This window comes from Spirochaeta isovalerica, from assembly GCF_014207565.1.
Classification (GTDB): Bacteria; Spirochaetota; Spirochaetia; order DSM-2461; family DSM-2461; genus Spirochaeta_F; species Spirochaeta_F isovalerica.
On the sequence record NZ_JACHGJ010000009.1, the window covers coordinates 57,672 to 115,185 of the forward strand.

56 protein-coding genes (2 of these 56 only partly in view) are annotated in these 57,514 nt (G+C 46.0%); 16 read left to right on the forward strand and 40 right to left on the reverse strand.

Going from position 1 to position 57,514, the window contains the following annotated elements:
- The 5 genes in view from moaA to HNR50_RS18445 are tightly spaced (at most 55 nt apart) and all read right to left on the reverse strand, a layout consistent with a single transcriptional unit that may run on beyond the window.
- On the reverse strand, positions 1–227 hold the 5' end (the start) of the coding sequence (gene moaA / locus HNR50_RS18425; protein WP_184748274.1) for a GTP 3',8-cyclase MoaA. Its footprint begins 760 nt before the window's first position; the window shows 227 of its 987 coding nt (coding positions 1–227); the start codon lies at positions 225–227; its stop codon lies off the left edge, out of view.
- Complete coding sequence (locus tag HNR50_RS18430; RefSeq protein ID WP_246434094.1) at positions 227–1,579, reverse strand: MFS transporter; 1,353 nt, start codon at positions 1,577–1,579, stop codon at positions 227–229. The genes moaA and HNR50_RS18430 overlap by 1 nt, the downstream gene beginning before the upstream one ends.
- Positions 1,580–1,634: 55 nt before the next feature.
- Positions 1,635–3,509, reverse strand: a complete 1,875-nt coding sequence (locus tag HNR50_RS18435; RefSeq protein ID WP_343060236.1) for a TRAP transporter large permease — start codon at positions 3,507–3,509, stop codon at positions 1,635–1,637.
- Complete coding sequence (locus tag HNR50_RS18440) at positions 3,506–4,510, reverse strand: TRAP transporter substrate-binding protein (protein ID WP_184748275.1); 1,005 nt, start codon at positions 4,508–4,510, stop codon at positions 3,506–3,508. The genes HNR50_RS18435 and HNR50_RS18440 overlap by 4 nt, the downstream gene beginning before the upstream one ends.
- A complete protein-coding gene (locus HNR50_RS18445) occupies positions 4,510–5,529 on the reverse strand; it encodes a TRAP transporter TatT component family protein (protein ID WP_184748276.1) in 1,020 nt (339 codons plus the stop codon). Before HNR50_RS18445 ends, HNR50_RS18440 begins: the two co-directional genes overlap by 1 nt.
- Before the next feature lie 72 nt (positions 5,530–5,601).
- On the opposite strand from HNR50_RS18445, the gene HNR50_RS18450 reads away from it, so the two are divergent.
- Positions 5,602–5,862, forward strand: a complete 261-nt coding sequence (locus tag HNR50_RS18450) for a hypothetical protein (RefSeq protein WP_184748277.1) — start codon at positions 5,602–5,604, stop codon at positions 5,860–5,862.
- Between the two features lie 16 nt (positions 5,863–5,878).
- On the opposite strand, the gene malQ is transcribed toward HNR50_RS18450, so the two are convergent.
- From malQ to HNR50_RS18480, 6 genes are all read right to left on the reverse strand, one after another.
- Entirely contained in the window at positions 5,879–7,441 is a 1,563-nt protein-coding gene (gene malQ, locus HNR50_RS18455) for a 4-alpha-glucanotransferase (protein ID WP_184748278.1), read from the reverse strand.
- A gap of 250 nt (positions 7,442–7,691) precedes the next feature.
- Positions 7,692–8,174 carry a YchJ family protein gene (locus HNR50_RS18460; RefSeq protein ID WP_184748279.1) on the reverse strand — a complete coding sequence of 161 codons (483 nt, stop codon included), beginning with the start codon at positions 8,172–8,174 and terminating at the stop codon, positions 7,692–7,694.
- 49 nt (positions 8,175–8,223) lie between these two features.
- On the reverse strand, positions 8,224–9,210 hold the full coding sequence (locus HNR50_RS18465) for a serine/threonine protein kinase (RefSeq protein ID WP_184748280.1): 987 nt from the start codon (positions 9,208–9,210) through the stop codon (positions 8,224–8,226).
- On the reverse strand, positions 9,207–11,078 hold the full coding sequence (gene recD, locus HNR50_RS18470) for an exodeoxyribonuclease V subunit alpha (protein WP_184748281.1): 1,872 nt from the start codon (positions 11,076–11,078) through the stop codon (positions 9,207–9,209). The genes HNR50_RS18465 and recD overlap by 4 nt, the downstream gene beginning before the upstream one ends.
- Positions 11,075–14,776, reverse strand: coding sequence for a UvrD-helicase domain-containing protein (locus tag HNR50_RS18475; RefSeq protein ID WP_184748282.1), 3,702 nt, complete (start codon positions 14,774–14,776; stop codon positions 11,075–11,077). The genes recD and HNR50_RS18475 overlap by 4 nt, the downstream gene beginning before the upstream one ends.
- A 1-nt stretch (position 14,777) precedes the next feature.
- Complete coding sequence (locus HNR50_RS18480; protein WP_184748283.1) at positions 14,778–18,212, reverse strand: exodeoxyribonuclease V subunit gamma; 3,435 nt, start codon at positions 18,210–18,212, stop codon at positions 14,778–14,780.
- A gap of 75 nt (positions 18,213–18,287) precedes the next feature.
- Between HNR50_RS18480 and HNR50_RS18485 the strand changes: the two genes are divergently transcribed.
- Positions 18,288–18,515 (forward strand): hypothetical protein, encoded by a 228-nt coding sequence (locus HNR50_RS18485; RefSeq protein WP_184748284.1) that lies wholly within the window; start codon positions 18,288–18,290, stop codon positions 18,513–18,515.
- 493 nt (positions 18,516–19,008) lie between these two features.
- Positions 19,009–20,013 carry a DNA phosphorothioation-associated putative methyltransferase gene (locus HNR50_RS18490; protein ID WP_184748285.1) on the forward strand — a complete coding sequence of 335 codons (1,005 nt, stop codon included), beginning with the start codon at positions 19,009–19,011 and terminating at the stop codon, positions 20,011–20,013.
- 44 nt (positions 20,014–20,057) lie between these two features.
- On the opposite strand, the gene HNR50_RS18495 is transcribed toward HNR50_RS18490, so the two are convergent.
- Together HNR50_RS18495 and HNR50_RS18500 are read right to left on the reverse strand one after the other, a co-directional pair.
- Positions 20,058–20,258: a hypothetical protein gene (locus tag HNR50_RS18495; RefSeq protein ID WP_184748286.1), complete on the reverse strand. Its 201-nt coding sequence runs from the start codon at positions 20,256–20,258 to the stop codon at positions 20,058–20,060.
- 94 nt (positions 20,259–20,352) lie between these two features.
- A complete protein-coding gene (locus tag HNR50_RS18500; protein WP_184748287.1) occupies positions 20,353–20,814 on the reverse strand; it encodes a hypothetical protein in 462 nt (153 codons plus the stop codon).
- Between the two features lie 111 nt (positions 20,815–20,925).
- On the opposite strand from HNR50_RS18500, the gene HNR50_RS18505 reads away from it, so the two are divergent.
- The 4 genes from HNR50_RS18505 to HNR50_RS18520 all read left to right on the forward strand — a co-directional run bounded on the left by HNR50_RS18505 (position 20,926) and on the right by HNR50_RS18520 (position 23,754).
- On the forward strand, positions 20,926–21,153 hold the full coding sequence (locus HNR50_RS18505) for a DUF1456 family protein (protein ID WP_184748288.1): 228 nt from the start codon (positions 20,926–20,928) through the stop codon (positions 21,151–21,153).
- A gap of 49 nt (positions 21,154–21,202) precedes the next feature.
- On the forward strand, positions 21,203–21,565 hold the full coding sequence (locus HNR50_RS18510) for a hypothetical protein (RefSeq protein WP_184748289.1): 363 nt from the start codon (positions 21,203–21,205) through the stop codon (positions 21,563–21,565).
- 46 nt (positions 21,566–21,611) lie between these two features.
- Complete coding sequence (locus tag HNR50_RS18515; protein ID WP_184748290.1) at positions 21,612–22,862, forward strand: cation:proton antiporter; 1,251 nt, start codon at positions 21,612–21,614, stop codon at positions 22,860–22,862.
- A gap of 67 nt (positions 22,863–22,929) precedes the next feature.
- Positions 22,930–23,754: a PTS sugar transporter subunit IIA gene (locus tag HNR50_RS18520; RefSeq protein WP_184748291.1), complete on the forward strand. Its 825-nt coding sequence runs from the start codon at positions 22,930–22,932 to the stop codon at positions 23,752–23,754.
- Positions 23,755–23,808: 54 nt separating this feature from the next.
- Here the strand turns inward: HNR50_RS18520 and HNR50_RS18525 are convergent, their stop codons facing one another.
- From HNR50_RS18525 to HNR50_RS18535, 3 genes are all read right to left on the reverse strand, one after another.
- Positions 23,809–24,510, reverse strand: a complete 702-nt coding sequence (locus HNR50_RS18525) for a DnaB-like helicase C-terminal domain-containing protein (RefSeq protein ID WP_184748292.1) — start codon at positions 24,508–24,510, stop codon at positions 23,809–23,811.
- Positions 24,511–24,535: 25 nt separating this feature from the next.
- Positions 24,536–26,620 (reverse strand): elongation factor G, encoded by a 2,085-nt coding sequence (fusA, locus tag HNR50_RS18530; protein ID WP_184748293.1) that lies wholly within the window; start codon positions 26,618–26,620, stop codon positions 24,536–24,538.
- A 232-nt stretch (positions 26,621–26,852) separates the two neighbouring features.
- Positions 26,853–27,248, reverse strand: coding sequence for a hypothetical protein (locus HNR50_RS18535; protein WP_184748294.1), 396 nt, complete (start codon positions 27,246–27,248; stop codon positions 26,853–26,855).
- 151 nt (positions 27,249–27,399) lie between these two features.
- Here HNR50_RS18535 and thrH point away from each other — a divergent pair, with 151 nt between their 5' ends.
- On the forward strand, positions 27,400–28,002 hold the full coding sequence (thrH, locus tag HNR50_RS18540) for a bifunctional phosphoserine phosphatase/homoserine phosphotransferase ThrH (RefSeq protein ID WP_184748295.1): 603 nt from the start codon (positions 27,400–27,402) through the stop codon (positions 28,000–28,002).
- Positions 28,003–28,036: 34 nt separating this feature from the next.
- Here the strand turns inward: thrH and HNR50_RS18545 are convergent, their stop codons facing one another.
- Genes HNR50_RS18545 through HNR50_RS18555 form a run of 3 tightly spaced genes read right to left on the reverse strand, consistent with a single transcriptional unit; the run spans position 28,037 to position 32,614 of the window.
- Positions 28,037–30,412: a PAS domain-containing hybrid sensor histidine kinase/response regulator gene (locus tag HNR50_RS18545; protein WP_184748296.1), complete on the reverse strand. Its 2,376-nt coding sequence runs from the start codon at positions 30,410–30,412 to the stop codon at positions 28,037–28,039.
- 12 nt (positions 30,413–30,424) lie between these two features.
- Positions 30,425–31,678 (reverse strand): response regulator, encoded by a 1,254-nt coding sequence (locus HNR50_RS18550; RefSeq protein ID WP_184748297.1) that lies wholly within the window; start codon positions 31,676–31,678, stop codon positions 30,425–30,427.
- A 9-nt stretch (positions 31,679–31,687) separates the two neighbouring features.
- Complete coding sequence (locus HNR50_RS18555; RefSeq protein ID WP_184748298.1) at positions 31,688–32,614, reverse strand: hypothetical protein; 927 nt, start codon at positions 32,612–32,614, stop codon at positions 31,688–31,690.
- Between the two features lie 65 nt (positions 32,615–32,679).
- Here HNR50_RS18555 and HNR50_RS18560 point away from each other — a divergent pair, with 65 nt between their 5' ends.
- Positions 32,680–33,765 carry an MORN repeat-containing protein gene (locus HNR50_RS18560; protein ID WP_184748299.1) on the forward strand — a complete coding sequence of 362 codons (1,086 nt, stop codon included), beginning with the start codon at positions 32,680–32,682 and terminating at the stop codon, positions 33,763–33,765.
- 213 nt (positions 33,766–33,978) lie between these two features.
- Here HNR50_RS18560 and HNR50_RS18565 read toward each other — a convergent pair whose 3' ends face one another.
- From HNR50_RS18565 to HNR50_RS18575, 3 genes are read right to left on the reverse strand one after another with little or no spacing between them, the layout of a single operon-like run.
- On the reverse strand, positions 33,979–35,046 hold the full coding sequence (locus tag HNR50_RS18565; RefSeq protein WP_184748300.1) for a serine hydrolase domain-containing protein: 1,068 nt from the start codon (positions 35,044–35,046) through the stop codon (positions 33,979–33,981).
- Complete coding sequence (locus HNR50_RS18570) at positions 35,043–35,840, reverse strand: alpha/beta fold hydrolase (RefSeq protein WP_184748301.1); 798 nt, start codon at positions 35,838–35,840, stop codon at positions 35,043–35,045. The genes HNR50_RS18565 and HNR50_RS18570 overlap by 4 nt, the downstream gene beginning before the upstream one ends.
- A gap of 2 nt (positions 35,841–35,842) precedes the next feature.
- Complete coding sequence (locus HNR50_RS18575; protein WP_184748302.1) at positions 35,843–36,427, reverse strand: TetR/AcrR family transcriptional regulator; 585 nt, start codon at positions 36,425–36,427, stop codon at positions 35,843–35,845.
- Positions 36,428–36,749: 322 nt separating this feature from the next.
- Here HNR50_RS18575 and HNR50_RS18580 point away from each other — a divergent pair, with 322 nt between their 5' ends.
- Positions 36,750–37,733 carry a TlpA family protein disulfide reductase gene (locus HNR50_RS18580; RefSeq protein ID WP_184748303.1) on the forward strand — a complete coding sequence of 328 codons (984 nt, stop codon included), beginning with the start codon at positions 36,750–36,752 and terminating at the stop codon, positions 37,731–37,733.
- A 3-nt stretch (positions 37,734–37,736) separates the two neighbouring features.
- On the opposite strand, the gene HNR50_RS18585 is transcribed toward HNR50_RS18580, so the two are convergent.
- From HNR50_RS18585 to HNR50_RS18665, 18 genes are all read right to left on the reverse strand, one after another.
- Positions 37,737–38,555: an alpha/beta fold hydrolase gene (locus HNR50_RS18585; protein WP_184748304.1), complete on the reverse strand. Its 819-nt coding sequence runs from the start codon at positions 38,553–38,555 to the stop codon at positions 37,737–37,739.
- 52 nt (positions 38,556–38,607) lie between these two features.
- The gene (locus HNR50_RS18590) at positions 38,608–39,045 is read right to left on the reverse strand and encodes a helix-turn-helix domain-containing protein (RefSeq protein WP_184748305.1); all 438 of its coding nucleotides are present in this window, start codon (positions 39,043–39,045) and stop codon (positions 38,608–38,610) included.
- 102 nt (positions 39,046–39,147) lie between these two features.
- The gene (locus HNR50_RS22200; protein WP_221439932.1) at positions 39,148–39,285 is read right to left on the reverse strand and encodes an alpha/beta hydrolase family protein; all 138 of its coding nucleotides are present in this window, start codon (positions 39,283–39,285) and stop codon (positions 39,148–39,150) included.
- Positions 39,286–39,324: 39 nt separating this feature from the next.
- Complete coding sequence (locus HNR50_RS18595) at positions 39,325–39,726, reverse strand: alpha/beta hydrolase fold domain-containing protein (protein ID WP_184748306.1); 402 nt, start codon at positions 39,724–39,726, stop codon at positions 39,325–39,327.
- Positions 39,727–39,742: 16 nt separating this feature from the next.
- Positions 39,743–39,979: a hypothetical protein gene (locus tag HNR50_RS18600; protein ID WP_184748307.1), complete on the reverse strand. Its 237-nt coding sequence runs from the start codon at positions 39,977–39,979 to the stop codon at positions 39,743–39,745.
- Between the two features lie 84 nt (positions 39,980–40,063).
- Positions 40,064–41,011 carry a class I SAM-dependent methyltransferase gene (locus HNR50_RS18605; RefSeq protein ID WP_184748308.1) on the reverse strand — a complete coding sequence of 316 codons (948 nt, stop codon included), beginning with the start codon at positions 41,009–41,011 and terminating at the stop codon, positions 40,064–40,066.
- A 56-nt stretch (positions 41,012–41,067) separates the two neighbouring features.
- Complete coding sequence (locus tag HNR50_RS18610; protein WP_184748309.1) at positions 41,068–41,391, reverse strand: LB_289 family protein; 324 nt, start codon at positions 41,389–41,391, stop codon at positions 41,068–41,070.
- Positions 41,392–41,469: 78 nt separating this feature from the next.
- On the reverse strand, positions 41,470–42,075 hold the full coding sequence (locus HNR50_RS18615; protein ID WP_184748310.1) for a hypothetical protein: 606 nt from the start codon (positions 42,073–42,075) through the stop codon (positions 41,470–41,472).
- Entirely contained in the window at positions 42,072–42,827 is a 756-nt protein-coding gene (locus HNR50_RS18620; RefSeq protein WP_184748311.1) for a DUF4230 domain-containing protein, read from the reverse strand. The genes HNR50_RS18615 and HNR50_RS18620 overlap by 4 nt, the downstream gene beginning before the upstream one ends.
- Complete coding sequence (locus HNR50_RS18625) at positions 42,817–43,398, reverse strand: DUF4230 domain-containing protein (protein WP_184748312.1); 582 nt, start codon at positions 43,396–43,398, stop codon at positions 42,817–42,819. The genes HNR50_RS18620 and HNR50_RS18625 overlap by 11 nt, the downstream gene beginning before the upstream one ends.
- Positions 43,399–43,442: 44 nt before the next feature.
- Positions 43,443–44,063, reverse strand: a complete 621-nt coding sequence (locus HNR50_RS18630; RefSeq protein ID WP_184748313.1) for a hypothetical protein — start codon at positions 44,061–44,063, stop codon at positions 43,443–43,445.
- A gap of 97 nt (positions 44,064–44,160) precedes the next feature.
- A complete protein-coding gene (pheT, locus tag HNR50_RS18635; protein ID WP_184748314.1) occupies positions 44,161–46,584 on the reverse strand; it encodes a phenylalanine--tRNA ligase subunit beta in 2,424 nt (807 codons plus the stop codon).
- A gap of 11 nt (positions 46,585–46,595) precedes the next feature.
- A complete protein-coding gene (gene pheS / locus HNR50_RS18640; RefSeq protein WP_184748315.1) occupies positions 46,596–47,639 on the reverse strand; it encodes a phenylalanine--tRNA ligase subunit alpha in 1,044 nt (347 codons plus the stop codon).
- Positions 47,640–47,893: 254 nt separating this feature from the next.
- Positions 47,894–48,955 carry a hypothetical protein gene (locus tag HNR50_RS18645; protein ID WP_184748316.1) on the reverse strand — a complete coding sequence of 354 codons (1,062 nt, stop codon included), beginning with the start codon at positions 48,953–48,955 and terminating at the stop codon, positions 47,894–47,896.
- Between the two features lie 67 nt (positions 48,956–49,022).
- Entirely contained in the window at positions 49,023–49,721 is a 699-nt protein-coding gene (locus HNR50_RS18650; RefSeq protein WP_184748317.1) for a hypothetical protein, read from the reverse strand.
- 5 nt (positions 49,722–49,726) lie between these two features.
- On the reverse strand, positions 49,727–50,380 hold the full coding sequence (locus tag HNR50_RS18655) for a rhomboid family intramembrane serine protease (protein WP_184748318.1): 654 nt from the start codon (positions 50,378–50,380) through the stop codon (positions 49,727–49,729).
- Between the two features lie 42 nt (positions 50,381–50,422).
- Positions 50,423–52,147 carry a hypothetical protein gene (locus HNR50_RS18660; protein ID WP_184748319.1) on the reverse strand — a complete coding sequence of 575 codons (1,725 nt, stop codon included), beginning with the start codon at positions 52,145–52,147 and terminating at the stop codon, positions 50,423–50,425.
- 28 nt (positions 52,148–52,175) lie between these two features.
- A complete protein-coding gene (locus HNR50_RS18665) occupies positions 52,176–53,222 on the reverse strand; it encodes a polyprenyl synthetase family protein (RefSeq protein WP_184748320.1) in 1,047 nt (348 codons plus the stop codon).
- Positions 53,223–53,287: 65 nt separating this feature from the next.
- Here HNR50_RS18665 and HNR50_RS18670 point away from each other — a divergent pair, with 65 nt between their 5' ends.
- The 6 genes in view from HNR50_RS18670 to HNR50_RS18695 are tightly spaced (at most 11 nt apart) and all read left to right on the forward strand, a layout consistent with a single transcriptional unit that may run on beyond the window.
- Positions 53,288–53,893, forward strand: a complete 606-nt coding sequence (locus HNR50_RS18670) for an RlmE family RNA methyltransferase (protein WP_184748321.1) — start codon at positions 53,288–53,290, stop codon at positions 53,891–53,893.
- Complete coding sequence (locus HNR50_RS18675; protein WP_184748322.1) at positions 53,844–54,524, forward strand: NlpC/P60 family protein; 681 nt, start codon at positions 53,844–53,846, stop codon at positions 54,522–54,524. The genes HNR50_RS18670 and HNR50_RS18675 overlap by 50 nt, the downstream gene beginning before the upstream one ends.
- An 11-nt stretch (positions 54,525–54,535) precedes the next feature.
- Positions 54,536–54,808, forward strand: coding sequence for a hypothetical protein (locus HNR50_RS18680; RefSeq protein ID WP_184748323.1), 273 nt, complete (start codon positions 54,536–54,538; stop codon positions 54,806–54,808).
- 6 nt (positions 54,809–54,814) lie between these two features.
- A complete protein-coding gene (locus HNR50_RS18685; RefSeq protein ID WP_184748324.1) occupies positions 54,815–56,389 on the forward strand; it encodes an NAD(P)H-hydrate dehydratase in 1,575 nt (524 codons plus the stop codon).
- Between the two features lie 10 nt (positions 56,390–56,399).
- The gene (locus tag HNR50_RS18690) at positions 56,400–56,708 is read left to right on the forward strand and encodes an antibiotic biosynthesis monooxygenase (RefSeq protein WP_184748325.1); all 309 of its coding nucleotides are present in this window, start codon (positions 56,400–56,402) and stop codon (positions 56,706–56,708) included.
- Positions 56,702–57,514, forward strand: the 5' portion of a protein-coding gene (locus HNR50_RS18695; protein WP_184748326.1) for an iron-containing alcohol dehydrogenase. 318 nt of this gene lie beyond the right edge of the window; only the first 813 of its 1,131 coding nucleotides appear in the window; it begins with the start codon at positions 56,702–56,704; the stop codon falls past the right edge of the window. The genes HNR50_RS18690 and HNR50_RS18695 overlap by 7 nt, the downstream gene beginning before the upstream one ends.

Consider the following 57,514-nt stretch of genomic DNA (forward strand, 5'->3'; position numbering starts at 1 on the left):
GCAACACCTTTGCGGACAAGAGGCTCTCCCCCTGTCAGTCTGACTTTGGATATTCCTCTCTTAACAGCAACAGAGACAATGGCGAGAATTTCCTCAAAGGTAAGAATATCCCGGTGGGACAGCATATCGACTCCCTCTTCGGGCATACAGTACCGGCATCTGAAATTACATCTGTCAGTCAGAGAGATTCTGAGATAGTCAATAGAGCGTCCGTAAACGTCTTTCATCAGTTATCCCTAACTATCTCTTCAGGAAAGAGGTAATAGAAAACAAAAGAGAGTACAAAAAAGCAGGAAGAGACTAGAGCTGTTCTATAGATACCCACAGGGTCGGGTCCTTCGGGGATTGAAGTTAACATATCCACAAAGGAAAGACCGCTTCCGGAAACAAGTATAAGAGGCAGAAGCGCAATGGATACGAGAAAAGCGAGTTTGAGAACAAAGCCCTGTATACCGAAGAACAGACCTTCGATCTGAACCTTGCTCTTCAAAGTGGCCACTGCGCTGATCTCGCTGAGCATCGCCGGAGGAAATATAAAAGCCGCACCGGCCACCGGGATTCCGCAAAAGCCGTAAATGATATATCCGGTCCAGAGAGGCAGCCCCCTGCCGACAAAAAAGAGAGCTCCGGAAGCTATAGCCAGTCCGGCCAGAGAATAGAGCATGGGCTTCCGGTATCCCGATCTCCGGGATATGCGGTTTATGGGATAGAAAAAGGCCGCCGCCACTCCGAAAAGCAATGCCGATACCGTTGTAATGGCTCCGGGAGGGAGAAGCATGATGTCTATTACAAAATAATTGATAGAGGCCCGAAGGTTATTGAACCCGATGAAAAACAGCAGGAATCCACCCAGATAAATAAGAAAGGAGCGGTTACCGAATATCTCTTTCAGCGATGATTTCAAATCCGAATGGGATGTTTTGCCGCCGGAATAGCTTTTTTCATTGATGGAAAAGGAAGTAACCAGTATGCCGACGGCAGCCAGAGCGGAAAGGGCGATAACCATGAGGCGCAGCCCCTGTTCATCATCTCCTTTTCCGAGAAGAGAGATCAGGATTCCCGGGAGTATCATGGCCACGGCGGTGTAGACAAGCCTGAAGACAGACTGCCAGGTGGACAGATTCAGTCTATCTTTCTGGGAATGGGACAGTTCGGGAATCAGGGCATTATAGGGAGCTCCGACAATGGTGTAGAATATAAAAAAGACGCTTCCCGTAAGTGCCAGATAGAGAAAAGACGGAATGCCTCCGCTTTTTACGGGATAGAAAAAAGCGATTGTCGCCAGAGAGAGGGGAATGGCACCGATAAACATAAAAGGGATCCGCCGCCCCCATTTCGTATCGAGCCTGTCGGACCAGAACCCCACAAGGGGATCGGCAACCATATCGACAAACCTCGAAAGCATTAAAGCCAGGGCTATAAAGAGCGGAGAGAGGAAAGGGGAAAAACTGAACCTTTCGGGAGGCAGATAATAGGTCATGACCCATTGGGCGAAAATCTGATCCACAATGGCATAGCTGACCCCGATTCCGTAAAGAATCTGGATGGAGAGGGTGATCTTTTTTCTTTCTGTATTCAACGTAAAACTCCTGATTTATCCCCTAAAGGATAAATCAGGGTGAAAAAAAGTCAATCTAATTAATTATGGACAGCAATCCTGTTGAGAACCAGGGTACATATGTGATTAACAGAACCATAAGAACCAGAAGCAGAAAGAATGGGATAATGGTTTTGTATACTTTCGTTAAAGGCATCTCGAACCGGTACGAAGCGAGGAACAGGTTCAATCCCACCGGCGGCGTCAGGTATCCGAGCTCCAGATTAGCCAGGAATATAATTCCCAGATGAACGGGATGTATTCCGTAAAGCTCTCCCAGGGGCAGTATCAGTGGCCCGACGACGATAATGGCGGAAAAGATATCCATCAGACAACCGGTTAACAGAAGAAGTATGTTCAGCAGAATAAGAAAGACATATTTTGAGCTGATATGAGCTTCCATCAGGGCAGAGAGTCTCATGGGGATTTCCGCATCGACAATAAAGTAGGAAAGACCTTTTGCCATAGCCAGAATAACCAGAACACCGCCGATGATAGGCATCACTTTGAGTATGACTGCTCCCATCTCCTTGAATTTCATATCTCTTTTGATAAAAACTACCAGAACAACTGAATAGAGAACCGCTATGGCTCCCGTTTCCTCGATAGTGGTAATTCCGCCGAAATATCCCAGAAGGATAATGACCGGAAGGAGAATCTCCCCCGACGCTTCCTTAAGAGAGGACAAAGCATCTTTCAAATTGAAAGGTATGGATTTTACCCCATTGGTCATCGCCTGCCTCACGCCCATGAGGGACAAAGCCAGAACCATGATCGCACCGGGTATCAAACCGCCGACAAACATGTCTTTGATACTGATTTGCGCCATGACGCCGTAGAGGATAATGGGCAGACTGGGAGGAAAAAGCAGGCCGATGCTTCCCGAAGAAGTGAGAAGTCCGGTTGTGAACTTTTTGCTGTAGCCGCCGCTGTCCGTCAGGACGTAGGCGAGCAATCCCCCAAGAGCCAGAATGGTCACACCCGAGGCGCCGGTAAAAGTTGTGAAAAAAGCACAGACCAGTACGGCGACAACAGCCATCCCACCGGGAAGCCAGCCGAACCAGGCTTTGAAAAGGCCGACGAGCCTCTTCCCGGAATTGCTTTCCGAGAGAATGAAACCGGCGAAAGTAAAGAGAGGAATGGCCGGTATGGATTTGCCTGTCAGAAGGTCGTAGGCCTCCAGAGGCAGTACCTCGAGAGACCCCCAGTTCCCCGCAAAGAGGATATAGGCGATACCGCCCAGAAGGATGAAAATCGGCGTTCCGATCAGCCCTCCGGCGATAAGAATCAGGACAAGGGGAAAATCAAGATATGGCATGACGGCATAAAATGAATCGGATAAATCATACCAGAAAAAGGGAATGTCGGGATTAATATAGCTTAGCACATTCACGATGGGAGGAAGCGCCAGAAGCACGCCGGGAATCAGCCCCAGCGATGCGATCAGCCGGACTTTCAGGCTTTCGTCCTTCCAGAAAATAAATCGAACAGCCATTACGGCATAACCTATGGGCACAATTATCGTAGCCAGCCTTATGGGAAAAGGCCCGACCATTTGCACGGGATCAAAGGCGAAGAGGACCATGGAAAGAGAACTGATGGCAAATGCCGTGGCGATCATGGTTCCCAGAAAGGAATTGGCCGCGTCGATTACAGATTTCCATGGCTCTTTTAAATTACCGTGAATAATGGTCAGAGAGAGGTGCTCTCTCGACCGGGATGTCAGCATCCCCGCGAGAAATGTCACCCACAGCACGGCATGGGGTATAAGAGCTCCCGAATCGGGAAAACCCGTTTTAAAGAAAAGCCGGATGAAAACTTCCATAGATGGTATGAGGACCAGAGCAAAAAGAGCTATGGAAGCTATTGTGTTTTCTCCGAGATGATAGAAATTTACAAATTTATTCTTCACCGAGACTCCCTGAAATCATTAAGCTTCTGTTTAACCATTTCCAGGGTTTCGGAAGGAATCAGTTTCCCTCTACCGACAATGGTGCTGTAGTCTTCATCGAACAGCTCCATCCATTCCTGTCTTTCACTTTCCGTGACATCGTCTACCTGAAGACCGTATTCCAGCATGATGTCCAGAGCCTGCTGATTCATCTCCTGGGAGGATATACTGAATTTGCTGTTGGCCCGCTGAACGGCAGCTTTCAGATCGGTGTGGTATTTTTCCGGTATCCGGTTCCATGTCCGGCTTGAAATAACCACACCCCCCAGAAGAGGAGAAATGGGAAGGTTATTCATATGGGGAGTCAGAGCGAACCACTGGTACGCAGCAGCACCCATCGGCGGCGCGTAAAACGCATCGATCATTCCGCTCTGAAGTCCGGTAAGCGTGTCATTGAGACTCATGGGAATGACATGGAAATTGAGACTTTTCCAGGCATCCATCATTTCGGTTTCGTCTCCGTCAACAGCAATTTTCTGTCGTCTGAGCTGATCGGGCGTGGTTGCCTTATCGCGGCTGAAAAACTTGACCCATCCCGTTGAGGACCACATGAGGACTTCAAAGCCCTTGCTGTTGAAATCATCATCGAATTCGGGAGCCACATTTTCCAGAATGAAATTGACTTCCTCATCATCAGCCAGGAGGAAAGGCAGGCTTAATACAAAAGATTCCGGTACGATTTTATTCATTCCGATCGCCGTCAGAACTGCCATATCGAGCTGATTGATACGCATCTTCTGTATCATGTTTTCTTCGCTGCCGGCGATTCCACCGGGAAAGATTCTGATGTTGACCTGACCGCCTGTAATCTGCTTCCACTCCAGAGCCATCTGCTTCAAGGCCAGATCCCAGTCGGACCCGGCGGGAACGACGCTGCCCAGCTTGACCGTCAGCGAGGCAACAGGGCTGACAGCCATAAATATCATTATAAGAATCGAAATGATTCGCTTATGTTTTTTCATCAAAAATCCCCTTCATCAAAATTCAGTAAAAAATAATCCGATCGGTGATCGAGAAGCCACCGGGCTTTTTCCTGGAATATTATAGACGCCAGACGCATTTCGGGGAACGCCTCAGGGTCAATTTCCAGCGCTGTTGTCAGAAGTTCTTCAAATTCCGGATAGTTCTGTTCGTTGACAGAAAGAGTGGAAGCCAGGGAGACATAAGGCATAACGCTGCTGTTTCCGTTTATCTCTACAGACCTTTCGAAGTGGTATCGGGCTCTGTCGGCTTGAGAGACAGCATTGGCAGCCTTGTAATACTCCTCCACGAAAAGAGCCGTCGATGAAGGATTCTCCCCTCCGGCTTTGAACATCATCGCTCCCGGCAGGGAACTGTTGATCATTATGAGCAAATCGTGGATTGCTCCGTTATTGAATGTCTCGTCAAGCTCGAGAGCTTTGTAGATCAGAGCGACCGGCTTGTAAACCTGGGGGCCGAGTTCAAAATCCAGCGGGTCTGTGGAAAACTCGCCCATCAGTCCGGATGCGGCCCAGTACATTGCCGGAACATCTTCGACTGTCATGTCCGCCAGAGCCTCGTCCACAAGACCCTGCCTGAGAAGTTCCGAAAACCCCGGATGACTTAATTCCAGCGACCGGAAGAGATAATCCGCACCTCGCCGGTACATATTTTTGGCGCGGTGCAGCATTCTGTACTGCTCTTCATAATCATCGTCGGAAAGCATTTCCGCTTCAGTCTGTATGAAAACATTGGAATACATGATAAAAGAGCTTCCCGTCGCCAGAAGCAATGCCGGATCTTCGGGATTCTCCCCAGCCAGCATCTCATACATTTTCAGAATAAACGGCAGAGCGTCCTTTATGAGCTCAGGATCATCATCTCCTGTAAAAAGCTCGCTGCTTCCCTCTCCCGCCATAACATCACTTATCATATTGATTCCCGCTTTCTTAATGGAAGCACAGCCGGAAAGCGTAAAAACGAGAATGATTAAAAATAAAAATATGCGATTTTTTTCCATACTACTATAATTACACATGGTAAATTACAATTCAAGAATTTCCATTCGCTTAAAAGGTATTATATTAAATATATGGATAAAGATAGTAATCCGGACCGTCTGGAGAAAGTGGAAGAACTTCTCAAACGGAAAAAACGGAACGGAAATCAGATATGCTGGATCAAATTCAATCCCGATGCGGAAATGAGTTATGACATTTCAGACGCGGAAGAAGATATAAAATGGATGCTTTACGAGATCAAACGTCTGCAGAACGAAAACCGGGAGCTCAAGGAATTCGCTGAAACATTGCGGGACCAGATGACAGAAGAGCTGAACCGCAACCGGAAATAGCTGCGGTCCCTTAAAATCATTTCATGGGAAAACGACCGTAAATGCGGGAGAGCCGGAGATTTTTCTCTTTCAGCTCCTCACTGAGGTCTTCTTTTTTATAACGCCACTGCCAGTTGCCTCCGAGAGTAGAGGGAATATTCATCCTGGCCCCGTCGTCGAGGCCGAGAAAATCCTGCATGGGAATTATGCAGTATGCCGCGACTGACGCCATGGCCATACGGATGAATTCCTGAACAAGGTTATCCCCTTCGTATCCCGTATATTCCCTGATAAAAGCTCTCTCTTCATCTTTGCTGTTATCAAGCCAACCCTGCATGGTTGAGTTATCGTGGGTTCCCGTGTAGACAACAGCATTGGCAATGTAATTGTGGGGAAGAAAGATGTTCTCTGGATCGAGTCCGGCTTCTCCCTCGGCATAATCGAATGCGAACTGAAGGATGCGCATTCCCGGAAATCCGAATTCATCCCGGAGAGCATTGACCTCTTCGGTAATGACGCCGAGATCTTCCGCCAGAATGGGAAGGGTTCCCAGAACTTTCCTGATCTCTCTGAAAAGCTTCTGTCCCGGAGCTTTCACCCATTTTCCGTCAACTGCCGTCTCGTTGCCCGCCGGAACCTGCCAGAAAGCTTCAAACCCTCTGAAATGATCAACACGTATGGTATCGACAAGCTTGAGCGTGCCTTTGATCCTTTCTATCCACCATCGGAATTTATTTTTTTCCATAGCTTTCCAGTCGTAAAGCGGATTGCCCCACAACTGTCCGGTTTCACTGAAATAATCCGGCGGTACACCGGCAACAGATGAAGGAGAGCCGTCTTTATTCAGCAGAAAGAGTTCCCGGTTCGACCAGACGTCGGCACTGTCCGCGGCAACGAATATAGGGATGTCCCCGATAATTTCGATTCCTCTGCTGTTGGCGTATTTTTTGACCTTGAGCCATTGCCGGAAAAAGAAAAACTGGAGGACTTTGTGGGTTTCCACTTCGGCTTTCAAATCGGCGCTCCACTTTTTCACAGCACGGGGTTCTCTGAGGGCAATATCACGGTCCCAGTAATTACTCCACATGGCGCCATGAATGCCTTCTGCCTGAGCTTTGCTGTCGAAATGCTCCTTAACCGCCATGAATAAAGCGAAATCTTCGAGCCAGTGCGCTTCTTCCCGGCAGAAACGATCGAAATCTCCGGTTTTCCCGCTTTTAGAAAATTTCTTCGCCGCTTTATCGAGAATCGATTTTTTCCAGGGGATAATGGTTCCGAAATCAATAGAACCGGCATCAAATTCCGGCTCATCCTTTAATTCATCCTCAGAGAGAAGGCCCTCCCCGATAAGAATTTGAAGGCTTATCAGCATAGGGTTTCCCGCATGGGTGGAAAATGAAGCGTATGGCGAATCGCCATAACCCGTTGGTCCGAGAGGGAGCACCTGCCAGAGAGTCTGGCCGGATTCTTCCAGAAAATCTATAAATTGAAAAGCTTCCCGCCCCAGTTCTCCAATTCCATGTTTTCCCGGAAAAGATGTCGGGTGCAGGAGAATCCCGCTTTTTCTTTCCAGTATGTGATTATTGCTTATCTTATTCATTCCCCTATAATATACCGGTTTTTTACTCAGTGCAATCGTTTGCACTGAAATAATACAAGCTCTCTCCTGTTCAAATGATTTCCGTTCATTTATTGGTTAATTCCGCTTTTCTGACTGCTTATCTGATCAGGACATTCTGACAGCAAAAACAGCAAAGCCGATGGCACACCGGAGAAGAGGCAGAAAGGACAAGTCCGGAAGGGAAGCATGATATGCGATCATGCTTCCTCTATCGGGTCTTATAGGACGGTCAGGCGCCGCAGCACTTTTTGTATTTCTTCCCGCTTCCACAGGGACAGGGATCGTTACGGCCGATTTTGGCTTCGTTAACGATCGGTTCATTCACCATTTTGGAATCATGGAAATACCACTTGCCTCTTTTTTTAACGAATTCGGCTCTTTCGTGATGATTGAATTTCGTTCCGTTCTGCTTATACTCGGCAATAAACTCCACAGTTCCGGCATTGTCGCTTTCTCCGCCTCGAACCGTCTCCTTTATATCAAGTCCGTACCACTTTGACTGTTTAGACCACTCTTCAACGGATTCGCGGGAAATATCATCACGGGTTTCCTTATCATGGGTTTCTATAATAAAATCGACTTCTTTTTCAACATACGCCGTGTATCGGGCTCTCATGAGAGCTTCTGCTGTCGGAGCCGCCGCACCGCCTTTTATATAAAGGGAACAGCACTGTTTGTATTCTTTACCGCTTCCGCAGGGACATTTGGCCATTTTCTTTCTCCATAATATTTAATCTCCTTTTTTTAAATCAGAACCGCTATTAATTCAAGCCCCGATAAGACTTCAGGGCGTCTAAAATCTCATGGCACTGAACTTCTAGATCGTTAATTTCATTCCGCCAGTAGATATCGGTGCCCCAGTCGGGGTTGTTTCTTACGAAATGATGTTCCCCCACCTGAAGACTGCACCACTCTATGTAATAAATAATTCTCATGGCTCTCAAAGGCTCAATGAGCTTTAGCGAGCGGTAATCGAAATCGCGAAAGGTCTCATATCCCTCAAGCAGTAGATTCATTTCCCTGCGGGACTGTTCGAGCCTTCCGGGAAGAAGCATCCACAGATCCTGAACAGGAACCGCTGTTCCCATATCATCGAAATCAATGATCATCAAACCCTCTCCGGGACGATGGATGATATTTCCCCTGTGACAGTCTCCATGAACCCGAATCGTTTCAAAATCGGCAAACAGAGGCTTAATGGTTTTTATGATTTTGCGGCAGACCGCTTCAAAGGGTTTCCTGTTCGCTTCGTTTATCAATCCTCCGAAAAGGAGATTCTCCACAAATTTCTCTGTAGAGTTTTCCGGGTCGAGTTTCATCCGGTATTCGCTGTTGAAACGGGCGCCAGCCCTGTGTATCCGCCCGATCAGCTCACCCGCGCGAATCCACTCATCATCGCTGTTTATCTCCAGCATGGGACCGGACTTTTTGGGGAATAGAGCAAAGGCATATTCATCCCAGAGCGCCACAGTGGAATCGTTATTGAGCTCAACAGGTGCCACTACAGGTATTTCATCTTCCAGGCAATCGAAGATAAAGTCGTGCTCGTCGTATATGGCATCGAGAGTCCATCGGCCGGGACGGTAGTATTTCACGATCATTTTTACTCCGTCTTCCCTCTCCACTTCATAAACGCGGTTTATGTAACTGGTCAGAGGATTGGTATGCCCGGTGTATCGGTCTCCTGTAAAATTTTCCACTCCGTCGATAAGCAGATGGGGAGTCAGTCCGGAAAATCCGCTATTCATAATTCTCCTCCCAGATACTCGCGGATACCCGATTGACGGACGACCCGCCTGGACAGAGCTTTTTCCAGAATGTCGCGCGTGCAAAAAAGTGATAGTTTATCTTTTGCCCGGGTTATGCCCGTATAGACGATTTCCCGGGTTAAGAGACGGTCAGATCCTTCGGGGATAAGAAACAGAACCTGATCGAATTCAGAACCCTGGCTTTTGTGTACGGTTTGGCAATAGGCGGTTTCCCGGGAGCCCAGTTTACCTGCCGGTATGCGCCGGAAAGAATCGGGACCGTCCCGGAAAACGGCGAAATACTCATTCTTATCTCTCATGATGACACCCCGGTCTCCATTGAAGAGATTCTGGCTGTAGTCATTACTGGTTATCATAATCGGCTGGCCGTGATAAAGGTTGCTATCCCGGCCTTTCAACTGGTTCGTTATGGCCCGGTTCAGGCTTTCCACTCCATACATCCCCTTGCGCGTCGGAATCAGAACGGCTGTTTTTTCAAATACCTGAAAGAGCTCTTCCGGCTTTGCACCGGAGGAGAAACCTTTCTCAGGGATGCCGTACGATTTAATTATCCTGTCTACCAAATGATTCTTTGGAGGCAGTTCATCAATAGCCAGGACATTGTCAAAATTCCTGAAGGCTTTAAAGACACGGTCCGTATCACCGTCAATGACCGCACCCGCCGCTTCGAGTATTCCCGACCCCGAACGCCAGGATTTTGTTAGGAAAAGAACATTCTCATGCAATTTATGTCGCGGGTTTTCAGCACCGGATACAAAATCACCGAACACCGCTCCCGCATCGACTGAAGGAAGCTGATCCCTGTCTCCCACAAGAAGAAGAGTGGTATCCGGCCCGAGCGCCTCAAACAGCAGGGACATCATTCTGGCGTCAACCATGGAGGCTTCATCGAGAATGACCAACTCAGCGGGAAGCGGTCTGTCCCGATTAAAGGCGGCCTGCCCCGTTCCCCTGTTTATCTGGAGCAATTTATGAAGCGTAGAAGCTTTGCGGGGGAGCATTTCATCAATGTCCTCCATAGGATCGGCTATAAGCAGCCCCCGCATACTCTCTATCATTCTGTTTGCAGCCCTTCCTGTCGGCGCGGCCAGGAGAATTCTGGAGGGAGAAATATCTTCGCTTTCCCGGGTCAGAATAAAGAGATTGCGCAATAGAGTCGTTACGGCTGTTGTCTTCCCTGTACCGGGACCGCCGCTCAAAATAACAAGCCGGCGGTGGAGAACTTTCCCAAGCAGTTCCTTCTCCTTTTCCGTAAAATGATAATCACGGTCATGAAAGCCCGGTCCAGCCACTCCCTCTTGCTCCGAAGAGAGTCTTCCAAGATGACTGATCAGAGTCCGCTCCATTTTATAATAATTTCTGATGTAGACGATTTTTCGTTCCGGCAGATAGATAAAAGGGGTTGCTGCCTCGACAGATCCGAAACAGGAAGGGAACATCCCCGGGACTTCTGTCCAGGTTCCGGTCAGATCCTCGCGGATCTCTTTCAATTTATTTTCCAGATTTACATAATCAGTTTCGCTTCCGGCGAAGGAATCCCTGTCGGGAAGGCACCATTTTTCCAGATCTTCCGAAATACAGTTAAGGTCAGTTCTGAGATGACCGGCCCCGGCCTGGAACAGGATATGAACAATAAACCATCTGAGAAGTTCCCGATCTCCCCGCGTCTCCTTTCCCGCCAGTTGTTCTGCGTAATAAATATGATGCCAGGGAATGGATAAGCTTCGCGCCAGGTTCTGAAATTCAGAATCGTAAGAACCGCTGATTTTTTCTTTGAGTTTGGCAAATTCGAATTTTTCATTGTTTTTCAAGCAGCTCGATACTGCCGGTCCCGGGGTGTAATTCACAGAACAGCCTCCAAAGGTGTAAATTGCGAAGCGAATGAGAGCATTTCCCCTTCAGCGGGTCTGTAAAAATGGATTCCCCTGTCTGAATCAGCTTCTCCGTTCATACCGCGGACAAAAAAGTAATAACAACCGCCGAAGTGTTCTTCGTAATCGAAAATGTCTCCTTCAAGGGACTTGAGATAACGGTAGAGAGCCGTGATATATATGAGAGACTGCAGCTTGTAATGGTGGTCGTCCATCATTTCCGCCAGGATATCCGGGCTGTAGTCATCGTAAGTATCTCCCTTCGGAGAAGAGGTCGTTTTCCAGTCGGCAATATAATATTTTCCTTCGTAGATAAAAATCAGGTCGATAAAACCCTTTAAAAGTCCATCTTCCACCTCTCCGGCATAAGCGGAGTCAACCATAAGCCGGCTGCATTCATTCACCGTCATATGGAATTCCATTTCATGAAGACGTTCCTCCCCTTTGAGAACAGAAAGAGAAGGACAGCCATGGGGCAGCCCGTTCCGCAGAGTCCTGTATACGAGCTTCTTTAAGGGAAGAGAAGACCGGGCATACCATTTGTTATCAAAAAAACGGACTGACAGATCCCGCAGAAGGCGATCCGCCTCCTCATTTTTCAGAAAATCCTCAAGGGTTGATTCGTGGGCCAGAGAATAATCCATCTCTTCGAATATTCGATGGACCAGTTCCCCGAAAACAGCTCCCCGGGTCAAAAGAACCTCATCGACCTTTTCATCGCGGTTCGCAACAGCAACATCATCACGGTCCGCATCATTATGCCGGGCTGGTGCAGGCTCCCGGCCTCTTTCAGCCTCTCTGAGAATTGAGGAATAACTGGAAATACGGATATACCTGTCATCATATCCGGCTTCCGCCTTCAGAGGTTTGAAAACGGGAGTGACATCTTCATTATCTTCTCTGTAGAGACAATCCTGCCGGGAGGAGTGATTCAGGAATTCTCTTTCCAGTACAGAATCCAGAAAGTAAATCTCCCTGTGTTTTCCGATGAAACCGCAAAGGGCTCCATCAATTGTCTCAGCCAGGATTTTTATATCGGATTTCTTTTTTTTAGAATTCTTTTTGTACAAAAGCCCACTGTGCAGAGGATGGGAAAAACTGAGGAGATCGGAAAAATCCCCGGCTATCCTCTCGATATCTTCAGCGGCAAAAGAGCTGTAAAGCGATGTTAGATAAGATAAACCGCCATTTTTAAAAAATGGCATGTAGAGCCGGGAGGACGCTCTTGTGAGTGCAACATAATAGAGTCTTTTTCTCTCTTCCCAGCTGTCCATTAAATGATATTTTTCATTCTTTTTAGTTTTCAGAAAGTCATAGTGCCGCTTTTCTGATTCGACATAATCATAAAATATCTCCCGTCCGGAATTTCCCCCGGATTTCAAAGCTCCGGCGAAAAATACGATTGGGAATTCCAATCCTTTACTGGCATGCATTGTCATAATCTGAACAGCTTCCGAATCTTTATCCAGCCGTATGAGATCTTCATCATTCCGGGACGGTTCACAGATCTTCCCCAGAAGCAGGGCGTAAAGTTTTTCCGCATCGAGATGGGAACGGAGCTGTTCACCATGAAGGAATTCGATAAGCTGACGGAAATTGCTGTAAGACCGTTCGCCATTCTGAAAAGCCAGCAATCTCTCCTCCAGTTCACAATTCCTGAAAAAATCACGGGAGGCTTCAATAATTTTTCCCCGGTCAACCATTTCCCTCCACTGAAGGAGAAGCCCCGTTAGATAATCAAATTCGCCCTTTGCCTCTCCCTCCACAACCTGTCCGGGAGTCCGGTCGTAAAACCGGGACATAAGCAGTTGTTTGACTGTCGAGTTATCCATCCTGATAAGAGCTTTGAGAAATAAGAGCAGATCGGCGGCTTCCCCGGTATCGAATATCCGCTCTCTGGAATTGATTATGGAGGGAATGGAATAAGAAGAGAGGTATGACTGCAATACCCGGCAGTCCTTGTTACTCTCCGCCAGAATCGCGATATCACCGGGCTTAATCCTTCTATCCCCTATTTTCGTTCCTGCCAATAGAACATAGCTCTTGTAGGATATGAGCTGAAACCAGGTATTTTTCCCTTTGGCTATATCGCTGATGCCCTCTTCATTCTCTTCGCTTTCGATGCGGATGAACTGAAAAGCAGCCTCCCCGTCTTCAACCTTCGGTGCGGCCGGCTTCCCGGCTTCGACGGGAGCAAATGACGTAGGCGATGTGTGGCCGCAGTGCAGGGCGGGATCAAGAACCGATGAAAAAAACCGGTTAACCCCTTCGACCAGAGGAGATATGGAGCGGAAATTTTTTCCCAGCGTGTAGCGCCCATCGACAGCACCGCCCCTGCAAGCCTGATAATACACTTCAAGATCCGCTCCTCTGAAGCGGTAAATTGATTGTTTGGGGTCGCCGACGAGAAAAAAATTATGATTGTCGTCACATCCGAATATTTTCTGGAAAATATCCCACTGTCGTTGATCCGTATCCTGAAATTCGTCTATAAGAACGGTTCGGTACCGCTTTCGGATCTCTCTTACCAGTTCCGGACGGTATTGGTCCCCTGAACTGCAAAGCCCCTGATGGAGCCTTCCTATCAGGTCATTGAAATCCAGTTTTCCGGTAATCGCCTTCTTTCTTTTCAGTTTATTATTAATGCTGTCGTAAGCTTCTATGATAAAAGCGGCTTTCATCGCTCTTCTGTAGAGATCAGCTCCGGGATTGTCTTTATCAAAAAGATATAAATCGAGAAAATCTTCAGCCGCCTGAACAAAAGGATCGGGAGGAATAGATTCCGGATTGTTCTTTTCCCCGAGATTTTCAGGCAGAAAACGCATAAACTGATTGAGAATGGTTTCATTCTGAGAAATAAAAACGCTCAAAGAGATGAGATCCGTTTCTACAGGAATCTTCTGAAGCTTAAGAACGGCATTTTCCAGATGATTGGCATATTTGAAACCCAGTGCCGTAAAGCGCTCTTTATCCGGCAGGTTTCCCCCTCTCATGCGGCACCAGGCATTATGGAGAGCCCCCCGGCCATTATTAAAATCCATGATAGATTCAAGTATTTCCCGGCGATGCTCCCTGTCGGGTTGGATTTCAATACCCGGTCCGAGCAACTCCCGGCCGACCATTTGTCCCAGATCCGCAAGGGCTTCTTCATAGCCGCCGTTCCCCAGAAAAGCTTTGTATTTGATCAGCTGCCCCCGGTCCATGGATTCTCCCATTTCCCTCATATAATCGCGAACCGCTTCATCAATGATATCGCCATCGCTTTCCATATCCATACTGAACTGACTGAGAGATTCAAAGGGATAAGCTTTGAGCACATTGAGACAAAAACTGTGAATTGTAAAAATCGATGCCTTTTCAAACTCGTAAACGGCCTGACGGATATTGTCCAGTTCTTTCGATTTCAGTTTCCGCTTGTCTCCGCCCAGATCCAGCTCTCCGGTGCGGGAGGCTTCGTTCAGAATGATCCGGATCCGTTCTTTCAACTCCCTGGCGGCTTTTCTCGTGAATGTTACGACCAGAATCTGAGGCAGAGTCAAAGGACCTTCAGCGACAAGCAGGGAAACAATCCTTTCGATCGTATAGGTTTTACCCGTTCCGGCCGAAGCTTCCAGCTGAATATTCCTGAGCAGGTCGATGTTTTCCGAAAAGGAAAAATTCCCTGTAAGAGACATATTATTTCCCCTTTCCCTTCTTAAGAGTGTTGTTTAAAAAACAATATACAAGATCGACGAACCGGGACATTCTATCCCCATCGAAATCCGGTAGATCCGGATAAGCGGCGGTTCTGTAGGGACATGTTTTCAATAAAGAAAATCCCCTATCCATCGCAGAAATCTTATCGTTCCATATTTCCCGAATGGCGCTTGTGAATGACACCGATCCGGAGTTAGCGATTTGATCCCATCTTTTGACGGCTTCCTCCCCTATTTCAGGATAAAGAGGAAGCGGGCTTTGCTGATTATCCAGATATATGCCGATCAGACCGGCCATGTCGGGAAAGCCTTCTTTTTGATTAAAAACTGCCGATTCCCTTCCTTTGGGCGAAAGAAGATACGCCTTCAGATCATGACTGTTCATGACATCTTCCGGAAGAAGACCGCTAATGAGATAGGGTACGAAAAAGTGTGATAACCTGGCTTTATCCGAGTTGAACAATCCGGCATAGACAAATGTCTGATTTTCAAAAACATAGAGGGGAGGCAGCGTTCCTTTTATCCGGACCTCAATATTGTTTTCCAGACGGATTGCCGGAGACCTGAGAATTCCCTCCTCCAGTTTTGTTTCATCTCCGAATGTAAAAGCAACAGGCTCCGGTTTGTTCAGCAGATAGGGGATACTATGGATCTGTTCGAGAAGATTTACCGTATTCTCTTTCAGCCTGTCGACAAAGGGAACAGACAGTTCGTTGTCGATCTGTTCGCCCCGGGCATTTTGTATCCGTGAAAATTCCTCCAGTTTGTCATCAATAGATTCACCATCCCCTTCATCGCTTATCCCGCTATGAAGAAGTTCCTCGAGAAATGAGCGGTTAATGAAAAAATCGGCTTCAACATTCTCTTCCGCATCCTCTTCGGGTAGTTCATTTTCACCTATATAAACACCGCATGATTTATTGTAAAAAACTTTCAAAGGATTCTTCAGAAACATAAGGAGATCGGAAAATGTCAGCTCCAGGACGGTTTCCTCCTGATTAAGGGGAAGTGAATCGATCATTCGAACCGGATCAGCAATCTTCCGGATACCGTAATAGATCTCCGAAAGCTTAAAATCCCGACGGCTATAGGAAACAAGCTCCTGATGCCCGGAGAAATATTCCCTGTCAAAAGGCTGAAGCTTTTCCCATTCAACAAGGGCGGAAAAGCAACTGTCCTTCCCGTCAATATAAAAGTGGTCGTCTATATAACCTGCCAGCTCGGAAATAAGCGATGAGGGCTGAAGAATTTCATTATCCACATTATTCCTACCCGTATAAAAGAGGGTAACCTTATCTTCCGCCGACAGAAATACTTCGAGAAAAGAATACTTATCACTTGTTCTGCGGGATAAATCGATTGAAATAACACTCTGAACCTCGTCCGTATCTTTCAGGTCAAAACTGAGGGCGTCATCAGAAGCGGGAAAGGCTTCTTCATTCAGTCCGAGAACCATAATGACCTTAAACGGGACTGCTCTAAGCGGCTTCAGGGAAGCGCAGCTGATTCCCTGTGTCAGATAACGGCCCCGGCTTCCTCCCGACTTATTTATAAACTCGGTCAGAAGCGATTTGAACATATAAAAATCGAAATTTCTGTTGGAAAGCTCCTCAAGGTTATCCAGCTCATTGACCATATTGAGAATATCCCGGAAGCAGCCTTTGAGGCGGAGACGGTCACTGTCATCGCGGCCCGGATCATCTTCAGCGGCGGCCAGATATGTCTCCATGATCCTTTCCCAGACAAGAACCCATTCTTCGAGACGCAGCTTTATATCGGCAAGCAGATTCAGGTCCCGATGAAGAGAGCGAATTATATGAATAAGCCTGCCCGCGGAATAGGCATCGCTTTCATTCATCAGGGAAAAAGGAGCATCAAAAGGTTTTTCTGCTTCAGAGAGAGCCAATCCTTCCAGGATTCTTTCGAATCCCCGCTCCCAGCTATTGAAATCCGTGCCATGAATACCGAGTTCCCTTTTATGCCCGCTGTCTACAGCCCACTTGATATTGAGCTGATCACAGAAGCTAAGCCAGTTGTCGTATTCGGCAGAGTCTATGCGCTGCGAAGCGGCAAAACACCTGTTTGAAAAGAGAGAGAACAGTTCCTTTCTGGTAAATCGGGCACCGGTAAGATTTAACAAGGACATAAATCCGCTGATGAAGGGAGAATCCCCCTCACCTTTCAGATCGATAATGTTGAAGGGAAGAGCGGCGCTGTCTTCTGAGGGAAATACGGCTTCGATATACTGAGCATATTCATTGATATCTGGGGCCAGCACACCTATATCGGTTAGTTTAAGCTCCGGATCGCTCTCAAGGCATGAGAGGATTCTGTTTTTCAGGGCCTCCACTTCCCTCCATCGCCCAGTTGTTGAAACCACGGTCAGACTCCGGTCATCAGGATGAACAGGCCTTCTCAGATCAGGACTTTTATTCAGCAGAAAATCACCCTGAATATGTGATAGAAGAGTATTTTTTTCAGGCAGGGGAAACTCTCTGTGGATCTTTTGTTCTGTTCCGGAAGACAACTCATCCATCAGATTGCGAAATCCTTCATACAGGGCGCCCCAGCTTTTCAGCAGAGGCATGGAAAAAGGCTCACTGGAAAGCGTCGGGCTCAAAGCGAAGTGGTCGACAGGGACAAACTGCGAAAGATGCCTGAAAAACCTGAGCGACGAATCGCCCATAAAAGTCGAGCCGAAGAGAATAACCCGTACAGGATCTCCATCAAACTCATCCCGCTCCTCTGCAATAGCAGAAAGAATACTGCTTAAATGGATATAGGGCTTCGATCCGGAGAAAAGTTCATTCCAGATAGCCATCTGCCATCTCTCGTGTTTCAGCAGGACAGGATCCTGATCGACGCTTAAAAAAGGAATGCCTTTCTCCCAGGAGGAAATCAAAGCCTGGCAGTTCATACCGTAATAATAGAAAAGACCGGCGATGCTGTCCGAAAGCTGATAAAGCCTGAGGCTATTAATTGTCTGGAAATCTTTTTCTCCCGAACCGGTCCCTTTTATATAGTTTTCCAGTTCTCTGAAGAGCCCGCTTCCGGATCCGCTTCCTGGAAGATCGGTCCTAAGCAGCTCTTCCAGTTTCTTATAGACAATCACTTTCAGATTATCCATAAACAAAACCGCTTTTTCTTCTCTGCCGCCTGTTCCTTCGAGCATCTCCCGCCCGAGAGGGAAAGACCGGATGAAGGTTCGGACGGCATTCTCCGGAAGAACGATATTGAGATTGGCCGACACTCCGTATCGCCCGGCCAGTTCCAGCTTGAGCCATTCACCCATACTACGGTTTTGAACGATAAGGAAAACCTTCTCCCCGAAAAGAGCCCTTCCGCGAAGAACCTCTCCATATTGTCGAATAAATGATCTGAGCTCGTTGCTGAGAAATAGTCTATACTCGGGCATACACCTAATATAGCCGATGAAAATCGTCCCTACAAGCAGGATGATTTTTCAATAGCGATGGATTATAGTAAAACTATGAAGTCGATCCTGCTGGTCCTTTTCATTATCATCTCCTTTTCTGCGGGCATCACTGCATTTATGTGGGGACAGCTTGCCGCAGCCGTTGCGCTGGCTATTATCGCACCAGTGGGACTCCTCTATTTACTCATTTCCACACGCTACGCATCGAAAGCGGAAAAGCCTGAAAAAAAGAAGCGGCAGACAGCTGTTGATAACTATTTTCATCAAGAGAAAGATTCATGAATAATCCACAGGAAAAGGCCGGAATTTCGGCCTTTCAGCGGAATTATTCACAAGTTATCCACAACCTAACCTGAATTTGTTCACTGAATTTCTATTTCTTCTCTTTAGTTCAGAAAAACAACGAACTATCTGAAAATTCGATTTTCAACCCGAAAAAGCCTCAAAAACCCCTTTTTTGTCCAGTTTTCTATCTAAATGTTAATATTTGTGTAGTATCACCTGAAGTGGTGATAACCATAAATTCCCTGAGACCCCCGAATTTCGAGCCTAGAGCTAACTTTTCAACAAGTTATCCACAACCTATACAGTTTTGCTCTGATGCGCTGTGAATAAGATGTTAATTTATCAGAAATGGGAATTCAGAACAGTGAGAATTAATCAAGGGAATTCTGAAAAAAATAAAATTCAAATTCCCCGGAAATTCTCTTGAATTCATGAAATCAAATTCGATATTATCATGACTCACGCCTGAAATGAGGAACCCTATTTAACAATGAATAAAAAAGATTTTTTACTCGAATACAAACTGATGAAAAGTACTGATACGTACATTGAATTTGACGGAGTCGATCACAGCGAGGACGGTTCATACGATTTCGCATCCATGTCTATCGACAGCCTGGATCTCCGCGATCATCCTGAAGAAGTATTGAAAGCTGCGGAAAAAAGATGGAGCCAGACGAGAAAACTCCTGCTGGTTTACACGACAGAAATAAAAAGCACGGGACTGAACAAGATTCTCTTCAATACTCTGAACACCTCAGCCGTACCGGCGGCTCCCGGCCTCTTTTTCTTTTTTAAAGACAGTGATCTGGCTGAAATATTCCAGTTTAACATTCATTGCGGCGACAAGGACGAGACAAAAGAAGATGTTCTCGTTTATCTGGCCCTTGCCAGAATCAAGAATGAAAGCGTTCTATCATCCATGCCGCAGATTCTGAAAGATAAAGTCACCGGGCATCTGGGAAACAATATCCGCGCTATTGCCGAAAGCCGGAAGCTCCTCGCTGTTATGGGGCAACCGGGAAAGGTGAAAGAGCTGTGCGAGAAGACCGAAATGGGAATGCAGGATGATGAAGCTCTCTGGATTCACACCTCTCTTATCAAGGAGCTCGATCCGGCGCTTCGGGTTTATATCGGCTGCTCCGCTTTCTTTTACGGCGATCCGGCTTCCGCTGATATTATAAAAATCCATAAAAAGTCTTCTAAAATAACCTACTATCTCTATGATGACTTTGAAAACAAGCTGCTGCCGGAAATGCACGACCGCATAAAAGTAGATCTCAGCCGCCAGAAAATGGACCATTTTGATCATCGGAGCCATAGAAAACCGGAGGTTGTTTATTTTAAAGAAAGGTTTGTAAGCCCCCATAACAGCCGCTACGGGGAATGGAAGGATTTCAGCAATCATCTGCTGGAAAAAGGGTATGAACCGGATGGAATTCATATCGAACAGAACAGAAGTCTCAAAGAGATACTCAACAGCTTCTGCGCCTGATTAAGCAGCATAGGCCCCGGTAAACTCCGGGGCTTTTTTATATATTATGACAAAGCCCAGGGATCATCTTCCAGTTCCTCCAAAACATCATCACCGCGGTACTCTCTGTCCCAGGCTTCCGAATCCATATCGTCGTAAGAATCTCCCCAGTCATCACTGCCGGAAAAATAATCTGAATTTTCTTCGTCATCCAGATCATCCAAAGACATTAAGTCATCTTGATCATCGTAATCAAAATCACTCATAAACTCCTCCTTTTAGAGCACATAACCGAACAAAAACTTTATAGTATAATTTATACTGGAATTTCCAGAGAAAACCACTTTTTTAAAAAAATAATCACTCGAAAACAATAATGCCGTTCTCCGATTCAAGGAACTTTCCGGCACTTCTGAAATCGAGAAGGATGTTTTCCAGCTCATCGGTCTGAAATGTTCTGTAACTGATGAGATCGGCAAAATCCAACTGCGCTCCGAGAGCTTCCAGCTCTCTTCTCAAGACATCGGGAGAGGGGATTTCGCCAGTAAGAAAAAATGAGGAAAAGAGACGTCTTCCCCTGGTCATCCATGTTTCAACCTTGTCGCTGTCAGGCTGATACCCCAGGGGGAACTGATCCGGATAGAGAATATGGTCCTTGAATACAAAGAGAAAGGAATTATCACCGAAATCTTTAAGTGAGCGGGAAAATTCCAGAGTCAAAGGAAGAGCGCCGATCAAAAGATGATCGAGACGGCCGTACAAATCGGCAAAAAAATTAATGGAAGAAAAGAGATTTCCGAAATTTTTTGTATTTTCATTCAAGTTGAATCTGAGCGAATATAATAAATCCTGTTCCATCACAAAGCACCTGAATTCATTTTCGGCCTAACCGCGACATTGTTCAATCACAAACGTCCGTGGTAAAGTTATTTCATGACCAATAATGACATTTTTAAAAAATTAAGAATAGCCTTCAACATGAAAGATACCGATATAATTGAAACGCTTGGCAAAGTCGGCTTTACCATATCGAAGAGCGAGATAAACGCCATATTCCGCAACAAAGGGCACAGGAACTACAAAGCCTGCGGAGACCAGCTGCTGAGAAAGTTTCTGGAAGGATTGATAGAAAGGGAGAGATCCACCGGCGTTAAGCAATAAAATTTGAAATTCCCGCTCCCATTGATTAAATTTTCCCTGGGGGAAAGGTATGGAGAGATTAAAAGAAATTCACTCCGACGGAAAAGAGATGGTTTTTCTTAACCTGAGAGATTACAGGGATGATAAGATTTTTTTCCGGGAGATACTTCACCACACATCCGAACTTTTAAAGAAAAAGGGAAGTCCTCAGCTCCTGCTGATAGATTTCACCGGCATACCCTACACACACAAATTTTTTGAGATAACCAGGGAATTCATTTCCTCCAATCTCGACCATATCAAAGCTGCCGCATTAGTCGGCGTTCAGCTCGAACAGGAAATTGATCCCGATATCGTTAAAAAGGCCGCAGACCTTCACATTCTCTTCTTCAATGACCTGAACGACGCCAGAAATTGGCTGAAGCAAAAGTAATCAATATACTTTTACAATTCGCACCGGTGAGATTAAACTTATATTCATGAATCTCATCATCGAGGATTTTTTTGAATTCAAGGAGCTGCTGAGTCAGCATTCCCTTTTTATCATCGGCCTCCTTCTCGTCTTCGGGTATTTTCTTGGAAAACTGGCCGACAAAGTTAAATTACCGGAGATTACAGGATATATTATTTCCGGGCTTCTCATGGGTGATGCGGTCTTTCAGATGATACCCCATGATTCAGAGCTGACAATCGTTACCGATGTGGCCCTGGCTCTTATAGCCTTGACCATAGGAGGAGAGTTCTCCCTCTCCAAACTGAAGGTTATGGGGCGGGAAGTGATGATTCTCACGATCTTCCAGATATTGCTTACTTATGCCGTCGTATCGATCAGTCTTGTTATTTTCAAACTTGAACTGCCCTTCGCCCTTCTAATGGGAGCCATTGCCACCGCAACAGCTCCGGCAGCGACTGTTGCCATTGTGCAGTCCCTGAGGGCTCACGGAAGATTTATCGACAGACTATACGGTATAGTTGCCATGGACGATGCGGGAGCGGTCATTGTCTTCAGCGTTTCTTTCGCAATTGCTACGGGAATGCTTTCCCCCCGGGAAGCCGCATCGGGACACGGCGCGAGTCTACTTATTTTTCACGCTTTTACTGAAATTGTTTTTTCTCTCCTTCTCGGAGCTCTTTTCGGTTTTTTTATACATAAATCGACAAGAAAGCATACCAATACAGGCGAAATCCTTATTTTGACCCTGGCTCTCGTCCTTCTTGAAACAGCTCTGGCCCTTTTCTTTCACTTATCTCCCCTTTTATCCAATATGGCCGCCGGGGCTGTCCTGATAAATATATCTCCCAGAAATCACAGAATTTTCCGGACTCTGGAACCGCTGTCTCCCCCCGTGTATGCTCTTTTCTTTATAATAGCCGGTACAGAACTGAATCCCTCGGCTCTGATGAAAAAGGAAATTCTCCTTTTAGGAGCCGTTTTCATAGTTTCTCGAGCCATAGCCAAATATTCAGGAATAAACCTTGGAGCAAGGGCTGCGGGTTCAGCTCACAACATCAGAAAATATCTGGGCTTCTGCATGCTTCCCCAGGCCGGCGTGGCGATCGGTCTCGTATTGATGATTCAGACTTCCCCTGTGATACTGGCTCTCCCTGAAGCGGAACAGGCCACAATTTCCCTGATGGTCAATATTGTACTGCTCTCAGTCTTTTTCAACGAACTGACCGGACCACCCCTATCTAAATTTGCAATCATACATGCTATGGAGGAGGAGTGATGATGACGGGGGACGCAAAGCGTCGGGACCCGGCATCAGTCACAAGCGTAAGCGTTAAGGAGGAGTGATGGACCTTATTCATATTACAGATGTAAAAAGCTGCAGCTGCGGAATAAAAGCGAAGACTAAAGACGATGTTCTCAGAAAGCTCGCCAAACTGGCTGTTAAAAGCATTAAACTCGATAATATTTCCGAAGAGGAAGTTTATAAAAAGATAAAAGAGAGGGAAAGCCAGGGCTCTACGGGTTTCGGTGGCGAAATAGCCATTCCCCATGCGCGGATCAAAGGGATGGAAGAATTTCTTCTGTTTATCGTAACCGACAGGAAAGGGGTTGATTTCGATTCTCTTGATAAAAAAAAGGTTCGTCTTTTGTTCGTGATTCTCGGACCGGAGGAAGCGGTAAATGAACACCTTCAGATTCTCGCTTCCATATCAAGAGCCATGTCGCAGGAGAGGGTCAAAAAAGAACTGCTGGGAGCCACAACGGAATCTGTTCTTGTTGAAACCTTCCTGAAATACACAATGGAAAAAGAGGAGAAAACCAGCGAGAAGCGGAAAATGAAGCTGATGATTCTGGTTTTGTACCTCGACGAATTCCTTTACCACATTCTGGAATATTTCATACAGGAAGGAATTGAAGGCGCGACGATTATGGATTCTTCTGGAATGGGTGAATACATTTCGAGCATTCCGCTGTTTGCCACATTTATCGGCTTTATGAATGAAAAGAAGAACCACAGCAAAACCATCTTCGTTCTCATTCCTGAAAACAAGGAAGCGGAGATCGTCAGAGGAATCGAGGAAATAACCGGCGATCTCGATAAAAAAGAAGGCGCCATGATTCTGACAACAGACATATCCTTTTACAAAGGAACAATGAAAATGATGTAAAAAAAAGCTGCTGTCCGGTAAACGGAACAGCAGCTTTTTTATTCTGTTAATGAATTATTTTCTTGCGATCAGCAGAGTTTTAGAGTCGAGAATAAGAGAAAGGTCCTCTTTAATCTCATTTCCATGATCCTTAACGAGGTTGAGGTTCATAACATCCCCTTCGTTTTTCAGAACCATGATGACAGAAAGGTTTTCTTCACAGCATTTCAGGTTGCTGGGGATAGCCCCTTCCTGAACGACTTCGCCTTCATAAGAGTCTGTGAACCATATTTCCAGGTCCATCTCTTTAGCAAAGTTTTTTACTTTTGCAATAACATTGCCGTCGTTGTTTTTTGTGAAATCGTAACCGTCGACAACAATGGCGTCGGTGCCTTTCTGTCCGTTCTCAATCATAGCTTTAACGCTGTTGAGAACCTGATCCATGCTAACGCCATCCTGGTTGAAATTCATGATAACTCTGTTTTTAACCAGCTCGTCGTGAACTTCCATAGCGTTTTCGAGGTCTCTCTTCTGAGAGATTTCTCTGAATATATCTTCATACCAGTCGAGAATATGATCCGTTCTGGAAGAAAAGGATACGTGAATTACGTGTTTGTCCCTCATCAGCTTATCGGTGGCGATATGAACCAGACAGGCTGTTTTGCCAATACCTCTCCTGGAGGCGATTACAGCGATGTTTCCCTTACCGAGACCACCATGTGTCGCCTTCTCGAGGATTCGCAGGGGACTGTTTTTAGTCAGCTCTTCTTTTACCATTTCTGAACTCCTTGATCGTGAAAGCTTATTTGTTTTTGTTCTTTTCCTGGAAGGCTTTTACAAGCTCTTCGGAAATACTTGTCGGAACTTTGCTGTACTTTGCGAACTCCATGGTGAACTCAGCTTTACCCTGAGTGGACGAACGAAGAACAGTAGAATAACCGAACATCTCACTGAGAGGAACTTCCGCTTCCACGGTACACATTGCACCCTCTTCAGTTGACCCTATAATTATACCACGACGCTGGTTGATACTTCCAAAGATATTTCCCTGGAATTCAGAAGGACCTTCAACAGAAACTTTCATAATCGGTTCAAGGATGACCGGTTTCGCTTTCATATAGGCTTCTCTGAATGCCGCTCTCGCCGCAGTCTGGAATGCCTGGTCCGAAGAGTCGACAGCATGGTACTGACCATCGTTGATAGTCATTTTTACACCGACGATCGGGTGACCGATCAGAGATCCCTTGTCCAGAGCGGACTGGAAACCTTTATCACATGAGGGGATATATTCCGTGGGAATAACACCACCTTTGATTTCGCTGACAAATTCGTATTCACCCTCTTCCATGGGCTCCATTCTACCGGCGACACGGGCGTACTGACCGGAACCACCAGTCTGTTTCTTGTGTGTGTAGTTGAAGTCAACAGAGCTGGAAATAGCCTCTCTATAAGCTACCTGAGGTGCACCGGTTGTTACTTCGGCACCGTACTCTCTCTTCATTCTCTCGATATAAACTTCGAGGTGAAGCTCACCCATACCCTGAACGATAGTCTGGTTGGACTCTTCGTCGACATAGGTTCTGAAAGTCGGGTCCTCTTTGGTGAATCTGTTGAGAGCTTTCGCCATCTTGTCCGAAGCTTTTTTGTCTTTGGGCTCGATGGACAGGGAGATAACAGGCTCGGGAACGAACATGGAAGTCATGGAGAGATTCATGCCGTTCTGAACGAAAGTGTCCCCGGAAGCACATTCGATACCGAAAAGAGCGACGATATCTCCCGCTCCCGCTTCCGTAATGTCTTCCATATTATTGGAGTGCATTCTGACAAGTCTTCCGACTTTGAATTTCTTCTTGCTTCTAATGTTGTAGAGTTCCGATCCTTTTTTGACTTCACCCTGATAAATTCTGATATAAGTGAGCTGGCCGTACTGTCCGTCTTCCAGTTTGAAGGCGAGAGCGACGGGAGCTTTGCCGTTGTCAGCTTCGAGAATAACCTCAGCCTCATCATTGTCGAGGTCGAGAGCTTTGTTTTCGATGTCTGTCGGGCAGGGGAGATAATTCTCAACCGCATCGAGCAGGGGCTGAACACCTTTGTTCTTATAGGCGGAACCGAGGAAAACGGGACAGAGTTCGAGATCAAGCGTACCTTTTCTCACAGCCCTGTTGATTACCTCGACGGGGATGTCCGCTTCTTCCATCATCAGTTCCATAAGCTCTTCGTCAAACATGGAAAGAGCGTCGAGCATGATCTCTCTCTTCTCTTCCGCTTCAGCCTGGAGCTCAGAAGGAATTTCAGCCTTTCTGACAGCGTAGTTTTCATCTCCGTCGAAATAAAGTGCTTCCATAGTGATCAGGTCGACAACACCTTCGTGTTTTTCTTCCAGACCTATGGGAACCTGCATCATAACGGAGTTGAGGTTCAGCTTTTCTCTCAGCTGATCGGCAACTCTGTAGGGGTTCGCGCCGGTACGGTCGCATTTGTTAACGAATGCGACGCGGGGAACGTTATACCGCTTGAGCTGTCTGTCTACAGTAATGGACTGAGACTGTACGCCGGCGACGGAACAGAGTACGAGGATAGCTCCGTCCAGTACGCGGAGAGCTCTTTCAACCTCGATTGTAAAGTCAACGTGTCCCGGAGTGTCGATGATGTTGATATCGATATTCTTCCACTGAACATTTGTCGCAGCGGAGGCAATCGTAATACCTCTTTCTTTCTCCAGCTCCATGGAGTCCATGGTCGCACCGACTCCGTCTTTACCTCTAACTTCATGGATAGCATGAATTCTATTACAAAAAAACAAAATACGCTCTGTCAGGGTTGTCTTACCTGAGTCGATGTGAGCGCTGATACCGATATTACGCATTTTAGCGATATCTTTAGCCATATGATTCGTAACCTCTTACAAAAAATTAATGAATAATCTGTGAGGATTATTAACACTTGAGGACCGGTTGGCCCGGTCTGAAATAATACTGTGAGCCGGCGAACAGTTCACATGTGTAATTTCAGCTTGCCAGTATATAGAAAGCCTTTTTCTTCATCAATACCTGCAGATGGTCAGATCACAAAATAATTCCTTGCCAATCAGAGAAATAGGACACATAATAAAAATTCTATTAGAAATCCTTTCTGAGTCGGAATGTAGCGGTAAAACGTTCGTCTGAGGGATTTTTTCCTTCGAGAACCAGTGTTTTGTGATCCTGTACCATGCGGATTCTGAAAACCTGGTTGGTCCATCCCTTTTTCTGCTCTCCCGTATCCTTCAGAAGTTCAAAAAATCCCGAGTACTCATCTTCCGTTTCATTATAATAGGCGAAACCGACCCATCCGTTATTGGAATCGAGCTGAATAATGTGGGGAGTTACTTCGACAATGGACATAACCACATCGGGAGCGTCACCCGCTGTTGACGACGTCTGAAACCAGTCTCCCGGTTCGATCATTTCAGCGGCAGCCGTAAAAAGGGGCAAAAAAAACAGTGTGAATATTAATATGCATATACCCTTGTTCATAAGAACCTCCATTCATTAATTATAGGGAAAAACATCACTTTTAAAATAGTAATTGAAGAATAGATGTTTTAAGGATACAAATGATAAAACTCAGGCAGACAGAAAGTTCCTTTTATTCTGCCCGCCTCTCTATGTTCCAAGGAGCTTTATAATGAATTTAGTATGTCTTGATCTGGAAGGAGTACTGGTCCCGGAAATATGGATCAACTTTGCCGAAAAAACCGGACTCGATGAGTTGAAAAAAACGACTCGCGACGAACCGGATTACAATGTGCTGATGAAAGGCCGCATTGATATTCTCGCCAGAGAAGGATTTACTCTGAAAGATATTCAAAATGTAATCGATACGATGGATCCTCTGGAAGGAGCTTTGGAATTTCTCGACGAAGTGCGGTCATTCACACAAATCATAATCCTTTCCGATACCTTCGAGGAGTTCGCCGCGCCTCTTATGAAAAAGCTCAAGTACCCCACGCTGTTCTGCAATTCCCTCATTGTCGACGGAAAGGGCATGATCCGCGATTTTAAGCTGAGAAAGGAAAACGGTAAGAAATTCTCTGTCGAAGGCTTCAAACATGCCGGCTGCCGGGTTTTTGCTGCGGGAGATTCCTATAACGACCTGGCGATGATACAGAGCGCTGACGGCGGAGCCCTTTTCAGAGCCCCGGACCGGATACTCGATGATTTTCCCCATTTGAAAAATCACAAAACCTATGAAGGCCTCATGTCGTCCATCCGGGAGTTCCACAAATAAGGAAGATCAGAAAAAAGATCTGAAGCAAGGCGAATCAGTGCAGTAGAGATTCTACCGCAATTTTCAGTTCCGCCAGTCCCAGTCTGAACTTCTCCAGCCCCTCCCGCATCTGTTCGGGATTGATATCCCGTCCGCCGAATTCAAGCATTTCGCCCCAGTTTCCCAGCCTGGCCATCGAAAGGTTTCGGCAGCTTCCCTTTATGGAGTGCCCGATACCTCTCACTTTCTCGGAATCCTTTTCAAGATCGAGATTCAGAAGCTCTTCCAGCTGGCTTTCCATTTTTGTTATCTGAGTCTCCAGAAGGTCAATGACAATGTCGCGGTCTCCCATAAACGTATTGACCGCATCATCGAGATCAAAAATATCGGGAGAGATGCCACTAACTTCGACCGACTTCTCTGCCGGGTTTTCATTTCGACCTGCGAGCCACTTCTCCAGAACGGGAATAAGATCGCCTTTCTTGAACGGCTTGGTGAGAAAATCTGTCATTCCCGATTCGATACACTTCTCATATTCTCCAGTGGTTGCGCTGGCCGTTACGGCAATAACAGGAACTTCAACTTTCATTTCGCGGATCTTCCTCGTCGCCTCATAACCGTTCATAACCGGCATCTGGCAGTCCATAAAAATCAGATCGTAATCGGTTTTTTCAACAGCCTGAACAGCTTCGAGCCCGTTGGACGCGGTGTCGGAGTGAAATCCGATTTTTTTGAGAATTGTTTTAAATAGCTGCTGATTAACCGGGTGGTCTTCGACAACAAGAATTTTCACATTATCTTTTTTTGTCGGGACAGCAGTCTCTTTCTTTCCACCGTAAAGAGAGGGAACTGCTTCCTCAAGTTCTTCGAGCTCGCCGATCTCATCGACGGAACTGTCTTCATAATCCTCTTCGTTCAGGACTTTGTTTATCTTGTTGAAAAGATCGTCTTTTTTCAAAGGCTTCTGAATATACTCGTCGAACCAGCCCAGAAGTTTCATTTTGGCTTCAACCGATCCCCCCCCCTTCTGGGTCATGAGAATAAGTCCTGTTTCGAGAAAATTCTGACTGGCATTGATTTCACTGGCCAGTTGCCATCCATCCATTCCGTGCATGGTCTGGTCGATAATACAAAGCGAATAGGGAGACCCTTCATCGAGTTTTTTCTCCAGCATTTTCAGAGCCTGAGGGCCGTTTTCGCCTTCGTCTACAATACAACCCCAGTCAGTCAGATAGGTTTTCGTCAGAGTCCGCACTTTTCTGTTGTCGTCGATGAGCAGAATCGAAACCCCTTTAAAATGATCCGATGAGACATGGTTGTAGGGCTGAATATTTTTTCTACCTTTTTTCATGGTGATGGAAAAGTAAAAAGTCGAACCTCTGCCGAATTGACTTCGGACTTTAAGACTTCCCCCCATAAGGGATACGAGGTTTCTTGAAATCGCCAGCCCCAATCCGGTACCGCCGAATTTTCTGGTGGTCGACCGGTCAGCCTGCTGAAAAGCCTGAAACAGCTTTTTCTGATTCTCTTCGGAGATACCTATCCCCGTATCAACGACGGCAAAACGGAGGCGGACTGACGCATTGTCCTCTCTTTCCTTATGAATGGCGACAACGATTTCACCGCGAGATGTGAATTTCACGGCGTTGTTAAAGAGATTGAGCACAACCTGTCTCAGTCGGACCGGATCCCCGTAGACGAATTCCGGAACTCCCTGCTCCACAAACAACCCGACTTCCACTCCCCGCTTGTTGGCTTCAAGTGTTACCAGATCAACAGCTTTCTCCACCAGCTCGACCAGATTGATTTCCGTGGTTTCCAGAGAGAGTTTTCCCGCTTCGATTTTGGAAAAATCGAGAATATCATTTATTAACGAGAGGAGAACATCGGCTGAAAAGCGGATCTGATTTCCGTAATCGAGCTGTTCCGCATCAAGATGCGTTTCATGAAGCAGCTCCGACATACCGATGATCGTGTGAATAGGCGTCCGGATCTCATGGCTCATATTAGCCAGAAATTCCGATTTGACTTTCGTGGCGTTTTCCGCGGCGATTCTTGACTGTATCAGTTTTTTTTCATTGGATTTCCGGTCTGTCACATCATCGGCGATAATGTAGATCAGATCTTCGCCCTTGTCCTGAATCAGCGCCAGCTCCAGCTTCCACCACCGGTCTTCCTGATCCCCGTTTCTGAATCGGGTTGTCAGTTTGGTTGTACTGAATCCGGTCATTATGAAATTGGAGATAGCGAAACTCCAGTCATCCACATCTTCCGATGGCATGAAATCGGAAAAGTAACTGGCCTCCATATTCTCATCGCTATAGCCGACCATCTCTTTGAAGCTGCTGTTGTATTTGAGAACTTTTCCCTCTTTGTCCAGAAGAACCATCCCCATGGGGGACTGTTCGAACAGTCGGCTGAATATATCCATTTACGTCTCCGGTCAGAACATAGCTGTCAGAATCTCTTTTGTTTTGGCGATAAGCCCCTCCGGTTTGAGAGGCTTGATCATATAGCTCTTGATTCCGAAGTCCAGAGCTTTCATTACGCTTTCTTTCCTCGAAAGCGCCGAGAGAACGATAACGGGAATCTCCACATCATTCTCTTTTAAAAACTTCAGTACAGCAAATCCATTGACATCGGGCATCATCAGATCGAGGAAAATGAGATCAAAGTCATCGGCATGAAAGTCTTTGAGAAAATCTCTACCGTCACCGAATGTCGTAACCGGCCAATCATACCCGTCAAATGTTTTTCGGATGAGCGCCTGAACGATAATATCATCATCAACCGCGGCAATCCTGTATTTCTTTTCGCCGCTGGCGAAATCTCCGCCCAGGCGGGATTCATCCTGAAAATTGAGATGAACCGTTGAATTGGCATTATCATCCACGGCCGATGAGAGAAGCGACTCGTGGACATTGCTCTTCTCGGCTGTCATCTCTTCAAGACCGCGCTTACCGAGAAGGCCGTCAATGGCTTTCTCCAGAGATTTCACGACTTCGATATCGCGGTAATAGAGATTTCCCGAGAGAACTTCGCGGATCTTTTCGGAAACTGTAAGAATCTTAATGTTATCATGAGACGTGACCGTTTCGGATATGCTTTGAAGAAGAGTTTCCAGTTTGGATTGGTCTTCGTCCCTGTAGGTGATATCGGTCAAAAGTATGAGAATTCGCGGCGAAGCGATTTTATGAAGCTTCAGAAGCTCAGCGATTTTATACTTGAGCAGGCTGATTTTTTCCCGGTTAAAGCCTTTGGCAATTTCTATAAAGAGAATTTTATCATTCAAATGGGCGTCGAGTGAACAGGGCGTGTCATCAACAGCTATTTTCACATTGAGAGTTTCCGAAACGGTTTGCAGGAGAAGGTCGATTTTTATCGGTTTGGCCAGAAACTTTTTCACATTGTAATTGGCCACGCTGACGATTTTTTCCCGATTTATATCGTTACAGGCGATAACGACGGGAATCCCTTTCGTATTGGGATTCATTTTCTTCGCCTTGAGAAGCTCAAGGGCCCCCTTCCGGGAGAGATAGTATTCCATGATAATGAGATCGGGCAGCTGGTTTCTCATTTTTGTCAGCCCGTCCAAACCGTTGATTCCTTCTATTACCTCGAAACCATACTCCTCGAGCTGGGTTTTCATAAATGTTCTGAAAAGCGATGAATCATCAATAACCAGTATTTTTTTCATTTTATCTCTCTAATAATCTATATATATTTGCCATTTGGCTGAAACAAGTATCTGCAATGCTTCAGAAAAGGTCTTATTTCTGGTTCGAATAAACACATTATCTTCGATCAGGTTCCCTTTTTCTTCAAAACCCATAATAGGATATTTCATTATCCCCTGTATTTCATCCATGGAGAAACCATTTTCCAGAAGACTTACGGTAAATGAGATATTTTCCAGGGGAAGATGGTCTCCCTCCGGCGTATATAGATATCCCATTCCATCGAGGATCTGCTCAAAAGGGCTTTTCGAGAAGTGAAAGTAACGGCTCGGCGGTTTACTGTTATCCATAATGCCCCGGCTTACCAGAGCCTCTTCCATACTGACTATCATTCTGTGAAAATCCTTAAGGCTCAATGAGGACCGGAGAACCATAACGGCAATATCAGTAGCATAGTTGTTTTTATGAAGAAGCGCCGGTATATCGTAGTTGATGATATAAAGGTCTTTATATTTTTTTACACTTTGACCATTAACAAATAAAATATCTTCAAAAGGTACCCAGATAGAGAACAACTCCTCTTCTGAAAGAGACAGCAGATCCAGAGCATCGAAAGAGCCGACGACATCACAATCGTCAAAGAGGACCCCGTAATGCTCTTCAAAGCGCTTTTTCATCATGGGAGTAAAACACTTTCTGCCGCCTGCGGCAAATTTGTAATTAATCGAATAATGCTCTTCGATTACATGGTTATCCATAATGAAATCTCCCGGGAGGTTGGCCAGATAAACCAATTCCGCATTATCCCGGTATTGTTTCTGCCCGCGGAGAACTGTCATAAGCGTACTTTCGACAAGGACGCCGTTAGACTCGGGTCTGAGATACAGGAAAATGTCATCGACTCTGCCTGATGAATCGGGTCCTCCGTAGGGAACAATAACAGTTGGTTGCCGCATATAATTATTATAGGAAAAATATTGAGACATTGCATTACTCTTTTTTCCGGTTCATAATCAGTCTGATGGACGATTATCTCGATTTTTCCGGACCGGTAAAACTCATTATTGTGGAAAGAGCTCTTGTGGAAAACCGCAATGGCAAGTTCAGGGAAAGGGATAAAAACAACCTGACACGTATTATATTCGACAACAGAGGCAAACCTGTTTCGGAATTGAGAGAAAACTCATCCATAGAATACCAATATGACGATGAGGGGAACCTCTACCTGATAAGAAAAAAAGATAAAAGCGGAACGCTTCTTGAAGAGACCAGGATGTCATACAGGAAGGGAACACTTCAAGAACAGGAAAAATCTTTTCCCGATGGTTCTGTGAGGGAAAAAAAAGCATACCGCTATGACGGGGAAAACCGCCTTGTATCGGAAAGCACTTCTACCAGACATATCCGGTATGAATACAGGAACGGCCAGGTTTTCCGCGAATACAGATACTACGGGAAAGAGCCGGAGCTCGCCATAGAGTACAAGAGAGACCGCCATGGCCGTCCGATCCGCATAGAGACATTCAGCAAAGAGGGATCAACGCTTCGCAAAGAGCTTATGGAATGGGAGGAGGATCGCCTTTCCCGCTGGACGATTTGGGGAAGAGAAGGCCTGCTCCTGAAAAGAGACCGCTTCGAGTACAGTTGTTTTCACGACGGAAACTGGCTCAAGAGAATCCGTTACAGCGCCATGGAGACCGAAACCGAAATTCCTGTGGAAGTGGTTTACCGCTCCATAGCCTATTCCGATTCATATCCCGAAATCAAACCTGTCCACAAAGAGGAGACAAGGGTTCTCAGCGAGACCAGCCAGGCCCTGACTTTCAGCGACGGCAGTATATACCGCGGAGAAATCCGCGAGGGGAAGATGGAGGGGAAAGGGTATATACAGTGGCCGGACGGAAGCTCGTATAAAGGAGAGTTCCGCAACAACAGAATGGACGGACAGGGAATTCTGACATGGCCGAACGGCGATATATACAGCGGAATGTTTACAGAGGGGCAGATGGAAGGAGTCGGCAGACTGCGCTGGTCCGGCGGAAAAACCTTTTACGGGCTCTTTGAAAACAACCGGCGGACCAATCAGGGGATTATAGAGGAGGAGTAATGACAAGAGAGGAAGTGAAAGCCTGCTTTCTGGCCTATGACCTCAGAAATGCCTACGAAGATGTCACCCCCCGGATATCATATGAATAAAAAGCATTGGAATACAGAGAATGTCCAGGGGGCGCTGGCCGATGAAGAAATCGTGAAGATGGTGGAGCATTCCTGAAGTTGTGATCTAGATCATGAATTTTAATAGATTTGCGCAGGAGATGAATTAATCATCTTTTTTTATCGCGGGGATAATGAATTTTTTTACAAGATAGAAGGGAAGCATCTGTTCGCTACTGTTATAGGCTGAACCGGTAAAAGAACAGATGAGATCTAATTCGGGGATAACAATGAGATATTGACCACCATTCCCCCGTGCCTGGTAGGATCTGACTTTTCCATCGACAACGGGTTCAAGCCACAAGAGGTAACCTTCATAAAGGAATTCTTCGCCTCGTTCACGGATAATTTGAATTCTCGGTGTCAGCGATTCCTCAATCCACTGTTCCGAGACAATAGGTTTGTTTTTGTAGAAACCTTTATGGAGATAAATTTGGGCTATTTTATGAAAATCAGAAGGTGTCAATCTCAAGTGACCTCCCGCATCACTTTCTCCGGCCCTGGTCGTTTCAAAGAGATAGTCTTCAATCCCCAAAGGAGTAAAGAGGTATTTATCGGCAAAATCCCTATAGTCCAGACCTGTTGATCGTCTAATTATTTCTCCGAGAAGAACCACACCCGCTGTAGAGTACTTAAAGACTTCACCAGCTTCACTTTCTCGATCGAGAGAGAAGTAGAAATCGACCCAGCTCTTCTTCCTGTACATTTTTTCCTCATTTCCGGGGGAACTGCTGTCCCAATCATCGGAATTCAACCCCGAAGTCATTGTCAGAAGATGACCGATTGTAATAGGAGCAAAAACCTCTTTCCTGGAGCTGTATTCCGGAAAATAATCCATTATGCTCTTGTTAACACTATCAATAAATCCCCTGTCTATTGCTATACCCACAAGAAGGCTTGTGACAGATTTGGTGGCTGACCTCAAATCCTGTTTGTCATCGCCATCGAATCCGTTGTTATAACGTTCGATTAAGATCTCATCATCACAGGAAATTATCATGCTGTTGATTTTTGAATTTCCCATAAGATCGAGTGCTTCATCAATAAGAGTGCTGTCTATATTAGATTGTGATAAGACATCTTTTTCATTCTCCTGCAGTGACAGGTCTAAAGTGGCACAACCAGATAGGGCCAATGCCGAAACGAGTATTAAAATATAGATATTTTGCATCATTTCTTAAGTATTTCTTCCAGAATACGGTTGTATTTTTCCGGTTGGTCCATATTGGCCATATGCCCGGCATTTGCTATTTTATGAAATGTGACAATCCTGGATTGTTTCATTATCTCTCTGTATTTATCCAGATAAATATTTATATCTTTGTCGTATTCCCCTTCGATTATATGTATTGGAAAGGGGTTTTCCGGGATACTGTCCAGAAAATCATAATTCCCCAGAATTTTATGTGATGCTATTACAGCCTGTGGACAGCTTTGCGACATAATGCTGAATATGTCCTCTTTGACACGATCAATCCGCGATGTATGATTTGCTGCAAATCGGATATATCCCTTAAATTTCAATAGCCTGATCATTAGCTTATCCATTAATACTACAATATTAACTAGTAAAGGAGGCATTATTAGCTTCGGTGTTGTTCCGTTTGTTATAAGTTTTCTTATAAGATCCGGTTTCATTCTTCTTAAGTAATATCCCAAAACCCCGCCCATGGAGTTTCCCACCCATATACAGGACTCAACCTTTAGGTTTTCAAGTAATATCTGAACTGTTTTACCATAACTTTCTATAGAATAGACTTCAGGTTGAACCGGCTGAGAAGAGGCTCCGTGTCCTTGAAGAGAAAAGGCTATAACTCTGAAGCTTTGAGAAAAATACTCTATCTGTTTTTTCCATTGATGCAAGCTGCTACCCAAACCGTGAGCAAATACTATGCTTTGCCGGGATGAATCTCCACTTTGGCAGTATTCGATTTTCAAACCGTTCATTTCTATTAGATCTATTTTCATGATTAGTCTCCAATTAGGTTGAGATGAGCTCTCAGATTACCCATATATTTTTCTTTTAGCTCTGAATTGTAATTGCATTTGTTTTCCAGTAAAAAATCCCTATTGTAGCCCTGGATCAGATACGCGATATGTTTCTGTTTCAATTCGGACAGATAATATGGCGCCAGTATGCTGTGGAATATTTTTTGAGATTTAGCTGTTAAATGGTCTTTTATTGGTATGAGTTCATCCAGATTGATTTCATCTGCTATTCTTTTTAGAAAATGATAGTAGAGGGGGTGTAATATGAGAAAATCAAATTCGATGGAAGCATATGCTTCTACGGCTTCTACCCAGTTATCATACTCCTGTTTCTTTTCTGATTCGATGAATGATAAGAGTTCATCTGTCGAAAGTTTGATAAGAAAGTAATATAGGTCATTTTTACCTCCGAAGTACTTAAAAAGACTGCCTTTGGCAATTTTCAGATTACGTACAATCCTGTTAGTTGATGCATCCCTGTAACCCCATTCTGTAAATTCAACAATAGAGGCTTCTATCACCCTTTTTTGCTTTTCATCGGGTAGATTTAAAAATGTCGAATTCATTGCCCCTCCAAGATGACCATGTGGTCACCACGAATCGTAATTGATAATAATCATTCTGTCAACTCGCAATGTTTTAGAAATGGATTACGGTGAACGTCCAGGGGCGCTGCCTGAGGAAGAAATCGTGAAGATGGTGGAGCATTCCTATGAGCTGGTGGTGAGGTCGCTGCCCGGGAGGGAGCGGGAGAAGAATTTGAAATAGCGGTTTCCACAGATCGGAGTCCGGTCGCATCCTCCGGATAAGAGCCCTCAGGGAATTAGTTGACTTTTTACATGTTTACTTTTAAATTTCACTAATCTGTTTATTATTAAAGGATAAAACATGAGACTGAAAAACTGTATTCCACTATTTCTGATAATATGTTTTACCGCCCCGTTAATTGCCCGGGGAGAATCGGATTCCGGCGAAAACACATTGACACTGATCCCTTTGAGCCATGAAATCAAGGATGACTTTGATTCCGACAAAAGATACTTTATCGATATCAGTCATATTCAAACCGGAGATATGGTTTGCAGCATAAGTTTTCTTGATAATGAGGATTATCTGATGATCGATTTCCTGGAACCGGGAGATTATTTTATTTCCGGAATTTCAGAACGAACTGAGAAAACAGTGCATACCATTGAATCATTTAACCGGGATATCTCCCCATTCCGGGTCGAAGAGGGAAAAATATGCATCACCCCCCTTGGATTCGGTTGGAGCAAATCCATTGACGATAACGGCAGGATGAATGTTGAATGTTATTCATTCACCAGCCCCGACGGCAGCACACATGATTGGACACTGCATCGCTTTCTTTCGGATTATCCCGGTTATCAGAAGAGATGGGGAATCCCGGAGATTACGAAAAACTTTATTTCCAAACAGATAGAAACTGTTCTTAAAGACAATCGCATTACAATCTATCTGGAATTTACAGATCTGCTCTCCGGTGATCCTATTACCCTGGAGGATCTTCAAGGGAAGGTCATCGTCATAGATTTCTGGGCCACATGGTGCTCTCCCTGCAGAGAGGAGATTCCCCATCTGATAGACTTATACGATCAGTACAAATCACAGGGTGTGGAATTTATCGGGATCAGTCTGGACAAAAGCGACAGCGCAGTCATCGATTTCTGCAAAGATAAGGGCATAACATGGCTTCAGCATAGAGAGGAGACTAATACAGGAATTCATAAAGAGTGGAACATAACCGGCATCCCGCAGGTTTTTATTCTCGATAAGGACGGTGTCGTAATCTCAACTCAGGCCAGAGGCAAACTGGACAGCTACATACCGCAGCTCCTTGGAAGAAATTGACCGTTACAGCAGAAATTCTCTTATATCGGTCAGAGCATGTCCCTTGTCCGTCAGCGCGGTCCTGATCGCCGGGTTAATCTTATTTAATCTCCGGACTGCTTTCGACCCATCAAAGACATAATCCTCTTTACCGCAGACATAGGTTAAGGGAACCTTAAGATTTTGCAGTTCCCGATCGGTAAAGAGAGAGGGCGTATCCATCCTGAAATGAAAATGTCTGGTTGCAAGGAGCTGAAATTCAACGACCTCCTCCGGTACAGGCTCACCATCAAACATAATTGACAGTAATTTTCTTATCCCCTTCTCCCCCCGCATGGAATAAAAGATGGTTCTGATCAGGAATCCGGTCTTCGGTTTGACAATTCCCGTAGGAGCCAGAGCTATAACACCGGATACTTTATCCGGATGCGATATGGCATAAGCTATTGCAGCCCATCCCCCGAGCGATAAGCCTCCGATAAGGGGCTTTTTCAATTTCAGCCCTTTAACAATATCATCTATCCACAGACTGAATGCTTCTCTTGTGCTGTCAAAACGCACAGATTCACTCTTTCCCGGCTCTCCGGGAATATCGATACAATGGACACGATGGGTCTGACTGAGTTTTTCTATTTCACCCATCCATGCAAGAGAGTTGGATCCGGAACCGTGGATCAGTACGAGGGGAGGATTTTCCGGCTCTCCCGCCGACAATACAAATGTCCGGCCCTGTTCTGTATCGATATGAGATTGATTTGCGATGGGATACTTCTTCAGCATTCCATCGTAGAACCGGAGAATTTGATCCTTACCCTCTTCTGTTTTAAATACAGCTCTGCTCATATCGCACTCCTCCTTATTCGAATTGCGTTTCCTTGTCAGACATAATGACTCCCTAATCCAACAGCTGTGAAACGATCTGGAGCAATCGGCTTACCAGAAGAGGCGATCCGTATAGAATGATTTTCCCTTTCTGTTCCTCTTCATAATAAATGAAATCAAATCTCCCCTTTCCGTCTTCGGGAAGTTTTGAATTCATTACAGCATTGATTGTATTGGATATTCTCATAGCCTGATCTTTTCCTCCCACAAAACAATCGACAACAGCAGAAGCCTGAGGTTTTTCTTTCAGCTCAGCTCCGGGAGGAGTGTATTGAGGTGTTTCATCGACAACATCTCCCGTAAACACACTTAACTCATGGCCGCTGATCCGATAGCTTCTTCCCACTTTTGCTGCCGTCAGCTTACCTTCCCGAATAAAGCGCTGGACCGTTTTTTCATGAAGCTGTAATAACTCTGCCGCCTGTGAGACGGTATACCAGGTCTCTTTCATTAAAGAATCTCCAACAGATATCAAGTATCTAAAAGAATCATTAAGAATTAATAAGGAATTTTAAGAAACATGTCAATCGATATTCTTTAAAAAAGAGAATAATTATCCGAGGGATGCTGTAATAAACTCGGCGATATCGCTCATTGCCTTTTGAGCTTCCGGGAATAAGGGCGCCATAATCGGGAAAGCGTGAACCATTTTGTCATAAATCAATAGCTTTACTTCAGAGCCGGCTTCCATAACTCTTTTAGAATAATCGATAACATCATCGAGATGAATCTATGAAGTTCCGGCAATTAACAAAGTTCCTGCGAGATTTTTGTGATCTCCAAATGCCGGGGAGAGAATTGGATCGGAAACATCATTCTTTCGGATATAAAAGCCGGTCCAGATATTCATGGAACCGGGAGGGGCAATATCCTTTTTCGCGTTTCTTCTGAATGAATCAGCAGAGCAGGAAAGGTCGGTTACAGGCGATATGGCCACAGCTCCGGCTGGCTGCGGGAGTCCATTTTCCCTGATCGATTTTAATGTGGAGAGTGTTAAGGTTCCTCCGGCGGATTCCCCGGCGATTATAATATTCTCCGCTTTATATCCATGTTCCAACAGCCATTTATAGGTATGGATACAGTCCTCCAGAGCAGCCGGAAAGGGGTGTTCCGGAGATAAAACCTCCGCCATGAATATAGAGAATGATTTAGTTTTCAGAAGTCCCCTCAATATCGATCCATTCTCCATAGATTCCGTTGATATCGACAGTGGTCCTGTTCGCTTCGGGAAATCTTTTATTGAGAATTCCGGAGGCTTTTTCTGTCCTCGCCCTGAATTCATCAACCGAAAAAGTATGGTCGATTACCGGTCTTTTGAATTTCAGCAAAAAAAAGTGTCTGTTTCTAATCAATCCGATATTGAAACGGATTCTTATACTTTGCATATTTCCCTCCTAAGCGCTTACGCCTTTGAAGAAAAGTTCCGTTAAATAGGGATCATGTCTTTTTTCCGGAATGGAATATAACGGTTATTTCCTTTTCTCAATAATCCAGCATTTGTGGATCTTACTTCCTTTGAAATCTTCCGGTATGGTCTCTTCGCTGACATTATGTACAAAACCGTTTTCTCTGACAGCGGGGTCGATCCGGAATTTTGTATAGTTGGTGGAAAAAATAAGAATTCCGTTTTTAGACAGCAGAGAGAGACAGCTGTTGATCATTGCTAAATGGTCTTTTTGAATATCCAGAACCTTCTTCATTTTCCGGCTGTTGGAAAAAGTAGGGGGATCGAGAATGATGAGATCCCAACTCTCCTTTTTCTTTCTCGCTTCTTCGAGAAAAGTAAATACATCGCTGTTCTCATATTTATGTGACGCAGCTGTAAAGTTGTTAAGCGCCATATTCTCTCTGGCCCAGTTGAGATAGACATTTGACAGATCGACTGAGGTGGTCGATGCCGCCCCGCCCGCGGCTGCGTAAACAGAAAAGGAACCTGTATAGGCGAAAAGGTTGAGAACTCGTCTTCCCGAAGCATTCTCCCTGACGAGCTGTCTCGTGTCCCGGTGATCCAGAAACAGTCCCGTATCTATATAATCAGAAAGGTTGACTTTGAACGTCAATCCGTATTCTCGGATATTATCTGTTATATTTTCCGCTTTGTATTTCTCATACTGCTTTCCACCGGTAAGAAGCTCTCTGGTTTTGACCAGGATCCGTTCTTCGGGAACATAGAGATTTTTTCCTGCCGTTTCCACAAGCAGGTCCATCTCCTCGGGAGAGAACGTGTCTTTATTATTCGATTCGAAAAGCGTCACATGGAGATATTTTCCGTAAAAATCTATAGCCAGCGGGATATCGCCAATATCGCGGTTATAGATGCGATAGGCTTCTATGCCGAGAGTCTGAGCCCAGATTCTCAAATCGTTGTGTTTCTTTTTCAGGTGTTTTGCAAATTTCTTCAATTTTTCTTCAGTCATACATCTCCTCCCGGCAGGGCAGAAAAAAGGCTGCCTTTTAAGACAGCCTTTTGTGATTATTCAATCTCACCGATTTCCTTGAGCTTGGCTATGGCGTCATCTTTTTCTTTGACTTTCGTCTTCTTAACGGCTTTCGTCAAGATATTGTCCCACTGTTTCTCCGGCTGCTCATCTTTCATCTCTTCAAGCAGGAACAGAATGTCATCGCTCATATCGAGGTTATAGATTCTCTCTCCGTCATAGAAAAAGAGTTCTACAAATGCATTGATAAAATCGCCCACGCTTCTCTGTTCTCGGGAAGTTTTGCGATCGAGCATTTCCTGTTTTTTCTGGGCTCTTTTCAGGTCTCTGTTTCTTCTTTCAATGTCTGTACTTTTCATTTTGTTTTCCTCAGGAATTTTCCGACCACAATATAACGCAGATAAGAACACTTATTCAATATGCGGGACAGACCCTTCTCAATAACCGGAATTCAGTATGTCTTCGCCGTCGTGTATTCCCCAGAGCCACTGATTTCTGTCGCCCAGCAGCGTGGCGGCTACCATAGCCTCATTATAGGTAATTTCATCATTCCAGCTGTCGAATACATTCTCCGCTCTGTGGATCCGAATGACATAATTTTCCTTGTAGTGCCCGACAAGAGGGTCATGCCATTTCTCATCATCGCGATAAAAGTCGCTGACCATGCGGATCATGGACGGACCAGGCTGTTCTACGGAAAAAGAGATATCGAGCCCATCAGACCGGTATGTGAAAACACGGAAGGAATCCATATCTTTATAGGGAAGGCCGTATGCGCCCTCGAGAAGCTTTTCTGCAGTCTCACGGCCCATAACAACAGCCGTAAGGTAACCCTGTTCCCCGTCTTCCCTGATATCCAGAGTTTCAGATCGGGCGAAAGCAGCTTTCTTTACTGAAACAATGACACCCCGGTGACGGCTCTTCCCGAAAAGACCATCGTCAAATTCATCATAAATGCTGACCACGGGCTCGGGATCGGGAGCCAGAGCCGATGCGGAAAAGTTAAGAATCAAAATCATAAGAGCTATCAGGCTTTTTCTCATAATTTCCTCTCCCTGAAATTCACCTCGGAGAATCCGCTGTCCTTGAGTATCTTGCTGATAAGCTCCCGGTTATTTTTATCGGCGTCATCAAGAATACCAAGTTCGATGACTTTATCTCTGATTCTCGGCTGAAGAAAATCCACAAGATCTCTCCAGCGGGCCGGCGTTATCCTGGCATCGGGAAAACTGTCCGATGAGGGTTTCCGGTCATCAATATACAAATCGGTTATCTCTGCCGCGGGAAGATGAATGTCAACAACTCTCTTTTCCCCTTCTCCTGCGACTTTCATATAAGAGGATAGGGATTCTTCCGGATAAAGAGAGGGATTTTCGAAAACCGTTCCTGAAATATTTATCCCGGCTTTGACAACAGCATTGAGAATAATAAATTCATAAACATCGATTGCGGGATCAAATCCCCCGTCCAGACAAGCCTTGTAAATTCTCTTCAGCTCCTCCTGGTTCTCATCACCTTCAATCCCCCGCTCGTACATTTCTTTCACGGCCCACCAGCTTAAGTCCCGATCGACAAAATCATAGGGAAATATGAGCTTGAGCCTGTATTCCGTCGTGTTGAGAATGTATAGATCGCCTATTTCTTCAGCGACAGTGTAGGCAGATTCACTCTTCCGGCTGAATAGAGAAAAGCGGGGCAGCGATACACCGACGACAAATCTATCGGTGAGAAGAAAAGTGACGGCTGCGAGAATCAACGTAAATAGAACGGGTAGGACAATAGCTTTAAACTTCACCGCCGCCCCCTTTTCCCGAAGGTTCGAAACGTATATCACTGATACCGCGATCTCTCAGAATTCCGGAAATCAGGCTTTGAAGATTTCTATCGGCCCTTTCGAGCAGTTCCGACTCAACAGCTTCGCGGCGGATTCGTTCCTTTTCGTCGAATACCGTATCGAGGTAATCACTCTGTTTGATCCTGCCGAACCGTTCAAGAGCAAAATACTCATCTATGGAACTCTCATCGGCGTCGATACTGAATATCCGCGGATAGGGGTAGGTGACAACAATACGATTGTCATCGGTTTTAAGGGAAAAGCCGCTGGAAAGATCCACCCCGGCCGTTACAACGTAATTAATGGTAAAAAGCGATCGCTTATCAACAATAAGGTTCTCTTTCACTTCCGTATAAATCACATTTCTGTAAATCTGCCGGGCTGTTACAAGTTCTTTCAGATTGCGAATCTGGTTTCCCGCTTCTTCTATTCTCCTGTCCCGGAATTCCAATGTCAAAAGAATAACCAGAGCGATGACAGGCAGGGAAAAGAGAAGGAAATAATAAAAGGGAGACGTTTCCTTTTTACGCATAATATTATTATGCCGTATTTTTTTAAAAAATTAAACGATACTTATCAGATATTTTCCAGGCCCTTGAGCACCAGTTCGTACTGCTCTCTGTAATCTCCGCCGTACTCCATGGCGGTCTCGCCTTTCTCAAGAGTTTCAATAAGGTCTTCCTTGATTTCGATCAGACGGTTGTAACAGGAGGGGCAGATTCGCGGATCGCTATTAAGGAGCTCGATAACAGAGCCTTCGATAAAGATATGAAGCGATTCAATCTTCTGGAACGGGCTGTTGAATCCGTAACCTTCCAGGTTGCGGGATACGGAAAATCTCAATCCCGCCGACAGGGCTTCATCGAGATTTCCCAGTTTTGATGAGGATGAAAAATTCTGCTTCACATAGGAGAGGACAGCACAGGCAATCTGCGTGGGAAAATAGAGGAAATCAATTTTATCTTCTTCGGAAATAGATTCGGCATATTTATCTTTATAAACCGGCCAGCTTCCATCAGGAGCCTGGTTTTCAATCAGGGAACGGCAGAAGTCGAGAATCTGGTCTTCCGTATAATTTTCATGGGGGATCATTCCTTTGCTCAGCCCTTTGAGAACAAGCCTCATCGAACCGGTCACTACGGACATATTTTCATAATCATCATCTTTTGATTTGAAAAACTTTTTCATTAATACCATGGAACAAACCCTTTCTATATTTTTTTATCGTATTATAGAATACAGTTCATCTTTTGTGAAGAGCGGAATGGTGCATATGCACCATTCCGCCTAATAATCACTGTTTGAGCGGGAAACCGCCTTTTTCGAGAGTTTCCATTACACTCTGTTCCGCAGAAGAAATAAATTCGCCGCTTAAAGTCTTTTCCCTGTCGGTGAAAGTCGTTCTGATGGTAACCGCTTTGGTGCCGTTGTCCATTTTGTATATATCGACCACCCGCACACTGTCGAGCTCTTTCAGCTTGAGCTTGTTGAGAACCGAAACGATGGAAGCGACCGGTTCCTTCTCATCGGCCACGACAGTACAATCGAATATGGAGGAGGGGAAACGGGAAAGGGGCTTGTATCCGGTCTTATCCTTTATCTGCTTTTCTTCAAAATCAGCCAGATCGAGTACGGCGATAACAAGATTCCCTTTGATTTTAAAATCGCGGCAGACAACAGGGTGTACCGAAGTGATAAAACCGGAAACCTTCCCCATAACCTGAAAATTGAGAGTTTCATTGGGATGAAGACCTTTCCATTCGGGATCGACATAGGGATTGACCGCCCTGTAATCAGGCCGGCTCATCTTCACTTTAAGATTGAGAAAAGCGAACATATCCTCAAGGTTGTTGAGGAGATCCATAAATGGCGATTCTTTTTTGGAAAACCAGACCAGACCGACCTGATTTCTCTCAGTCGAAAATTTCTTCTCGTCGGGGAGATAGGACCGTCCGATTTCAAAAAGCCGGAAGGAACTGTTCGTTTTCTGATTGAGCGCCGCTGCCTGGAGAAGCGAAGGAACGAGAGACGGCCTCATTCTATCCGATTCGGGAGACATGGCGTTTGCCAGAATCAGCTCTTCATTCATCTGATGCCAGGAGGATTTCTCCAGCAGCTTCGCTCCGACCATGGGATAAGTCAGGACCTCATGGGCACGGGCCCGGAGAACGAGAAAATCCTGAATGTTCCGCGCCATCTTCTTGGCATTGGAAAGGCGGACGGCGCTGATCGTATTGAGAGGCGATACGGGAACGATATTGTCATATCCGATAATACGCCCCACCTCTTCGATGATATCGGCATCGCATTCGATGTCTTTAGTCGCTCTGTAGGAAGGAACGGTTATGGAAAGCAATTCGCCTTTCATTTCGACGGAAAAATCAAGTGATTCGAGTATCAAAACGATTTTACCGGTCTCCAGTTCTTTCCCGAGTACGCGGCAGATGTGCTCAGGAGTCATTTCAAGAACGAGAGGAGCCTTTTCCTCTTTATTTCCATCGGAAACGATTCCGCCGACGACTTTTGCTTCGGGGCACAGCTGGAGAACCAGATCCAGGGTCCTGAGAAGCGTCTGTTTCACCTGACGGGTATCGAGGCATTTCTCATAGCGCTGGGAAGCATCGGTTCTGAGTCCCAGACGGGAAGAAGTCATCCGGACTTCCGAATCCACCCAGTTGGCCACTTCAATGAAGATGCGGCTGGTCGTCTCTTTGACCCCGCTGTCCAGACCGCCCATAATTCCGGCGATACTGGAGGGACCTTCGGTGTCGCAAACCAGAGTGTCCGCAGGATTCAACTCTCTTTCAACTTCATCGAGTGTCGTAAATGTCTTATCTCTATCGCCGGCGCGGCGGACAATAATCTTTCCGCCCTTGATCGTATCGCGGTCGAACATATGAAGGGGGTGCCCCAGTTCAAGCATAACGTAGTTTGAAATATCCACTATGTTATTGATAGCTCTGAGTCCGCAGGCTTCCAGTCTGTCCTTCATCCACCGTGGACTGTCCTGAACAGTGACGCCGTCAACAGCGATTCCCGAAAATCCCAGACAGGCTGAATCGGCATCGACTTCAATGGTTACAGGAGAATTCTCTTCAGTGAATTTGGAGGTAAGCTCTTTTTCCCAGGCTTCGCCGTAAGGCTTTTTCAAATCCTGACCGAAAACAGCGGCGAACTCCCGGGCCATACCATAGTGGCCCCACAGATCGGGGCGATGAGTCAGGGATTTATTATCTATATCCAGCAGGATATCTCTTCTTCTGCCCAGATGATCGAGCATAGTCTCGCCGATAACGGCATCTTCAGGCAGTTCGGCCAGGCCGCTGTCATCGCTGCCGATGGAGAGTTCCGTTTCGCTGCAAAGCATCCCTTCGGACATAACGCCACGTATTTTTTTTGGAGTGAGAGTAAATCCTCCGGGAAATGTCGTGCCGATGGGAGCGAAAGGCACCTTTTTTCCGGGAGCGACATTGGGAGCCCCGCAGACGACTTCTCGAATCCCCTTTCCGGTTTCGAATTTCACCAGATGGAGATGTTCCGAATCGGGATGGGGATTCACTTCGGTAATCTCAGCTACTGTTACATTATTCAGAAGCTCTCCTGTCATCAGAACCTCTTCCACCTCACAGGTGGCCAGAGTGAATTTGACAGCCAGCTCATCGGGCGACATATCGGGGATGTTAACAAAATCTTTGATCCAGTCTATTGATATAATCATCTTAATTTTCCTTAATACGCTTTGAACTGAGAGGCGAAAGCCAGATTTCCGCTGTGGAGATGACGGATATCATCAATTCCGTAGCGCATCATAACCAGCCTGTCCAGCCCCAGTCCGAAGGCGAACCCGTTGTATTTATCCGTGTCGACGCCGCCGGCTTTCAGAACATTGGGGTGAGTCATTCCGCAGGGGAGCAGTTCCACCCATCCCGTCTGCTTACAGACGGAACAGCCTTTTCCTCCGCAGATAAGGCACTCGATATCGAGCTCGAATCCCGGCTCGACAAAAGGAAAAAATCCCGGTCTGAGACGGACATTGACATCTTTTTTAAAAATCTCGCTGAGAAGGGTCTTCATAAAGAAGATGAGATTGGAAACGGAGATATTTTCTCCTACCATCATTCCTTCGAGCTGATGGAAAACCGCTTCATGAGACGCGTCGAGAGCCTCGCTCCGGAAAACTTTACCGGGACCGACAAATTTAAAGGGAGGCTTGTGAGCTTCCATTCCACGGACCTGAATCGTCGACGTATGAGTCCTGAGCAGATGTTCCATATCCTTAAACCAGAAGGTGTCCTGCATATCTCGGGCGGGATGAGTCGCCGGAATATTGAGAGCCTCGAAGTTGTGAAATTCATCCTCTATATGGGGTCCGTCAAGAATATCGAATCCCATGGACAGGAAGATATCTTCAATTTCCCTCTGAATAATCGTTACAGGATGATAACCGGCGCTGTTCATTCCAAGATCGCGAACCGAGTCCCGCAATGTGATGTCCTGCCAGTTTTTTTCGAGCTTTTCATTAATCTCATCAATTTCCAGCTGAGCCAGCTTTTTATCGATGGAATCCTGAATTTCGATTTTGTAATTGTTGGAACGGATACCCAGTTCCTTCCGATCTTCGGGGGCAGCGTCTTTCAGACTTTTAAGAATCAGATTCAGCTTACCTTTTTTCCCGAGATACTCCGCCTTGAGATCGAAAAGAGACGCTTTTTTGTCCACCTCTCCGATTGCCGATCTGAACTCAACGATCAGCTCTTCCAGTTTCTGCAGCATACGCAACCCCATAAAATAATTTATTCAAAAAAAAAGCGGCTAGTTGTCTGAGCAACTGCCGCGGTAAAATCCACAGTTTGAAACCCAGGCTCTCCTCAGTTCTTAAAAAAGAAGAAAAAAGAGAAAAAGCTAAAGCTTGTAAAAGCAAAGATTACGGATTTCATATGACTTTTCATTATACAGAAAGAGCTTTTAATGTCAAATCCTGTTGATTTGATTTATGGAGATTCATATTCATTTTGTCTATATCCTGTTTATTCATAACTTATGTTCTCAGTAGCCGGTTCATTTCTCCACATTCTCCCATCGGAGATGTAGAGGAGCTTCATACTATCTCCATCCATCATTTTATACTTTATTAAATATATTTCCCCGAGATCTATCAGCATGGGATAATTATCATAAGGGAGCACATCACCGGTTTTTTTGTTCTTTTTAAAATCATCAAAGGCATTTTCCAGGCGCCAGAACTCTCTGAAGTCAATATCTTTAAAGCCTTTGAGGTCCTCCTTTCCGAAATAAGAAGCGGTGTATTCCTTACCATTAATACTGAGCAGATCTGTTCTCAATGGATCGATGTCTTTTAACAGATAAGTGAGATTCGTGGAGATAATCTTACCGGGGAGTGCCTTGTTCAATTGATTGGCCATAGAAGGCGCATCACCTGTATGGTTCAGCTTATCCAGACCCGTATGGGCGCTGCCGTAAATACCCATTATGTCCTGATTGTCCAGACTCTTTAATTCGCGGAGGAAATTATCCACCATCGTATTTTCCCTGTAAATGCTATTTTTATCGGATTGGTAATACTCGATGCCCTGAGCCACAGCTTCCTGTGTCAATTTATAATTATCAGAGTTCTCCAGATTCTGGCTTTTTAAATATTTTAAATAACGCGGCGCCGTCGAATCGTATTGATGGCCGACATCTGTTCCATGAAAGATAGTCCCGGGACAATTTTCCTTAATATTTTTAAAGAAATTCAGAGTATATTCATTATGGCTGGCAGTGCCCTCCCAATCGGAATAGACATCTTCGAGAATTTCATCCCCATCTTCCCCCATCCACACATTAAGATACTCAGCGGTAAAATATGACATTTCGAGAAAAAGATGCCTCATTCCTTTCCGATAGAACCCGTTCCAAATTTTAAATTCCTCATTCAGAATCTTTTCTACTCCATGAGATTCACCGTAGAGGAAAATCTGTCCTTCAAAGTCGACCTTATTCACTTGCCGCTCTTCATCCGGAGAGGCGGAACATCCTATAAAAAGAACAGAGAGAAGAAACAGTACACCGGGAAATATCTTTTTCATGCACAAACCTTTTTGTTTATTTCATTAATGTTAAATATTAAACATGTGGATCAAAAAAAACAATAGGTTAATTATTAACCCTGTAAGCCTGAAGGTTCTTCACATTACTGCGGATTTTCACAAAAGCCCGGTTCTTACCGCTGTCTACAGTTATTAGCGGGCATTCCCTCAGAATCACTTCCGCTTCAATCTGCCGGGGCTTATTGTAGATTTCCGGTTTGAGCTGATTTTCCAGGGCGATCCTGATTCCGTCCCTGATGGAATTAATCCGGCTGTCCTCTTCGAAGTAGGGCCAATACCCGTAAGAGGCTCCCGAATCGAAAACGCCGCTCTCCCAGTATTCAACCCGTCTTTTCTGATAGGGATCGAGCTCATACCTGATAAAGGCATGGAAGATATTATCTTCGACGAAGGTGTCGTAGATTTTCAGCCGTTTATCACCGAAGGGGATCTCTGCCATAAGCTGAGCATCATATAAACGATCGACCTCTCTGGCTATATCTGAAGGAGTATAGGAAACTGTCAAACCGTAAATCATGGCTGAAAAGACCCAGCGGGCTTCTTCCAGAAGAGACCGGAATATCTGCTCTTCGTAATCTTCATCGGGACGGGCCTCGAATTCTTCAGTAGACATCCCCGGAAAAGGAGCGCTTTTCAGATCGAGATTCATATTGTAGACAAACTCGCCATGAAGAAAAGGTTCAACCGCCGGGAGAGAAAAGGCAGAGAGAAGCATGGCAAGTATCACAAATGCTTTTTTATCCACAAGCGTTACTGCCAGGGCGATTGTCCTGAATCGCGGAAAGATGTTACGGGATTGATCCCCAGCCGGACTATAAAATAGAGAAAAGCCACACCGAATCCCGCCAGATGGGTCAGATGGCCGATTCCGCCGTTAATGCTGAAAATCTCCTGAGCCAGTTCCAGCGCGGCAAAGAGAGGGACGAGGATTTTGGTTCTGATAGGAATAACGAAAAAGAGATAGACAACAGCATTGGGATAGTAGACGGCATAGGCTAAAAGGATTCCGAAAATGGCTCCCGACGCGCCGATCAGAAAAACATTCTGTCCCAGCACAAGATATACTACCAGTGAAAAGATCCCCGACAGAACTCCGGTCACCATATAAAAAGAGAGGAATTCCCAGCTGCCCATCCGCCTTTCAAGCTGGGGCCCGAAGAAAAAGAGGCCCAGCATATTGTAGATAATGTGGCTCATTCCCCCGTGAGTGAACATATAGGTTACCGGCGTCCAGTAAAAACGGTAGTAGAGAAATGTCCCGGGATTTAGAGCCAGATAAGCGGCGCTCCTGGGAACAACCATATTTATAAAGTATACGAATACGTTGATCGCGATAAGAATAAAAGCGATATTGAGGTTTCTGTAAGGATAGGGTTTTCTGATCCCCTTCTGTTCTTTAAACATACTTTAAAATACGTCTATCTTTTTAAAAAGGCAAGCTGAGAGCTACTGTATGGAATAGAGACGGAATCCTCTGTATGGGAGGTTTTCACAGAGGATTGAATCGTCACCGCAGAGAAAAAGATCTCCCCGGGAGCTGTTGAAATCATATTCGAGAACCGACAGGATCCGGGAGGAATGATTGACCGCCGAGTAATCGATATTGATCTTCTCAGGGACAGCTTCCTGCAGGTTATCCAGAGAGATAACCGGAATAAGAATATTGCTGCCAGACTTAACGATCCACCAGGCCACTTGATCTTCGACGAAGAAGCCTTCCAGCTCACCCTTTTTCATGACATCTCTATAGCGGGTATATACGTTTTCAATCCTGTGGTAAAGGGCGCTGTCCTGCCCGTTTATTTCATATTTGGGAATTCTGTTTTTCCCCGTTCCGGAGAAACGGGACAGGAATAATCTCCGCAGAGAATCGACCGTTCCGAAACGTACAGGCAAAGCCGTTGCCAATCCGGAATGATAACGGGAAGATCTGAAAAAATCATCCATATAGGTCCGGTCGGGAGATTCGTCTCCCGCTTCCCGAAACAGGACGTTGAATCCGGCGGCCGCAAGATTATCGTTACCGGTGCTGACCGAACCGATAACCCCGGTATGGCTGATGGCGCCCCGTGTTTTGCTTATGACCTTAGAAACGATATCCAGATCGGGACTGTCGGCGCTTCGTTTCTGCTCATCATCGATATAGTCGATTCCGCTGAATTTAATCAGATCAAAGGAAAAGCTGTCGCGCCATTTAATATAGAGAGATCCATAGTAATTTACAGCCACATCGTTGTGCTTTCCCGCAGGACGGAGTGATTCATCGCTGTGAACAGATAGGTGGAATTTAAAGGATGTGAGATTTTCAACCCCTCCGCTGAAATGGGGAACCGGGCCGATATGTTCGGGATGGAGAAAGGGAAGCTGAGCCGATCCGTTAAGACAGGACGGCACCGTCCAGAATCCGGAGTCTTTCAGAAGGCTTCTGAGCCGATCGTAATCTTCATCTGCCGGTGACCCGTTCAATTCTCTGAGAAACCCATTGACCAGACTGTTAACTTTTCCGGTTATCTTCTGCTGATTTTCCTCTGTCAGCATCTCTCTGTAGGGGATCCCGCTGTTTCTGTCGATCCAGCGGAATAACTCGGGGCGCCTCATAACGGCGACGGCGAAGCGGTCCATTCTGTAATCAAGGGTGTAGCCGACGCACTTGCCCAGCAGATGTATGGCGTCGATGAAAAGATGGAACTGATCCTCCGGAGAGAATCCCCTCTCCATAAGATCTTTTTCGCTGTAGAGTTCACAAATACGGCTGTGACTGTCGACCGTATTGAGTTCGCCTTTACGATTGGTTGTAAAGGGAGCGAGAATCAAAGCTCCGGCGCGGATGGAAGGAATAAGGGAAAGCTGCAGAAAGAGAGGGTATGATTCCGTGTCTGCATAATCGTGATGATTAAACCGGGCATAATCCCTTTCGTTCATCCAGTCGGCTTTTTTCTTCCGCCGGACAGGACTTTCAGGGGAACGCATCAGCGCCAGGCGATTGTAGAAATCGATTATAACGGCTTTGCTGTTTTTCCGGGGAGAGAGATCCTCCCCTCTCAGATAACCCTCTTTTTCAAAAGAAATAAAAAGTGTCCTGGCCCTTTCCGTTTCATCCTTTGTTGGGGGAAACATCCGGGACAGCTCTTTCCAGCTTACCTTTTTTCCAGTCCGTATATTCTGTTCCATAGTAACAGTGTAAACGGAAAGGGTGAATTTACAACATTTTTTCGATAAAGCCATCCACGACTTCGATCATCAATCGGACAGCCTCTTTTCCGGGAAAGAGTTCTTTCAATTCAGCTTTGGCTTTATTGAGAACCTCCAGACCCATTATTCCGGCTTTTTCAAGAGATCCGGATCCCTCGATCATGGAAATGGCCTCTGCGACTGCTTCGACAGCAGCGGATTCATCATCGCCGGCAGCTTTTTCAAAAAGCACTTTCATCGGTTCGATGCTCTCCGGAACGGCCTCGCAATGGAGAATCATCGGAAGGCTTTTCTTACCTTCCACAATATCGTCGCCCCGCATTTTACCGGGATTCCCTTTTTTCAGATTCATAACATCGTCGAGAATCTGGAATCCGACGCCGATATCCTCCCAGATCTGCCCGGCCTTTTTTTCCAGCTCTTTTGAACCGCCCGCTTCGATAACCGCCAGGTTGGCCGCCAGAGAGGAAAGACATCCCGTTTTGAAACGGGTCATCTGAAGATACTCCACTTCAGTCGGAATATAATCGTGATCATTGTGCCACTGAATATCCATTCCCTGTCCGAAATGGAGCCGCCTCATAGCTCGGGAATAAGCACTGTATAGGCGGAATTTTCCTTCAGGAGCCAGCGAACTCTCATCAATCAGATATGAGGGGAGAAAATACATCAGGTTTCCCGCATTGATGGAAATATCATCGCCGTGAATGATGTGGACCGATTTTCCGCCCCGCCTCTCTTCCGATTTATCCTCGATATCATCGACTATCAGGCTTCCGTTATGGGGAAGCTCCACCAGAGGAGTCAACCTGTAAACCTCTTCGGAACCGCCTGCGGCTTCAGCCATGAGAACCATAACCAGAGGCCGCCACCTCTTTCCTCCCCGGCCGAGAAGTTCCAGCCCGGGCGCATTGAACCGGTCGGCGGTCGGTTCATCAAGGCCTTCGCTAACATCTCCGGCAACCTTCTCTATCCAGTTGCGGCTGCTCTTTTCAGGCATGGTGCGGTAAAGAGCATCTTCTATCTTTTCCAATCTGTCCTTATAATGGTTCATAGAAATGAGTCTCTCTCACAGAGTCTTCCTCGTCAAGAAGGAAAGAGATAAAAAGGCGGCGCTAAATGGCAAAAAGAGAAAAACCGGACTTTTACGCGGAAAAGGCCAGAAAAGAGGGCTATCCGGCGCGATCCGTATACAAGCTCGAAGAAATACAGAAAAAATTCAATATCATTCGGCCCGGGTATAAGATCATAGATGTGGGGGCTTCCCCGGGAAGCTGGACCATGTATGCTCTTCAGCAGACAAAAGGACAGGGGCTTGTTGTCGGAGCCGACCTGAAACCCATGGGTCTGAAAAAGAGTTATCCCAATTTCTTTTTTATGCAGGGCGATATTTTCGAAGAGGAAACCATCGGCTTTCTCGCGGAAAAAGGGCCCTACGATACGATCCTCAGTGATGCGGCACCCTCCACAACGGGAAACAGAACGATCGATACAGGACGCTCCTATTCTTTGGTGGAACGGATAATCGGGCTCGCTGATCCTCTTCTAAAAAAAGGAGGATCCATGGTCGTGAAGATTTTTCAGGGCGGAGATGAAAAAGATCTGTTAGAATATATGAGAACCCTTTTCGCTTCAGTAAAAATACTGAAACCGAAAGCTGTGAGGAAGGAGTCTTTTGAAACTTATTTTATCGGATTGGAATACAAGGGGACGGAATCTGAATAAATTACTAACATCTCTTTCAGCGTTACTTTTTTTTTCCTGCGCCTCAGCCCCGCAAACGGGAGAAGCTCCCCTGCCTGAGGATTTATCTTCGAGCGGGGATGTTCTGAGCGAAACCCAGGCGAAAGTCGTGGAAGGATCATACTGGGCCCTGGGAAAAAGCCAGCTTAAGGTCAGGGACAAAGTATTCAATCTCGACTGTTCCGGCACGGTCATGGCTGTATATTATTATGCGGGAATCGACCTGTCCCGCGATTTCGGAAAATATACAGGAGGGGGAACAGAGCGGATCTTTAAATATCTTGAAGAAAGCGATCTTCTCTACGACACGGAAATGCCTGTTCCCGGAGATATTATCTTCTGGGATAATACATATGATAAAAACGGAGACGGCGTTCGCAACGACGAACTGACTCATATGGGCATTGTCGTCAAGATCGATGAAGACGGAACGGTTACCTATCTTCATGAACATTATAAGAAGGGAATTATTCTTGAGAAGATGAACCTCAAATTCCCCGATGATATGGAAAAGAACTCGGCTATGAGAATGAAAGGGACGGGAATGAACGGCGGTTGGCTGTCCAGTCACCTTTATCGGATTCTGGCCATGGGATATGAACTAGACGAGTAAGGAGAGATAACATGACAACAGGAATTTTCTTTGTTAAAATCCGGGACGACTACGAGAAGCAGATCCAGGAATACTTCCCCCATATTTCACGAACCTATATCGATATTGCGCGAAACTTCAACAGAGACAAAATCTACCCCGTTCTCAGTATCAAAGAGGTCACTCTTATTGCGGAAAACAATGAGAACATCGACACGTCTCAGTTTCTCGTTCCGACGGAAAACAACAACTTCATGTGGGTTCTGGCTGAAATGTTCCAGTACGCCGGTTTGACTGAAAAATAGAAACCCATGAAAATAGTAACCGTATCCCAGGCTGCGGCAATGGACAGTAAAGCCGAGGGAGAATATGCTCTGCCTCAGCTTATTTTGATGGAAAATGCCGCCGGCGCCGCCTGCAGGCTCATTCGTCAGAAGTTGGTTATAGAGGAAACAAACTTTCTCGTTCTCTGCGGTTCGGGCAACAACGGCGGAGACGGGCTGGCTTTGGCAAGGCTGCTCTATTCAGCCGGAGGAGCACCTCTCGTTTTAATGACTTCTTCTCCGGAAAAGCTGTCCGGTCCGGCACGGCAAAACTACGAGATTCTGAAAAACTATCCCATTGAAATCCTGCTTCAGTTCAGCGAAGAGCGACTCCGCAAAGAACTGGAAGAAACCGACGTTGTAATCGATGCCCTTCTGGGAACAGGTTTGAGCCGTGAAATCGGCGGCTCTCTGGCCCGATACATAGAGCTAATTAACGAATCGGAAAAAAAGGTTTTTTCCATTGATATACCAACAGGAATAAACGGCGATACGGGTCAGGTCATGGGTTCGGCCATTCAGGCGGCTCATACAATTTCCTTCGGCGCTCTGAAACCGGGTAACTTTCTCTATCCCGGTTACGGATTCAACGGGGAGGTGTCTCTATCCCGAATTTCTCTTCCTCCGGAAATCTACGATTCCGGGGAGTTCTCCATTGAGCTCAACGACTACCCTCCTCTTCCTGTCAGAGAGGAAACCGGACACAAGAAGAGCTTCGGCAATATACTGACGATTTCCGGCGCGGCGAATTATTTCGGCGCTCCGGTCTTTGCCGCGGCAGGCGTTCTTAAAAGCGGAGGGGGATTCAGCCGGCTTGCTTCTCCGGCATCCATCATCCCCTATCTGGCCGCTCAGCTTCCCGAAGCCGTTTTTCTCCCGATGGAGGAAACCGATCAGAGAAGCATTTCCCCTTCAAACCTGAATATTCTTCTGAAAGAGGCCGATAAATCTGACGGCGTTGTAATAGGCCCGGGAATGTCCCTCAACAGCCGGACAGCCGAACTGATATGCAGCTTTATTCGAGCCTTTGAAGGTTTTACTGTGGTTGATGGAGACGCCTTAAGTGCCGTTGCGGGAAAATATCACCTTTTTGAAAACAGAAGGGGCGCGACCGTTCTGACTCCTCATACCGGAGAAATGGCCCGGCTTTGCGCAACCACCGTCGAGGAAATCCGGAAGGATCCTGTAAAAATCGTCAGACGATGCGCCGGGGACTACCATGCGATTGCGGTTTTGAAAGGCCCGCACAGCCTGATCGGGTTCCCCGATGGCCGGGTCATTATCAATACTTCGGGCAATTCGGGCTTGGGAACCGCCGGCTCCGGTGATATTCTGGCAGGGATGATTGCGGGACTTTTTGGTGCGGGGCTTGACGGCGAAGACGCAGTCAAAGCAGGAGTTTTCCTCCATGGCTTTGCAGGAGATATCGCCGCAGATAAACTGGGCAAAGACAGCCTTACGGCCAGAGATATTCTCGAAGCTGTTCCCCCGGCTGTCAAGCGATACCGGGAAAATTATGACGCTTCGATCGGATTTTACCGCGATTTAGTCAGCGAAGTATAGGAGACAAATAATGGTTGTTTATTGCGTAAACGTATTTGTAAAACAGGAGAATATCCAAGCTTTTATAGAGGCGACCGAAGTGAACCACAGAGAAACCCGCAAAGAACCGGGAAATCTCAGATTCGATGTCATTCAGCATGACGAGGATAAATCCCGGTTTATGCTCTATGAAGTCTACAAATCCCCCGAAGCTGTAGCTGCCCATAAGGAAACGGATCACTATCTCTCATGGCGAAATACTGTTGCTCCCTTTATGGCAAAGGACCGCGAAGGAGTGCGCTTCAGTCCGCTTTTTCCTGAAGAGGAAAAGGAATGGTAGACAGTTTCTCTATTTCCGGCGGAGGACAACTGGTTTTCGGCCCCGGCCGGTTAGCGGAACTGAAGAGCTTTACCGATACGGGCTCGGCCGTGCTCATCTGCGGCAATTCATTTTTGAAGAGCAGCCGATCCGATTCCCTAAGAGCCGAAGCGGCATTTACCTTTGCGGTAAGCGGAGAACCGGATCCCGATCTGATCGATTCCATAACGGAAAAAATCAAAGGGGAAGCGAGATCAGTCATCGCCGTAGGAGGGGGAAGCGCCCTCGATACGGGGAAAGCTGTCGCAGCCATGTGCTGCTCCGGAGGTTCCGTTGAAGAATACCTCGAAGGAGTGGGAACGAAAAAGCCCGAAGGGAAAACCCTTCCTCTTATTGCCGTTCCCACGACGGCCGGAACCGGCAGCGAAGCGACGAAAAATGCCGTAATCGCCCGCAAGGGAGAAAAGGGATATAAAAAATCCCTACGCCATGAAAACTATATACCTTCCGTAGCACTCATCGATCCGGAACTTTATATCACCTGCCCTGCCCCGGTAATGGCATCTTGCGGCATGGACGCCTTCAGCCAGTTACTGGAATCCTATATTTCGACAAAATCGAATATCTATACAGATACACTGGCCTGGAGGGGACTGACTCTCTTTCTCGATAGTTTTATGGATCTTTTTGAATGCGATGAAATAGATATTGGGAAAATGGGTCATATCGCTTTCGCCGCTTATCTTTCAGGTATAACTCTGGCTAACGCCGGCCTGGGAACAGTTCATGGTATAGCCGGCCCTCTTGGAGGCTTTTTTGAGATTCCC

What these genes read in the sequence shown, in the direction of transcription:
- HNR50_RS18525 (WP_184748292.1), bottom strand. Translation starts at nt 24,510, where the DNA reads ATGGTAAAAGAAGAGCTGACTAAAAACAGTCCCCTGCGAATCCTCGAG.
- thrH (WP_184748295.1), top strand. Translation starts at nt 27,400, where the DNA reads ATGAATTTAGTATGTCTTGATCTGGAAGGAGTACTGGTCCCGGAAATA.
- HNR50_RS18575 (WP_184748302.1), bottom strand. Translation starts at nt 36,427, where the DNA reads ATGAATTCGACATTTTTAAATCTACCCGATGAAAAGCAAAAAAGGGTG.
- HNR50_RS18625 (WP_184748312.1), bottom strand. Translation starts at nt 43,398, where the DNA reads ATGCGTAAAAAGGAAACGTCTCCCTTTTATTATTTCCTTCTCTTTTCC.
- HNR50_RS18515 (WP_184748290.1), top strand. Translation starts at nt 21,612, where the DNA reads ATGAATCTCATCATCGAGGATTTTTTTGAATTCAAGGAGCTGCTGAGT.
- HNR50_RS18475 (WP_184748282.1), bottom strand. Translation starts at nt 14,776, where the DNA reads ATGTCTCTTACAGGGAATTTTTCCTTTTCGGAAAACATCGACCTGCTC.
- HNR50_RS18485 (WP_184748284.1), top strand. Translation starts at nt 18,288, where the DNA reads ATGAAGTCGATCCTGCTGGTCCTTTTCATTATCATCTCCTTTTCTGCG.
- HNR50_RS22200 (WP_221439932.1), bottom strand. Translation starts at nt 39,285, where the DNA reads ATGGAAGCCGGCTCTGAAGTAAAGCTATTGATTTATGACAAAATGGTT.
- pheS (WP_184748315.1), bottom strand. Translation starts at nt 47,639, where the DNA reads ATGCTGCAGAAACTGGAAGAGCTGATCGTTGAGTTCAGATCGGCAATC.
- HNR50_RS18630 (WP_184748313.1), bottom strand. Translation starts at nt 44,063, where the DNA reads ATGGTATTAATGAAAAAGTTTTTCAAATCAAAAGATGATGATTATGAA.
- HNR50_RS18505 (WP_184748288.1), top strand. Translation starts at nt 20,926, where the DNA reads ATGACCAATAATGACATTTTTAAAAAATTAAGAATAGCCTTCAACATG.
- HNR50_RS18670 (WP_184748321.1), top strand. Translation starts at nt 53,288, where the DNA reads ATGGCAAAAAGAGAAAAACCGGACTTTTACGCGGAAAAGGCCAGAAAA.
- HNR50_RS18520 (WP_184748291.1), top strand. Translation starts at nt 22,930, where the DNA reads ATGGACCTTATTCATATTACAGATGTAAAAAGCTGCAGCTGCGGAATA.
- HNR50_RS18555 (WP_184748298.1), bottom strand. Translation starts at nt 32,614, where the DNA reads ATGCGGCAACCAACTGTTATTGTTCCCTACGGAGGACCCGATTCATCA.
- HNR50_RS18690 (WP_184748325.1), top strand. Translation starts at nt 56,400, where the DNA reads ATGGTTGTTTATTGCGTAAACGTATTTGTAAAACAGGAGAATATCCAA.
- HNR50_RS18465 (WP_184748280.1), bottom strand. Translation starts at nt 9,210, where the DNA reads ATGAATAGCGGATTTTCCGGACTGACTCCCCATCTGCTTATCGACGGA.
- HNR50_RS18590 (WP_184748305.1), bottom strand. Translation starts at nt 39,045, where the DNA reads ATGAAAGAGACCTGGTATACCGTCTCACAGGCGGCAGAGTTATTACAG.
- pheT (WP_184748314.1), bottom strand. Translation starts at nt 46,584, where the DNA reads ATGATTATATCAATAGACTGGATCAAAGATTTTGTTAACATCCCCGAT.
- HNR50_RS18610 (WP_184748309.1), bottom strand. Translation starts at nt 41,391, where the DNA reads ATGAAAAGTACAGACATTGAAAGAAGAAACAGAGACCTGAAAAGAGCC.
- HNR50_RS18450 (WP_184748277.1), top strand. Translation starts at nt 5,602, where the DNA reads ATGGATAAAGATAGTAATCCGGACCGTCTGGAGAAAGTGGAAGAACTT.
- HNR50_RS18545 (WP_184748296.1), bottom strand. Translation starts at nt 30,412, where the DNA reads ATGGATATATTCAGCCGACTGTTCGAACAGTCCCCCATGGGGATGGTT.
- malQ (WP_184748278.1), bottom strand. Translation starts at nt 7,441, where the DNA reads ATGAATAAGATAAGCAATAATCACATACTGGAAAGAAAAAGCGGGATT.
- HNR50_RS18490 (WP_184748285.1), top strand. Translation starts at nt 19,009, where the DNA reads ATGAATAAAAAAGATTTTTTACTCGAATACAAACTGATGAAAAGTACT.
- HNR50_RS18510 (WP_184748289.1), top strand. Translation starts at nt 21,203, where the DNA reads ATGGAGAGATTAAAAGAAATTCACTCCGACGGAAAAGAGATGGTTTTT.
- HNR50_RS18680 (WP_184748323.1), top strand. Translation starts at nt 54,536, where the DNA reads ATGACAACAGGAATTTTCTTTGTTAAAATCCGGGACGACTACGAGAAG.
- HNR50_RS18645 (WP_184748316.1), bottom strand. Translation starts at nt 48,955, where the DNA reads ATGAAAAAGATATTTCCCGGTGTACTGTTTCTTCTCTCTGTTCTTTTT.
- HNR50_RS18660 (WP_184748319.1), bottom strand. Translation starts at nt 52,147, where the DNA reads ATGGAACAGAATATACGGACTGGAAAAAAGGTAAGCTGGAAAGAGCTG.
- HNR50_RS18565 (WP_184748300.1), bottom strand. Translation starts at nt 35,046, where the DNA reads ATGATGCAAAATATCTATATTTTAATACTCGTTTCGGCATTGGCCCTA.
- HNR50_RS18560 (WP_184748299.1), top strand. Translation starts at nt 32,680, where the DNA reads ATGGACGATTATCTCGATTTTTCCGGACCGGTAAAACTCATTATTGTG.
- HNR50_RS18570 (WP_184748301.1), bottom strand. Translation starts at nt 35,840, where the DNA reads ATGAAAATAGATCTAATAGAAATGAACGGTTTGAAAATCGAATACTGC.
- HNR50_RS18580 (WP_184748303.1), top strand. Translation starts at nt 36,750, where the DNA reads ATGAGACTGAAAAACTGTATTCCACTATTTCTGATAATATGTTTTACC.
- fusA (WP_184748293.1), bottom strand. Translation starts at nt 26,620, where the DNA reads ATGGCTAAAGATATCGCTAAAATGCGTAATATCGGTATCAGCGCTCAC.
- HNR50_RS18600 (WP_184748307.1), bottom strand. Translation starts at nt 39,979, where the DNA reads ATGCAAAGTATAAGAATCCGTTTCAATATCGGATTGATTAGAAACAGA.
- HNR50_RS18655 (WP_184748318.1), bottom strand. Translation starts at nt 50,380, where the DNA reads ATGTTTAAAGAACAGAAGGGGATCAGAAAACCCTATCCTTACAGAAAC.
- HNR50_RS18460 (WP_184748279.1), bottom strand. Translation starts at nt 8,174, where the DNA reads ATGGCCAAATGTCCCTGCGGAAGCGGTAAAGAATACAAACAGTGCTGT.
- HNR50_RS18595 (WP_184748306.1), bottom strand. Translation starts at nt 39,726, where the DNA reads ATGGCGGAGGTTTTATCTCCGGAACACCCCTTTCCGGCTGCTCTGGAG.
- HNR50_RS18550 (WP_184748297.1), bottom strand. Translation starts at nt 31,678, where the DNA reads ATGAAAAAAATACTGGTTATTGATGATTCATCGCTTTTCAGAACATTT.
- HNR50_RS18665 (WP_184748320.1), bottom strand. Translation starts at nt 53,222, where the DNA reads ATGAACCATTATAAGGACAGATTGGAAAAGATAGAAGATGCTCTTTAC.
- HNR50_RS18480 (WP_184748283.1), bottom strand. Translation starts at nt 18,212, where the DNA reads ATGCCCGAGTATAGACTATTTCTCAGCAACGAGCTCAGATCATTTATT.
- HNR50_RS18615 (WP_184748310.1), bottom strand. Translation starts at nt 42,075, where the DNA reads ATGAGAAAAAGCCTGATAGCTCTTATGATTTTGATTCTTAACTTTTCC.
- HNR50_RS18495 (WP_184748286.1), bottom strand. Translation starts at nt 20,258, where the DNA reads ATGAGTGATTTTGATTACGATGATCAAGATGACTTAATGTCTTTGGAT.
- HNR50_RS18605 (WP_184748308.1), bottom strand. Translation starts at nt 41,011, where the DNA reads ATGACTGAAGAAAAATTGAAGAAATTTGCAAAACACCTGAAAAAGAAA.
- HNR50_RS18685 (WP_184748324.1), top strand. Translation starts at nt 54,815, where the DNA reads ATGAAAATAGTAACCGTATCCCAGGCTGCGGCAATGGACAGTAAAGCC.
- HNR50_RS18535 (WP_184748294.1), bottom strand. Translation starts at nt 27,248, where the DNA reads ATGAACAAGGGTATATGCATATTAATATTCACACTGTTTTTTTTGCCC.
- HNR50_RS18445 (WP_184748276.1), bottom strand. Translation starts at nt 5,529, where the DNA reads ATGGAAAAAAATCGCATATTTTTATTTTTAATCATTCTCGTTTTTACG.
- HNR50_RS18440 (WP_184748275.1), bottom strand. Translation starts at nt 4,510, where the DNA reads ATGAAAAAACATAAGCGAATCATTTCGATTCTTATAATGATATTTATG.
- HNR50_RS18585 (WP_184748304.1), bottom strand. Translation starts at nt 38,555, where the DNA reads ATGAGCAGAGCTGTATTTAAAACAGAAGAGGGTAAGGATCAAATTCTC.